40 protein-coding genes, 2 tRNA genes and 1 pseudogene (2 of these 43 cut by a window edge) are annotated in these 57,671 nt (G+C 65.2%); 7 read left to right on the top strand and 36 right to left on the bottom strand.

From position 1 onward, the window contains the following. Together GGD65_RS01670 and GGD65_RS01665 are read left to right on the top strand one after the other, a co-directional pair. Window positions 1-757: the final stretch of a b(o/a)3-type cytochrome-c oxidase subunit 1 gene (locus GGD65_RS01670; RefSeq protein WP_183234246.1), read on the top strand. The gene continues 866 nt to the left of window position 1, outside the view; the window shows 757 of its 1,623 coding nt (coding positions 867-1,623); the start codon falls outside the window, past its left edge; the stop codon is at window positions 755-757. Further along, the gene (locus GGD65_RS01665; RefSeq protein ID WP_183234245.1) at window positions 757-1,572 is read left to right on the top strand and encodes a c-type cytochrome; all 816 of its coding nucleotides are present in this window, start codon (window positions 757-759) and stop codon (window positions 1,570-1,572) included. Before GGD65_RS01670 ends, GGD65_RS01665 begins: the two co-directional genes overlap by 1 nt. 110 nt (window positions 1,573-1,682) lie before the next feature. On the opposite strand, the gene GGD65_RS01660 is transcribed toward GGD65_RS01665, so the two are convergent. Next, entirely contained in the window at window positions 1,683-2,150 is a 468-nt protein-coding gene (locus tag GGD65_RS01660) for a type II toxin-antitoxin system RatA family toxin (RefSeq protein WP_018320423.1), read from the bottom strand. Window positions 2,151-2,156: 6 nt separating this feature from the next. Then, the gene (gene lipA, locus GGD65_RS01655) at window positions 2,157-3,113 is read right to left on the bottom strand and encodes a lipoyl synthase (RefSeq protein ID WP_092258286.1); all 957 of its coding nucleotides are present in this window, start codon (window positions 3,111-3,113) and stop codon (window positions 2,157-2,159) included. Window positions 3,114-3,243: 130 nt separating this feature from the next. On the opposite strand from lipA, the gene GGD65_RS01650 reads away from it, so the two are divergent. Beyond that, window positions 3,244-3,846: a DNA-3-methyladenine glycosylase gene (locus GGD65_RS01650; protein WP_183234244.1), complete on the top strand. Its 603-nt coding sequence runs from the start codon at window positions 3,244-3,246 to the stop codon at window positions 3,844-3,846. 110 nt (window positions 3,847-3,956) lie between these two features. Here GGD65_RS01650 and GGD65_RS01645 read toward each other — a convergent pair whose 3' ends face one another. From GGD65_RS01645 to GGD65_RS01595, 11 genes are all read right to left on the bottom strand, one after another. Further along, window positions 3,957-6,833, bottom strand: a complete 2,877-nt coding sequence (locus GGD65_RS01645; RefSeq protein ID WP_183234243.1) for a valine--tRNA ligase — start codon at window positions 6,831-6,833, stop codon at window positions 3,957-3,959. 126 nt (window positions 6,834-6,959) lie between these two features. Further along, window positions 6,960-7,724, bottom strand: coding sequence for a PopZ family protein (locus GGD65_RS01640; RefSeq protein ID WP_183234242.1), 765 nt, complete (start codon window positions 7,722-7,724; stop codon window positions 6,960-6,962). A gap of 303 nt (window positions 7,725-8,027) precedes the next feature. Next, complete coding sequence (locus GGD65_RS01635) at window positions 8,028-9,413, bottom strand: TolC family outer membrane protein (RefSeq protein ID WP_179731376.1); 1,386 nt, start codon at window positions 9,411-9,413, stop codon at window positions 8,028-8,030. Window positions 9,414-9,618: 205 nt separating this feature from the next. Further along, complete coding sequence (locus tag GGD65_RS01630; RefSeq protein WP_183234241.1) at window positions 9,619-10,272, bottom strand: protein-L-isoaspartate O-methyltransferase; 654 nt, start codon at window positions 10,270-10,272, stop codon at window positions 9,619-9,621. A 137-nt stretch (window positions 10,273-10,409) separates the two neighbouring features. Continuing rightward, entirely contained in the window at window positions 10,410-10,583 is a 174-nt protein-coding gene (locus tag GGD65_RS01625; protein WP_018320416.1) for a hypothetical protein, read from the bottom strand. A gap of 216 nt (window positions 10,584-10,799) precedes the next feature. Beyond that, window positions 10,800-10,874, bottom strand: a tRNA-Asn gene (locus GGD65_RS01620). Window positions 10,875-11,010: 136 nt separating this feature from the next. After that, entirely contained in the window at window positions 11,011-11,379 is a 369-nt protein-coding gene (locus GGD65_RS01615; RefSeq protein ID WP_183234240.1) for a hypothetical protein, read from the bottom strand. A 206-nt stretch (window positions 11,380-11,585) separates the two neighbouring features. Beyond that, on the bottom strand, window positions 11,586-13,280 hold the full coding sequence (locus GGD65_RS01610; RefSeq protein ID WP_018320414.1) for a flotillin family protein: 1,695 nt from the start codon (window positions 13,278-13,280) through the stop codon (window positions 11,586-11,588). 22 nt (window positions 13,281-13,302) lie between these two features. After that, window positions 13,303-13,962: an OB-fold-containig protein gene (locus GGD65_RS01605; protein WP_018320413.1), complete on the bottom strand. Its 660-nt coding sequence runs from the start codon at window positions 13,960-13,962 to the stop codon at window positions 13,303-13,305. A 10-nt stretch (window positions 13,963-13,972) separates the two neighbouring features. Further along, entirely contained in the window at window positions 13,973-15,136 is a 1,164-nt protein-coding gene (locus tag GGD65_RS01600; protein ID WP_183234239.1) for a PspA/IM30 family protein, read from the bottom strand. Between the two features lie 320 nt (window positions 15,137-15,456). Then, window positions 15,457-15,717: a hypothetical protein gene (locus GGD65_RS01595; protein WP_026202356.1), complete on the bottom strand. Its 261-nt coding sequence runs from the start codon at window positions 15,715-15,717 to the stop codon at window positions 15,457-15,459. 260 nt (window positions 15,718-15,977) lie between these two features. On the opposite strand from GGD65_RS01595, the gene GGD65_RS01590 reads away from it, so the two are divergent. Beyond that, window positions 15,978-16,175, top strand: a complete 198-nt coding sequence (locus GGD65_RS01590; protein ID WP_018320410.1) for a hypothetical protein — start codon at window positions 15,978-15,980, stop codon at window positions 16,173-16,175. 66 nt (window positions 16,176-16,241) lie between these two features. Here the strand turns inward: GGD65_RS01590 and GGD65_RS01585 are convergent, their stop codons facing one another. The 9 genes and pseudogenes from GGD65_RS01585 to GGD65_RS01545 form a co-directional block, all read right to left on the bottom strand. Next, complete coding sequence (locus GGD65_RS01585; protein ID WP_018320409.1) at window positions 16,242-16,388, bottom strand: hypothetical protein; 147 nt, start codon at window positions 16,386-16,388, stop codon at window positions 16,242-16,244. 200 nt (window positions 16,389-16,588) lie between these two features. Then, window positions 16,589-16,662 (bottom strand) — tRNA-Cys (locus GGD65_RS01580). A gap of 84 nt (window positions 16,663-16,746) precedes the next feature. Next, window positions 16,747-17,352 (bottom strand): annotated as a pseudogene (locus GGD65_RS01575) (ABC transporter ATP-binding protein); the annotation flags it as partial. A gap of 163 nt (window positions 17,353-17,515) precedes the next feature. Continuing rightward, complete coding sequence (locus tag GGD65_RS01570) at window positions 17,516-18,232, bottom strand: ABC transporter permease (RefSeq protein ID WP_246783178.1); 717 nt, start codon at window positions 18,230-18,232, stop codon at window positions 17,516-17,518. A 198-nt stretch (window positions 18,233-18,430) separates the two neighbouring features. Then, the gene (locus GGD65_RS01565) at window positions 18,431-19,168 is read right to left on the bottom strand and encodes a tRNA-uridine aminocarboxypropyltransferase (RefSeq protein WP_092258319.1); all 738 of its coding nucleotides are present in this window, start codon (window positions 19,166-19,168) and stop codon (window positions 18,431-18,433) included. Between the two features lie 37 nt (window positions 19,169-19,205). After that, complete coding sequence (locus GGD65_RS01560; protein WP_183234237.1) at window positions 19,206-22,310, bottom strand: efflux RND transporter permease subunit; 3,105 nt, start codon at window positions 22,308-22,310, stop codon at window positions 19,206-19,208. Further along, window positions 22,310-25,459: an efflux RND transporter permease subunit gene (locus GGD65_RS01555; protein ID WP_183234236.1), complete on the bottom strand. Its 3,150-nt coding sequence runs from the start codon at window positions 25,457-25,459 to the stop codon at window positions 22,310-22,312. The genes GGD65_RS01560 and GGD65_RS01555 overlap by 1 nt, the downstream gene beginning before the upstream one ends. Window positions 25,460-25,496: 37 nt before the next feature. Then, a complete protein-coding gene (locus GGD65_RS01550; protein ID WP_183234235.1) occupies window positions 25,497-26,897 on the bottom strand; it encodes an efflux RND transporter periplasmic adaptor subunit in 1,401 nt (466 codons plus the stop codon). Continuing rightward, window positions 26,887-28,371 carry an efflux transporter outer membrane subunit gene (locus GGD65_RS01545; protein WP_183234234.1) on the bottom strand — a complete coding sequence of 495 codons (1,485 nt, stop codon included), beginning with the start codon at window positions 28,369-28,371 and terminating at the stop codon, window positions 26,887-26,889. Before GGD65_RS01545 ends, GGD65_RS01550 begins: the two co-directional genes overlap by 11 nt. A 722-nt stretch (window positions 28,372-29,093) precedes the next feature. Between GGD65_RS01545 and GGD65_RS01540 the strand changes: the two genes are divergently transcribed. Beyond that, window positions 29,094-30,128, top strand: a complete 1,035-nt coding sequence (locus GGD65_RS01540) for a cysteine synthase A (RefSeq protein WP_183234233.1) — start codon at window positions 29,094-29,096, stop codon at window positions 30,126-30,128. A gap of 61 nt (window positions 30,129-30,189) precedes the next feature. Here GGD65_RS01540 and GGD65_RS01535 read toward each other — a convergent pair whose 3' ends face one another. The 8 genes from GGD65_RS01535 to GGD65_RS01500 form a co-directional block, all read right to left on the bottom strand. Continuing rightward, complete coding sequence (locus GGD65_RS01535) at window positions 30,190-32,430, bottom strand: glycosyltransferase family 41 protein (protein ID WP_183234232.1); 2,241 nt, start codon at window positions 32,428-32,430, stop codon at window positions 30,190-30,192. Between the two features lie 162 nt (window positions 32,431-32,592). Next, window positions 32,593-34,818 carry a tetratricopeptide repeat protein gene (locus GGD65_RS01530; protein WP_183234231.1) on the bottom strand — a complete coding sequence of 742 codons (2,226 nt, stop codon included), beginning with the start codon at window positions 34,816-34,818 and terminating at the stop codon, window positions 32,593-32,595. 72 nt (window positions 34,819-34,890) lie between these two features. Next, window positions 34,891-37,164, bottom strand: coding sequence for a tetratricopeptide repeat protein (locus GGD65_RS01525; protein WP_183234230.1), 2,274 nt, complete (start codon window positions 37,162-37,164; stop codon window positions 34,891-34,893). A 115-nt stretch (window positions 37,165-37,279) separates the two neighbouring features. Further along, window positions 37,280-39,520: a tetratricopeptide repeat protein gene (locus GGD65_RS01520; protein WP_183234229.1), complete on the bottom strand. Its 2,241-nt coding sequence runs from the start codon at window positions 39,518-39,520 to the stop codon at window positions 37,280-37,282. A 101-nt stretch (window positions 39,521-39,621) separates the two neighbouring features. After that, window positions 39,622-40,359, bottom strand: a complete 738-nt coding sequence (locus GGD65_RS01515; protein ID WP_183234228.1) for an amino acid ABC transporter ATP-binding protein — start codon at window positions 40,357-40,359, stop codon at window positions 39,622-39,624. An 11-nt stretch (window positions 40,360-40,370) separates the two neighbouring features. Further along, window positions 40,371-41,891 carry an amino acid ABC transporter permease gene (locus GGD65_RS01510; RefSeq protein ID WP_183234227.1) on the bottom strand — a complete coding sequence of 507 codons (1,521 nt, stop codon included), beginning with the start codon at window positions 41,889-41,891 and terminating at the stop codon, window positions 40,371-40,373. After that, window positions 41,888-43,093: an amino acid ABC transporter permease gene (locus GGD65_RS01505; protein WP_183234226.1), complete on the bottom strand. Its 1,206-nt coding sequence runs from the start codon at window positions 43,091-43,093 to the stop codon at window positions 41,888-41,890. The genes GGD65_RS01510 and GGD65_RS01505 overlap by 4 nt, the downstream gene beginning before the upstream one ends. A gap of 24 nt (window positions 43,094-43,117) precedes the next feature. Further along, window positions 43,118-44,134 carry an amino acid ABC transporter substrate-binding protein gene (locus GGD65_RS01500; protein WP_183234225.1) on the bottom strand — a complete coding sequence of 339 codons (1,017 nt, stop codon included), beginning with the start codon at window positions 44,132-44,134 and terminating at the stop codon, window positions 43,118-43,120. A 389-nt stretch (window positions 44,135-44,523) separates the two neighbouring features. On the opposite strand from GGD65_RS01500, the gene metC reads away from it, so the two are divergent. Together metC and GGD65_RS01490 are read left to right on the top strand one after the other, a co-directional pair. Then, window positions 44,524-45,708, top strand: coding sequence for a cystathionine beta-lyase (gene metC / locus GGD65_RS01495; protein ID WP_183234224.1), 1,185 nt, complete (start codon window positions 44,524-44,526; stop codon window positions 45,706-45,708). A 176-nt stretch (window positions 45,709-45,884) separates the two neighbouring features. After that, window positions 45,885-47,576: a Na/Pi cotransporter family protein gene (locus GGD65_RS01490; protein ID WP_183234223.1), complete on the top strand. Its 1,692-nt coding sequence runs from the start codon at window positions 45,885-45,887 to the stop codon at window positions 47,574-47,576. 9 nt (window positions 47,577-47,585) lie between these two features. Here the strand turns inward: GGD65_RS01490 and GGD65_RS01485 are convergent, their stop codons facing one another. From GGD65_RS01485 to GGD65_RS01460, 6 genes are all read right to left on the bottom strand, one after another. Then, window positions 47,586-47,924, bottom strand: coding sequence for a lipid-A-disaccharide synthase N-terminal domain-containing protein (locus GGD65_RS01485; RefSeq protein ID WP_018323154.1), 339 nt, complete (start codon window positions 47,922-47,924; stop codon window positions 47,586-47,588). After that, entirely contained in the window at window positions 47,921-48,658 is a 738-nt protein-coding gene (locus GGD65_RS01480; protein WP_183234222.1) for a glycosyltransferase family 2 protein, read from the bottom strand. Before GGD65_RS01480 ends, GGD65_RS01485 begins: the two co-directional genes overlap by 4 nt. 68 nt (window positions 48,659-48,726) lie before the next feature. Continuing rightward, window positions 48,727-49,572, bottom strand: a complete 846-nt coding sequence (locus tag GGD65_RS01475) for a phosphatase PAP2 family protein (RefSeq protein ID WP_179730515.1) — start codon at window positions 49,570-49,572, stop codon at window positions 48,727-48,729. A 1-nt stretch (window position 49,573) separates the two neighbouring features. Beyond that, on the bottom strand, window positions 49,574-51,316 hold the full coding sequence (locus tag GGD65_RS01470) for a glycosyltransferase family 39 protein (protein ID WP_092258356.1): 1,743 nt from the start codon (window positions 51,314-51,316) through the stop codon (window positions 49,574-49,576). A gap of 50 nt (window positions 51,317-51,366) precedes the next feature. Next, window positions 51,367-53,475, bottom strand: coding sequence for a penicillin-binding protein 1C (gene pbpC / locus GGD65_RS01465; protein ID WP_183234911.1), 2,109 nt, complete (start codon window positions 53,473-53,475; stop codon window positions 51,367-51,369). A gap of 122 nt (window positions 53,476-53,597) precedes the next feature. Continuing rightward, on the bottom strand, window positions 53,598-57,671 hold the 3' portion of the coding sequence (locus tag GGD65_RS01460; protein ID WP_183234221.1) for an alpha-2-macroglobulin. The gene runs 1,131 nt beyond the window's last position; only the last 4,074 of its 5,205 coding nucleotides appear in the window; its start codon lies beyond the right edge, outside the window — the gene reads right to left on this strand; it ends in the stop codon at window positions 53,598-53,600.

The following is a 57,671-nucleotide window of genomic DNA, read 5'->3' as shown; positions in this document are numbered from 1 at the left end:
GCCGACGCTGCTGACCGTGTTCACGATCTGCGCCTCGGTCGAGATCGCGGCGCGGCTGCGCGGCGGCCGCGGCATGTTCGGCTGGATCGGGGCCCTGCCCTGGGACAATCCGATGATGCTGGCGCTGGCGTTCTCCTTCGTCATGCTCGGCTTCGGCGGCGCCGGCGGCCTCATCAACATGAGCTATCAGCTCGATGCCTCGATCCACAACACGCAGTGGATCACCGGCCATTTCCACCTGATCTTCGGCGGCGCCATCGTCATCATGTATTTTGCGATTGCCTATGATCTGTGGCCGCATCTGACCGGCCGGGAGCTGATCGATCTCCGCCTGATCCGCACCCAGCTCTGGCTGTGGTTCATCGGCATGATCGTGACGACCTTCCCGTGGCACTGGGTCGGCATTTTGGGCATGCCGCGCCGCATGGCCTATTTCGACTTCGGCGATCCCGCGATCGCGCCGCAGGCGCTCTCCGTCACCCTCTCGGCGATCGGCGGCTTCATCCTGCTGGCGTCGGGCATCATGTTCATCGTCATCCTCGCGCGCGGCATGCGCGCGCCGCAGGCCGACGCCGGGCCCTATCGCTTCGCGCTGGCCGTGCACCAGCCGACAACCGTGCCGGTCGCGCTCAACACCCATGCGCTGTGGGTGGCGCTGATGATCGGCCTCACGCTGACCAATTACGGCTATCCAATCCTGAATCTGGCGCTGAGTTCGGGCACCTCGGTGCCGGCCGTCTATGTGGGGGCGCAGTGATGAGCACGCGCGACCTCTTCACCTTCCGCAACAGCCATTTCAGGACTGGCGTCGGCATCACCGCCGCGATCCTCGTCGTCACCGCGATTGCCGGCTTCATCGTGCTGCCGTTCGCGCAGCCCTGGGTTCAGTTCGCCAATGTCTGGGACGCGATCTGCAGTGCCGCCGGTGTACCGCAGCGTGCGGCCGGCGTCACGGCGCCCGAACAGGCAAAACGCCTGTCCGGGGTCGTGCTGACCTCGAACACGTTGTCACGTCCGAGCCAGGAGGCGATCGGCCGCGGCGCGACGCTGGCGCAGCGCTGCGCGATCTGTCACGGCCCGACCGGCGTCAGCCGCGCGGACTCGCCCAATCTCGCCGGCCAGTATGCGGCCGTGATCTACAAGGAGCTGCACGATTTCCGCTCGGGTGCGCGCACCAATGCCGTGATGTCGCCGTTTGCGGTCAACCTGACAGACCAGGAGATCGCCGATCTCTCCAATTATTACGCCTATCTGCCGCGGCTTCCGGCCTATCACCCGGCGCCACAACTGCCGAAACCCAACATCGTCATCTACGGCGCGCCGATGCGCGGGATCGCGCCCTGCGGCTCCTGCCATGGCAGCCTCGACAACAAGACCGGCAGCCCGTGGCTGGAGGGACAGTCCGAGGCCTACATGAAGGCGCAGCTCCACGCCTTCGCCTCCGGTGAACGGCGCAACGACATCAGCCAGCAGATGCGCAACATCGCCCGCGCAATGACGCCGCAGGAGATCGAGCAGGCCGCGGCGTATTACGCCTCGCAGCCGCCGGATGTGGTGAAGGCGGTGGATTGAAGTCGATTCTCGTAGCCCGGATGGAGCGAAGCGCAATCCGGGACGGTGCTTCGACGCGCGAACTGCCCCGGATTACGCTTCGCTCCATCCGGGCTACAGGCGATCGACACCTACGACGACGCCAGCTTCCGCCCGTAAATCGCGTCCGCCCGTTTCTCGAACGCGGTCGAGAAGCGCGCGAAGGCGGCGTCGAACATCGAGCCCATCAGCAACGCCAGCATGCGGCTCTTGAATTCGTAGGACAGGAAGAACCCGACGTCGCAGACGCCCTCGCCTTTGGGCTCGAACGTCCAGCGATTTTCCAGGTTGCTGAAAGGACCTTGCAGATATTCGACCAGGATCTTCAGATTGGCGCGGTCGAGGCTCACGCGGCTGGTGAAGGATTCCTTGACCAGCTTGAACGACACCGTCATGTCGGCGACCAGCACCTCGGTGCCATCAGGCTTGGCCATGCGCTGGCGCACCTTCAGCGCGCTGCAGAGCGGCACGAATTCCGGGTAGCGCTCGACGTCGGCGACCAGATCGAACATCTCGGTGGCGCTGTGATTGACACGGCGCTTGCTCGAAAATTTGGGCATGGCGGTTCAGCGGGCCGTCGCGGCCCGCGCGGCCTTCAGTCTCGCAAAGTCCTCGCCGGCATGATGCGACGAGCGGGTGAGCGGGCTCGCCGACACCATCAGGAAGCCCTTGGTGTAGGCGACCTTCTCGTAAGAGGCGAACTCGTCCGGCGGCACGTAGCGCATCACGGCGTGGTGCTTGCGGGTCGGCTGCAGATATTGGCCGATGGTCAGGAAATCGACCTCGGCCGAGCGAAGGTCGTCCATCACCTGCTGCACCTCGTGGCGCTCCTCGCCGAGGCCGACCATGATGCCGGACTTGGTGAAGATGGTGGGATCGAGCTCCTTGACCCGCTGCAACAGCCGGATCGAATGGAAGTAGCGCGCGCCCGGCCGCACCGTGAGATAGCGCGACGGCACGGTCTCGAGATTGTGGTTGAAGACGTCGGGCTTGGCGGCAACCACCACCTCGAGCGCCCCCTCCTTGCGCAGGAAGTCCGGCGTCAGGATCTCGATCGTGGTCGTGGGGCACGCGGCGCGGATCGCGCGGATGGTCTGGGCGAAGTGCTCGGCGCCGCCGTCAGCGAGGTCGTCGCGATCCACGGAGGTGATGACGACATGGGCAAGGCCGAGCTTGGCGGTCGCCTCGGCGACGTTCTCAGGCTCGGCCGCATCCAGCGCATTGGGCAGGCCGGTCTTGACGTTGCAGAACGCGCAGGCTCGGGTGCAGGTGTCACCCATGATCATGAAGGTGGCGTGCTTTTTGTCCCAGCACTCGCCGATGTTCGGGCAGCCGGCCTCCTCGCACACCGTGTGCAGGCCGTTGGACCGCACGATGTTGCGGGTGTCGGCGTAGCCACGGGTGTTCGGCGCGCGCACGCGAATCCAGTCCGGCTTCGGCGGCGAAGCGGAGTCAGGACGATTCACCTTTTCGGGGTGGCGCGGGCGCAGCGGGTTCGTGATGGTATCGACAATAACGACCATGGGATGTCCGGTCTGTTCAGGTCCTACCTAGTCGGTCTCGCCCCGCATCGCAACCCGGCTCGCGCCGCTTCAGGGAACATGGCAGATATGGGCAATATCCTGCTCTGTTCTCAGGCGATTCTCACATCGAATGGCTCCAGTATTGAAGACTTCCACCCCGCGGCTCGGCAAGCTGCTCAAGCGCGGCTTTTTCGACCGCGACGTCCGCGAGGTCGCCCGGGACCTGATTGGCGCGACCATGCTGGTCGACGGCGTCGGCGGCGTCATCGTCGAGGTCGAGGCCTATCATCATACCGAGCCGGCGGCGCACTCCTACAACGGGCCGACGCCGCGGAACCAGGTGATGTTCGGCCCGCCGGGCTTTGCCTATGTCTATCGCTCCTACGGCATCCACTGGTGCGTGAACTTCGTCTGCGAGGAGGAAGGCTCGGCGAGCGCCGTGCTGATCCGCGCGCTGGAGCCGACGCACGGGATCGCCGCGATGCGCCGCCGCCGTCATCTCCAGGATGTGCACGCGCTGTGCTCGGGCCCCGGCAAGCTGACCGAGGCGCTCGGCATCACCATCGCGCACAACACCCTGCCGCTGGACCGGCCGCCGATCGTGCTGCATGCGCGGACGGACGATGTCGAGGTGGTGGCCGGCATCCGAATCGGCATTACCAAGGCCGTCGAGCTGCCCTGGCGCTATGGCGTCAGGGGCTCGAAGTTTCTGAGCAAGCCGTTCCCGAAGTAGTCGTCGTTCCGGGGCGCGACGAAGACGCGAACTACGGTGCGCAATTGCGCACCGGAGAATCTCGAGATTCCGGGTCTGGTCCTTCGGACCATCCCGGAATGACAGCGAGGTCACGACGCCTGCTTCAGCCGCTCCAGCGCCTCGAGCAGCTTGGCCTTGCGCGCGAGCGCGGCCTCGCGCTTTTCGCGCTCCTCCTCGACGACCTCCTCGGCCGCGTTGGCGACGAACTTCTCGTTCGCGAGCTTGGACTCGGCGCGTTTGATATCGGCGTCGGCCTTGCCGATCTCCTTGTCGAGACGCGTGCGCTCGGCAGCGACGTCGATCACGCCCTTCAGCGGCAGCGCGGCCACTTCGCCGCGGACGAGGAGCTGAACCGCGCCGTCAGGCGCGCGGTCGGCGAAGGAGATGTCCGACAGCCGCGCCATGCGCTTGATGACGTCGGTCCATCGCGGCACGCGCTCCCGGGTTTCGGCGGAGGCGCCGACCAGCACCAGCGACGTCAGCGTTGCCGGCGGAATGTTCATCTCGGCACGCACCGAACGGATCTGCGTGATCAGGTCGATGACCCAGCCGATCTCGGCTTCCGCCTTGGGATCGGTGAAGTCGGCGTGGTCGAAGATCGGCATGACCAGCATCGGCGACATCAGCGGTTCGGTCGGTCCGGCCGCTGCAGCGAGGATTGCGAGCTGCTCCGGTGTCGGCTCGGCCGGCTTCAGCGGCCATTGCGCCAATGCGAGCAGACCGTCGCGCTTGGCCGTCACTTCCCACAGCTCCTCGGTGATGAAGGGCATGAAGGGATGCAGCAGCTTCAGGATCTCATCGCGCGCCCAGGCGACCATGGCACGGGTTTCGTCCTTGGCCGGGCTGTCGGGGCCGAGCAGCACGGGTTTTGCGAGCTCGACATACCAGTCGCAATAGACGTTCCAGACGAAGCGGTAGATGCTACCTGCCGCATCGTTGAAGCGATAGGCCTCGATCGCCTCGGTCACCTCGCGCGTGGTGTGCGCGCTCTCATGCGCGATCCAGCGGTTCAGCGTCTCCTTGGCCTTCGCCGGCTCGAAACCCTCGGGCACGGCGCAGTGGTTCATCTCGGCGAACCGCGAGGCGTTCCAGAGCTTGGTCGCGAAATTGCGGTAGCCCTCGACGCGGCTGGTGGCGAGCTTGATGTCGCGGCCCTGCGCGGCCATCGCAGCCAGCGTGAAGCGCAGCGCGTCCGCGCCGTATTCGTCGATCAGGTTGAGCGGATCGATGACGTTGCCCTTCGACTTCGACATCTTGGCGCCCTTCTCGTCGCGGACGAGGGCGTGGATGTAGATCGTCGAGAACGGCACCTCCTTCATGAAGTGCATGCCCATCATCATCATGCGGGCGACCCAGAAGAAGATGATGTCGAAGCCGGTCACCAGCGCATTGGTCGGGTAATAGCGCTGCACCTCGGGGGCATCCTCGGGCCAGCCGAGCGTCGAGAACGGCCACAGCGCCGAGGAGAACCAGGTGTCGAGCACGTCCTCGTCGCGGGTGATGAAGCCTTCGCGCTTGATGCGGTCGAGCGCCATCTCGCGGCCCTGCTCGGCCGTGATGACCTCCTGCTCGACGTAATAGCCGAGCGCGTGGCTGACGGCCTCCTCCTCGGTCTCGGCGACGAACACCTTGCCATCGGGGCCGTACCAGGCCGGGATCTGATGGCCCCACCAGAGCTGGCGCGAGATGCACCAGGGCTGGATGTTATCCATCCACTCGAAATAGGTCTTTTCCCAGTTTTTCGGCACGAACGACGTCTCGCCCGACCGCACCGCCGCGATCGCGGGTTTGGCCAGCGTCTTGGCGTCGACATACCACTGGTCGGTGAGGTACGGCTCGATCACGCTGTTGGAGCGATCGCCGTGCGGCACCATGTGGGTGTGCGGCTCGATCCGCTCGACGAAGCCGAACGATTCAAGCCGCTCGACGATGCGCTTGCGCGCAGCGAAGCGGTCGACCTTGTGGAATTCCTCGGCGAATTGCGAGGCGCCTTCCGGCAGGTCGCGCAGATAGTCCTCGTTGTCGACGAGATCGAGGCAACCTTCCCTGTCGATCACGCTGATGCGGCGCAGGCCGTGGCGATTGCCGACCTCGAAATCGTTGAAGTCGTGCGCCGGTGTCACCTTGACCGCGCCAGAGCCCTTCTCGGGATCGGAATAATCGTCGGCGACGATCGCGATCTTGCGGCCGACCAGCGGCAGGATCACGTTTTTGCCGACCAGCTTCTGATAGCGCTCGTCCTCGGGATGCACGGCAACGCCGGTATCGCCGAGCATGGTCTCGGGGCGCGTGGTGGCGACGACGATGAAGCTCGAGGGATCCTCAGGATTGAACGTCTTGCCCTCGATCGGATAGCGCAGATACCAGAGGTGGCCCTTCACCTCGGTCTGCTGCACCTCGAGATCGGAGATCGCGGTCAGCAGCTTGGTGTCCCAGTTCACCAGCCGCTTGTCCTTGTAGATCAGGCCGTCGCGGTGCAGCTCGACGAACACCTTGATGACGGCCTTCGACAGGCCCTCGTCCATGGTGAAGCGTTCGCGCGACCAGTCGCAGGAGGCGCCGAGCCGCTTGAGCTGGTTGATGATGGTGTCGCCGCTCTCGGCCTTCCACTGCCAGACCCGCTCCAGAAACTTCTCGCGGCCCATCTCGCGGCGGCCGGGCTGCTGGCGCTCCATCAGCTGCCGCTCGACCACCATCTGGGTGGCGATGCCTGCATGGTCGGTGCCGGGCTGCCACAGCACGTCGCGGCCGCGCATCCGCTCAAACCGGCACAGGATGTCCTGCAGCGTGTTGTTGAGGGCGTGGCCCATATGCAGCGAGCCCGTCACGTTCGGCGGCGGGATCACGATGGTAAAGGGCACGGCGTCGCGGCGGTCGGGGCGGCCGGCCTTGAAGGCAAGGCTGTCCTCCCACACCACGGACATGCGGGCTTCGATATCGGCGGGCTGGTAATTTTTCTCGATCATGGGGCTGTTAGAAAGCCGCGTGTGCGGGTCAAGTCAACGGGAAGCTCAGCGGCAAAGGCTTTCCTGCCCGGTCCGCAGACCGAATATGCCGCAGGAGCAGGGCTTTATCGGGGCCGCAGGGCCGTATCAGCGCCCGCCGCGCGAGACCCGCTCGATTTCGGCCTTCACGATGCGTTCAACGAGGCCCGGCAAATTGTCGTCGAGCCAGGATTTCAGCATCGGACGCAGCATCTCCTTGACCAGATCCTCCAGCGTCCGCGCGTTGCTGCTGAGCACCGTATGAGCCAGGGAGTTGAAGGCGGATTCGACCGCCGAGACGGTCGACTGCGCGAGCATGGGCTGCTGCGGCGGCAGCGGCGGGGCATCGAAGTCCACCGGCGCGTAGGACGGCGCCGGCGTCGGGCGCGGCGGCGGCGATTCGGTGAATTCGAGATCGTCACGCGGCTCGACCTTGCGGAAGCTCGGCGGCGGCGGAGGCGGCGTCGGATCCATCGCCATCTCGTCGGTCAATTCGAGCACGTCGGGCTCAGGCTCGGGCTCCGGCTCAGGCTCGCGGACCTCCGGCGCGGTTGTGGCCGTATCCAGCCCCGCCAACAGCGCGTCGATGTCGTCCTGGCTGTTCGGTGATGCCTCCGCCGCAGGCGGTGGGGCCGCTGCCGGCTTTGCGGCCGGAGGTGGCGCAGTTTTTTCAGCGGCAGGCTTGGCAGGGGCAACCTTGGAGGGCGGAATGTCGTTCATCGCCTGCGGCTTGGGTGCGGGCGCAGCAGGAGCTGGCGCGGGCTTTGCGGCCTCCGCCGGCGGCGGCTTGGCCTCATCGTCGGCAATGATGCGCCGGATCGAGGCCAGAATCTCCTCCATCGAGGGTTCTGTGACCTTTGCAGGCTGCGTCATCTCCGACTCCACATCATCAACGCCCTCGCATGCGTTGTTTTACACCAAGCACGACAGGATTGGCCGGTTCCGGATGGGCGGCCCGACATTTTCGTCGCGGCAGCCCGACTTGTCCCCAGATCACGGCTCAGCGTGCAGCGGTGCGCCCCTGCCCCCGGCACTCAAGCTTTACGCACACGGCATCACTGCGAGGCGAATCGACCCGCATCGTCTTGGCAAGGCTATGTCAGGGATTTTGATGATTGCAAGCAAAGCGCCGGTCGGCCTCGGCAATTCATGAGGCCGACCGGACGAGTACGGGAATCAGCGCCCGTCAGGCGTACGCACGCCGGCCCAGCTATCGCGGACCTGATGGTAGTGAACGCTGGGATCGTAAACCGTGGTCGCAAGGCCGAGAACCTGCGGCGCCAGACGGCCGACGGCGGCGAGGACGTTGTACGATGCGACGACACGATCGTGCTGCGCAGTCACCAGCGCGACGCGCGCATTGACCAGCGCCTGCTGCGCGTTGAGGACGTCCAGGGTCGTGCGCTGACCGGCCTTGGCCTCTTCGCGCACGCCATTCAGCGCGATCTCGGACGCCGTCACCTGCGCCTGCGCGGACTGCACCTGCGCCTTGCCGGCCTGCAGCGAACCCCACCACTGCACGACGGTCGCGCGGGTCTGATCCCGCGTGTTTTCGAGGTTGAGACGTTGCTGCGCCAGGTTTTCCTTGGATTGCCGGATCAGCGAATATTCGCTACCGCCCTGATAGATCGGCACCGAGATCTGCGCGAGCGCGGAAGCGCTGAGCGAGCGGTACTGAATCAAGGATTGTTCGTAGGCCTGGGTCACGCCCGCCTGCAGAGTGACCGTGGGCAGCAGAGCGCCCTCAGCAACCTTGACCTGCAAGAAATTGACGTCGATGCCGAACATCGCGGCGGTGACGTTGGGATGCTCGACGAGGCCGAGCTCGACCGCGGCAGCGAGCGTCGCGGGCAGGAAACGATCCACCGGCGAGCCGGGTGCCAGATTCGTCGGCTCGTTGCCGATGATGCGGCGGAAGTTCGCGCGCGTCGTGGTGAGATTTGCTTCCGCGGTCAGGGCCTGCGTCCTGCCAGCCGCCAGCTGTGCTTCCGATTGCGCAACGTCGGTTCGCGTCACTTCGCCGACGTTGAAGCGGTCACGGGTCTGCTTGAGCGTCTGCTCGAGCACCCGCACGTTGCTGCGCTGGACTTCGAGAGTCGCCGAGTCGCGCAGATAATCCATGTAGGTCGTGGCGGCCAGGAGCAATATGCTCTGATCGAGGCTGCGCAGCGCTTCGCGGGAGCCGGAAACCTGACTCTCCGCGGCGCGCGTCCTGTTGGCAGTCTGGTTACCGTTGTAGAGCGTCTGGGTGGCAGTCAGTCCCACGCTTCGGGGATAGCCTTTACCGTTAATCGGATCGCTGTTGGACGCACTTTTGAAGTCCGAGTACTGAATGCCCCCGCTCGCCGTCAGCGAGACCTTCGGGCGATATCCCGAGAGCGCCTGCGGCACGTTTTCGTCAGTCGAGCGCACCTGGGCGCGCTGTGCGTTGAGCTGTGGATTGTTCTGATAGGCGCGCACCAGCGCGGACTCGATCGTGTCCGCCAAGGCAGGCGTCGGCCCGGCAAGCGCGAGCAGCAGGACCGAAACCGCAGCTCCGGTGAAGAGCTTCACCCCATGCATCCCAAAAATTCCGTTCATTCTAACGCCCGGCTCGTGCCCGCGAGCTGGGTTACCGTCTACGAGTGGAGTCGTTGCCCCGCCGCAACATAAGACGCGGTCAAGCGCGACGGAACTACCTGAGGGTAGTTCTCGGTGGAAACTCTTTACGTGCAGCATCCCGGCCACACTTCTGATTCAGAACGGGATTTTATCGCGTTTTGGGCCGTCAGAACACAAAGGCGGCAGCCCGTTCCAACCCGGGAAGGACCGGAGCGGCAGCGTCGAACAGGGCCCGATGGCCGAATTCACCATGGGTATGGGTCACGATTATGGCACGCGGCGGCCTCGATTCGGCCGACACCCCCACCAGACGCCCGCCCTCCTTCAGCTGTCCGAGCAGCGCTGCCGGCACGACCTCAGTCGCGCCATTGAGGATGATCACGTCAAAGGGAGCGGCGGACGGATCGCCTTCGGCGCAGGCCGCGGCCTTGCAGGTGACGTTGGCAGGGTTCAGGGCGGCCTTGGCTTTCGCGGCCAAAGCCGAATCGCATTCGGTGGCGGTGACCTGGCGTGCAAGCTTGGCGGTCAGTGCGGCGAGGTAGCCCGTGGCGCAGCCGACCACCAGCACGTTGTCGCCCTCGCCGATCTCGGCGGCCTGGAGCAGCTTGCCGGTCAGCTGCGGCTTGATCAGGAACCGCTTGGCCGCGCCTTCGCTCACGTCGAGGTCGAGGTCGAGATAAGCCAACGCCTGCCGGTCGGCCGGCACGAAGGCTTCCCGCGGAACCGTGAGCATGGCATCGAGAACACGACGGTCAGTGACGTCATTGGTGCGCACCTGGCCATCGACCATTTTGAGGCGCGCGGTCGAGAAACCGGACATTTGCGGACCCTGCAAGGCGGACGATGCCGCGGACGAAATTCGCGGCATCTTTGGAGCATGCACGGCCAAAACGCAACACGGCCGTTAGCCTGCGCGGCTAAGGCCTCCGCATGTTACCGCATCAGGGTCGGGACGGATTATTCGATGGCCACCGCAAGGCGGCCGATCAGAGCGGCGACCTCATCCAGCCGCGCCGAATCGGGCGTCTCGACCGCACGCGCCAGACAGGCGAGGCATTCGTCGTCGCTGAGCTCGGGAATGTCGGCCGGCAGAATCGAGGGGGCCATATGGTCGACCTGGATGTCTGGCATGGGAATCAGCTCCGTTAAGATCCGGCTATCGCGAAGCTCGATTTCAATTGAGTCGATTTGGCGCCGTCCGCATGGCGTGACGGGGCCAACCCACAACACATCTGCTTGAATGCGATTCCCAGCCGGGATCGCGAAAACGCGGTTCGGAGGGCACGGCAACGAGATCGCGCATTGCGCGAGAATGTGCCCGTAACCCATTGAATTCGCGGCAGGATTTGGCTCCCCGGGCTGGATTCGAACCAGCGACCATCCGATTAACAGTCGGATGCTCTACCGCTGAGCTACCGAGGAAAAGGCGAACCAGTCGTTCGCGCGCGGCTGCGTATAACAAAGCCGCTTGCGCTTGCAAAGGACGAATTCGTCATCATCCGCAATGCGCCGGAGGAAGGCTGGGATGCCCCCTCCTCCGGGCCATGTCTGCCAGAGACTACTCGGCAAGGAACGAGGTGGTCTTGGTGCCGGGATCGTAACGCAGCCGAAGCGCGGTCATCTTGCAGAGGTTGACGTTTTTCCAGAGCACGGCTTCGTCGTAGTTCTGCCAGTCGACGCGGATGTTCCAGACGCAGCCCTCGTCGTCCTCGTCGAACTCGACATAGGTGCTGGCCTGGTTCTGCAAGACCTTCTCGAGCTCATTGTCCCATTCGTCCAGGCCATCGTCCGGCGCGTTGAAGCCCAGGAATTTGATGGCATAGCCGGTCTCGTTGACGACGGTGACGTTGCGGGCATCGGCCGCCAACGAGGGCATGGTGGCGATCGAAAGGCCGATCGCGATCAGTCCAGACAGAAAATATTTCATATGAAATTCCCCGATCGAAACAGGCTTCAGCGCCTGGCGTCGATCGGCGCAGGCGCCGCGGCAACCAATGTCGTTGCCTTGGAAGATCCGTCCGGAGTGCGATCGAAAGGTTCAAGACGATCGATCGTCACTCCGGCACGTTGCGCGACGCGAGACGCGCTCAGCCTGTTTATCGATTCGAATTCTCCGCAGCAATGAACGGGCATTCATAGATCGGCGGTGTTCGTCTTCTCTGGTGCCGGCGCGGGCACGGCGGCGCCGTTGCTCTTCCCGGTCACGGCGCCGACCAGCGCCTTCACGGGATCCTCGCCGGGCGCAAAGCCGCTCTGGCGCAGGATCTCGTCGATCATCGGACGCAGCGCGTGCACCTTGAGCAGCTCGCCGGCGAGTCCCTCGCCGAAGCCGACATTGCCTCCACCGGTGCCGTTGCCGCCGAACGCGCCGCCGGTGTGCAGGATACGGACGTCCTTCAGGTTGGCGATGGGCTTGACCATCTCGGCCAGCGCCGACGGCATCGTCTCGATCCGCTTCTTGGCGATCTCGAAGTCGATGACGTTGCTGCCGAGCTTGTTCTGCGCCTCGTTCTTCATGGTGATGACGGCCGCTTCCGCCTCGCCGATGTTGCGCACACCCACGGCCTTGATCTTGTTGGACTCGGCTTCCGCGGTGGCCAGCGTCTTCACGGCCTCGGCGCGATCGAGCGAGGCCTTCTTCTCGGCTTCGGCCGCGACGATCAGCTCCGTCGATTTGCGCTCGGCCTCGGTCCGCGCGGCCAGCACCTGGGTGAGACGGGCACGATCGGCGACCTCGACCGCGCGTGCGGTCACGACCTTTTCCTCCGCGGAGACCGCGATCGCTTCGGCGGTCTTGGCCTCGGCAACGGCCTCCGAGGTCTGCTTGCTCTTGGACGCGATCTGGATCTCGTTCTCTTGGGTCGCGATCTGGATCTCGCGCTGGGCGTCGGTCTTGCGCTTGTTGATCGCCAGATCCGACTCGATCACCGCGGTTTCCTTGACCTGCTTGGCGCCCGCCTCCTTCTCGGCGACCGCCCTGTCGGTATCGATGCGGGCATTCTCCTCAGTGAGGCGCGCGGTCTGCGTCGCGGTTGCGACCTCGGCGCGGGTGCTCGCGGTCTTGTTGGCGATGTCGCGCTCCTGCGACAGCTCGGCCTCCTTCTTGGTCCGCTCGATGCCGAGAGTCTGCTGCCGCGCCTCGAGGTCCTTCTGGGCGATCGCCACCTCGTTGTCGCGCACGATGGCGTTGCGGTCACGCCGGCGCGTCTCGGTGACGGTCTTGAGCTGGGTGAGACCTTCGGCGTCGAAGAAGTTTTCCGGGTTGAAGAACTTGACGTCGGTCTGGTCGAGCTTCGTGAGCGACACGGATTCAAGCTCGAGGCCGTTGGATTTGACGTCGGATTCGACTGTCGCCTGCACATGTTTGACGAAGTCCGAGCGCTTCTCCTGGAGTTCGAGGATGCTCATGGTCGCCGCCACCGAGCGCAGGCCGTCGACGAATTTCGCCTCGACCTGGTTGCGCAGGGCTTCGGCGTCATTGGTCAGTGCGCCCAGCGTCTGGCTCGCAAGCGCGATACTCTCATCGTCGGGCCGGACGCGCACGTAGAATTCGGCGACGATGTCGACGCGCAGCCGGTCCTTGGTGATGAGGGATTCCCGCTCCTTGCGTTCCACGGTGAGCCGAAGCGTCTTCAGATTGACGCTGGCATAGGAGTGGAAGATCGGCAGGATCATGGCGCCGCCGTCCAGCACGACCTTCTTGCCGCCGAGGCCGGTGCGCACGAAGGCCTCGTCGCGGGTGGCGCGCTTGTAGAGGATGGTGAAGACGATCCCGAGGACGACGATCAGCGCGACGCCGATCATGGCCGGGACTGCGATGTCGAACATGATGCTCTCCGATAATGACTTGCTAACTGTTTAGAGTGGGCTTGGAAGGTTTGAGTTCATCGTCGGCCCTGACCGCCACGAAGCGGGTGCCGTCGCGATCGACCAGCAGGACCATGGTTCCCTGTGGCAGGGGCGATGACGCCGGCGCCGCAACCGCCCAGACGAAATGGCGGTTGCCGTGGACGTCGGCGACGCTGACCTTGCCGGGCGGCCCCTGGTCGAGCGGGCCGATGACGACCTCACCGATGCGGCCGACGAGATCCCCTAAGCCGACGGCATAGCTTTCATCCTTGGGAATGACCCGCGCGATCGCCCTGCTGGCAGCGCGGACCACCGGAACCGAGATCACGACGGCCCCCACCGAGGCCACTGTTGCCGGCAAGGGCCCCGCAACCATTCGCGCGATGTCCTGGATCAGGAAGCCGGTGATGGAGAAGGCGCCGAGCAGCAGCAACAGGAAGATCAGAAGCGGCACGCCGCCGACATTGATCCAGGAAATGGCGTTGATCACGCCATTGTCGCTGGGGTGACCGAAATCGATGTTGGTCCCGAGCATTTCGCTCAAGGAAGCCCCGACCAGCATCGAGACCACTTCGATCGAGCCGACGATGAGGATCATGGCCGCCGCGATCGCGAACGGCCTGACCTCCGGCGACATGACGTGTTCGAGCAGAGCGCTCATGACACGGCACTCAGGAGCGCGACTTCAACCGCGCGAGCCTCGCCGCGATTTCCTTGTCGCGATGCAGCGTGCTGAGCTCGTCGATGTCGCTCGAATAGGGAATGCCCGGCGGCACGCCGGTGGCGCGTGCCACCGCCCTGCCCGCCCGCAGCGCCTTCGCTGCCGCAGAGCCGCCGCCCTGTTTTCGGGATGACGTCGAGGCCTGAGGGCTTGCGGCCGCCTCGCTCTTTTCGAGATCGGCACGGCGCTGCTCGGCGTCCTGCAGCGCAGACAGCACCGCGCGCAGCGAGGTGATGCATTGCTCGATCTTCTCGTTGTTCTCGTCGATGGCGCGGGAGAGCACATCGAACTGGGCCTCCAGATCCATCTGGCGCGCGATGCCGGCGCGGGCGAGATCGTCGCGGCTGTCAGCGATCGCGCCCTCGATCTTGGGCGCGAGATCGGCCATCTCGCGTTCGATCTCGGTGCGGCGCGCATTGAGGCGATATTCCTCGGCACGCGCAGCGGCGAGCGCGTCGCGCGCTTCGCTCTCGGCGCGCTCGATCTCGCGGATGGCCTGGCTGACCACTTTCAGCTTGTTCTTGCCTTCGGCCTGCTCGATCGCGTCATAGGCGATCCCGGCGATCAGGCGCCCGACCCGGGACAGGAAGTTTTCGGGAGCGGCAGCGATGGTATCCATGGCGTTCTCCTCCTCTGGCAGATTGTTCGGCGTGACGCCGTAGTGAACTTCAAAGCCGTCGTCGGTGCGGATGAGGCGAGCGGGCACGCTCTGCCCCCAGCCCTCGGCATAGCCGGCATAATCGAAGGGCACGCTGAAGCGCCCTTGCACGGTCGCGATCGAAATGGTGGCCGGGCCCTTGATCTTGGCGAGCTTGTCGTCGAGCGGCAGACGGCGGCCCTGTGCCGCGCGATACTCGGCGCGGTCACGCAGGCCCAGCGTTACCAGGCGCGAGGGCAGCGCGGTCTGTTTGCGGATCGGGTCATAGGCGTGGGCATGCAGCAGGACGACGTTGGAGCCGACATTGTGGCTCCGCGCGACCTCATCGAGGATCTCCATCATGCGGTCATAGGCCTGGAAGGTCGCCTCCAGTGCAGCCTTGGCGGCCGGATCGGGGGCAAGCCTGTAACGCAGCGCGGACGGCGCGTTTCGGGGCGACTGGCTCATGGAAAGCACTAAAGCACCATTTTTGTGCTTTAGGAAGAGGAGGTCTGATCACGTTTCCCTGATCCTCATGCACGCTTACTATTAGTCGTTGTGCCCGGGACGCACGTTCAAGCCGGGCGTTCACCCCCAGATCACACCCGATCAAGACTTCTTGCACGCGCGGGTTGCAATTTGAGACGAAATGCAGCGAGCGCTCGGCAAGCCCGTCTTCTCTCACTCGCATCGGCTCAAAGGCTATCCACAGCCTGTCCGCAGCATATCCACAGAACCGCTATCGCGAATTCGTCAGCCGACGCGAGCCACTTGCTGCGCACACATCCACAGGCCCCTTAACCGCCGGCCTGATCGAATACGCTGCGGCAGGCTTCGCTCAGGCTCGAGCGGTTGCGCCGCAGGCACGCCGTGATGGCGCGGACGTTGGGTATTTCGCCGGCGCAGAGCCGGTAGACGTCGGGCGTGCAGGCCCGGCGCTGTTCGGCTGTCCCCTGCGCGTGGGCGGTGGAAGCAAACAGCGTCAGGAACAGCCCGACCGTGGAGGCGCGGCGGGCCCGGCTCTTCACACCCGCAAACCGCAAGAACCTCGCCTTCATGACCAGTCTTCCCTTCGCCCTGCCCGCTCCGGCCCGCATTGGGCCGCTTGCGAAAAGGGTTAAGAGAAATAAACCGCCGAGGATGTGATCTCTTTCACACTGCCGGCCCAGCGGAGGAACCTAAGGTTTCACAGGGGATTTTCACAAACCGCTAACCAATCGGGACCCGATCGCCGGATCGTTAAAATGCGAACGATCCGCTCAACCGGGTAACAAACCGGCTTTGCGACATTGCGCCGTCCGCGTTCTGCGAGGGTGCGATGAGAAGCGAAGCCGAATTCAACTTGTTGCTGGATGCCGTCCGGGACGCCATGGTCATTGAAGACTTTGCTCCCGCGCCGGAGGAGGAATTCGTGCCCCGCTCGTGGAGTTTTCACGCGACGCCCAAAGCCGCCAATGACAATGAGGGCGCCTGGCCCCTTCTGCCGTTCCCCGACGGCTGGTACGCGGCCTGCTGAGCCCGAGCGCCCGCTTCGCGGGCGTTTTGCCGTAGGCACTGGGTGTGAAACCCGGCGCTGCGCCGATCAGGTCTTGATGCGATCCTCGCCATCCTGCGGCACCCGGTCGGGTGCGGCCGATGGAAAGATGCTGTCATAGATCGCGCGAGCCTCGCGAATGAGGCGAGCCCGCTCCAGCTCGGATTTCGGGACAAATCGGACGATGTCGCCCACGGGTGCTCCAGCGCTCGTTGATGTCAGTCGCATCGCTTCGCAGATGCGAAGTCTATGCCAACGAGACTGAATCGGGGGGGCCAGCGAGCTCCGGACAAACCCGGAGATCGATCCGCCTCTGAGGTCGGCAGAACGTTGCGCGCAGCATCAGCGGAGCCGGCGGCGAGATCGAATTGTGCTGGGAGATCAGAGGGATATGATGGAGGCCACGACCAGAATTGAACTGGTGTACACGGTTTTGCAGACCGTTGCGTAACCACTCCGCCACGTGGCCCCGTAAGGCCGGAGCAATATAGGGGATGAAGGGTTTAGGCAACCGCCTTCGTCCGATTTTGGCCGTCAGGGGACCTTCGAACCGCTACGCGTTCCTCCCGCCGGACCCCGCCAGATATTGCGCGAGAATCGTATCGGTTGCGCCGGCCGCGATGATCTTCCCCTGCTCCAGCAGGATCGCCCGGTTGCAGGTGCTCTGGATCAGCTCGATGTCATGCGAGGCGAGCACCAGGATGCCGGCGCGGGCGACGATTTCATCCAGCCGCTGCCGCGCCTTTTTGCGGAACTGCTGGTCGCCGACGCCGATCCATTCGTCGAGCAGCACGATCTCGCCCTCGACCGCGGTTGCGACCGCGAAGATCAGGCGCAGCATCATGCCGCTGGAATAGGTGCGCAGCGGCAGGTCGAGGCGGTCGCCGAGCTCGGTGAACTCGGCAATCTCCGCCCGCCGCGCGTCGATCTCGGCGCGCCGCGCGCCGATCACGAGCCCCCGCCGCATGATGTTCTCGTATCCGGTTGCTTCCTCGTCGAAGCCGGCCTGCAAATCGAACAGCGACAGGCAGCGGCCGCGTACGTCGATGCTCCCCGCCGTCGGATGGTAGATGCCGGCGAGAACCCGCAGCAGCGTGGTCTTGCCGGCGCCGTTGGCGCCGATGATGGCGAGGCGGTCGCCGGCGCGGATGTCGAGGCTGACCTCGTTCAACGCCGTGATGAGGTGCGAGACCGCCGCCTTCCGCCGCAGTGTCACGGCGCTGACGAACCGGCTGCGCAGCGAGCGGTCGCGAAACGACAACACGGGAAACGTGACCGAGACGTCGCGAAGCACGATGTGGGCCGTGGTCGTCATGCGCGCATCACAGCCAATACGCCACGCGATGGCGGTATTTTGCGTAGCAGCCGAGGCCAATGACGGCGACGACGATCGCATAGAAGGTCCCTAACAGCCATTGCTCCGCATCGGTCGGCTGCGACAACAGCGGCCGGCGCACCAGATCGAGCAGCGTCGCGAACGGATTGACCCGCGTCAGCCAGTGAAACGCGGTGCCGCGCGCGCTGTCCTCGGTCCAGATGATCGGCGTGAGAAAGAAGACGAATTGCAGGCCGCTGGCGACCGCCGAACCAATGTCGCGAAAACGCGCGCAGAGCATGCCGAGCGCGACCGAGCCGCCGAGCAGCGTGAGGAACAGGATCGCAAAGCCGGGCAGCGCGAGCAGCATGCTCCAGCGCAGCGGCCAGGGCATCACGACGTAGAGCAGCACGACGATCACCAAATGATGCGCGAAGATGAGGACGTTGCGCGCGATCATCTGGAGGACATGAACGATCAGCGGGGCCGGCACCGCCTTGATGAGATGGCTTGATACCACGAAGATGTTGGAGCCCTCCTGGAGCGTCGTGGCGATCAGGGTCCAGACGATCAGGCCGACTGCGAAGGACGGCAGGAAGGTGGCGATGTCCTGCTTGAACAGGGCCGCATAGACGGTGCCAACGCTTGCGATCGTCGCGGCCAGCGTCAGCGTGATCCAGAGCGGGCCGATCACGGTCCGGCGGTAGCGCAGCGAAATGTCCATCAGCGCGAGCGTGCCCCAACGATCGGGCCGCGCCGCCTGTGCCAGGATTTCCTTCGCTGCGAGCTGAATTCGACTGCCCCTTCGGTTGCCACTCTCCAAGGCCGCAACAGGGCAGCAGATCGCGACCTGTACCGGCCGATGTCTCTAGACGCCCGCACCTCGCGGTGCAATCGACCGTACAGATGATGTGGGCCGAAGTCAGGCTCGTTTGCGCCGCCGGAAGTCGCGCCGGCCCTTCGGGGCAGGCTTGGGCGCCAATTCCGGCATCTCGGCCTGGACCTCGCGGTAGCGTGTTAACAGGCGTTCAAAGCTCGCATTCAGCGTCTCGGCGATGTCGGGACGCCGCTCGAGCCCGGCGAGAATCGTCGCCGCAGCCTCGATTGTGGAGAGCCCGTCCTTGCGCGGCTCCTTGCGCAGACGGCCATAGCGCGAGGGGTGCGCCGGGTTGAGGATGACGCGCTGGCATTTCAGCATCCAGGGATTGCGCCACCACAGCGCCTTGGCCTGGCTCCAGGTGCCGTCGAGCAGCACGACGCCTTCAAGCTTGCCGAGGATCGCGCGCTGGTTCTCCGCGACCTCGCCCTTGCGGTTGAGCGCGACGATTTCGCCTTCCGCTTCGAGATCGGCGGCGCGGGCCGAGCCGAGATAGAGCACGGCCCAACGCGCGGCATTCTCGACCGGCCGTCCCAACGCCTTGGACAGGCTCGGCCAGGACAGGCCGACCCGTACCGTGGCATCGGCAAAATGCCTGGCAAGCAGGCGCGCGGTGCCGAGCGCCCTATCCTGCTCCTGCGGGTGCTGCAGGATCAGGAGGGACAGTCGATTTTCAATCGGCGTGACGCTGTCGCAGATGCACAGCGGCATCGGCTTCTGGCAATGCGGGCACTCGGGGATCGGATCGGCCGGCGCGGCGGCCGTGTCTGGCGGGTTCGACATGGGCGCCGCTATACGCTTGATGCGGCGCTTCAACAACCTATTCCGCCGGCGCAGGCACCGGGCGCGGCGCGGACCGGCGCCGCAGGCGATCGATCAAGAGGTAGATCACCGGCGTGGTGTAGAGCGTCAGGATCTGCGAGACGAACAGGCCGCCGATGATGGTGATGCCGAGCGGACGGCGCAGCTCCGTGCCGGGGCCGGTCGCCACCACCAGCGGAATGCCGGCGAACAGCGCCGCCATGGTCGTCATCAGGATCGGCCGGAAGCGCGCCTGGCAGGCCTCGAAGATCGCTTCCGCCGAGGACAGGCCGCGCTGGCGTTCGGCGTCGAGCGCGAAATCCACCATCATGATGCCGTTCTTCTTGACGATGCCGATCAAGAGGATGATGCCGACGAAGGCGATCACCGTCAGCGGCGTGTTGGTGAGCTGCAAGGCGAGCAGCGCGCCTAACCCCGCCGAGGGCAGCGTCGAGATGATCGTGAGCGGATGGGCGAGACTCTCATAGAGCACCCCGAGCACGATATACATCGCCACCAGCGCGCCGAGGATCAGGAGCGGCTGGCGGCCGCTGGTCTTGGCGAAGTCGCCGGCGTTGCCGTCGAAGCTGCCGCGGATGCCTTCGGGCATGTGCAGTTCCTCCACCGCCCGCTGGATGTTCTGGGTCGCTGCCTGAAGCTGCACGTCCGGCAGCAGGTTGAACGACACCGTCGTCGAGGGAAACGACTGCGAGTGATAGACCGCGAGCGCGGCCAACCCACGCGTCGCATGCACCACGGCCGACAGCGGCACCTGCGCGTCGTTCGCGCCGGCAACGTAGATGCGCTCGAGGTTGGAGGGATCGACCTGGAACTTGGGATCGATCTCCAGCACGGTCATGTACTGGTTGCGCTGGGTGTAGATGATCGAGATCTGCCGCTGCGAGAACGCGTTGTTCAGCGCGTTGTCGATGTCCTGAACCCTGACGCCGAGTGCCGAGGCCTTCTGACGATCGATGTTCAGGGTCAGCTGAAGCCCGCCGGGATCGCGGTCGCTGGAGATGTCGGTGATACCCTCGACGCTCTCCATGCGCTTGGCCACGATCGGCGCCCACTTTTGCAGCAGACCGAGGTCGGTGCTGGTCAGCGTGTACTGGAAGTCGGAATCACTCTGCCGCCCGCCGGCACGGACGTCCTGGGCAGCGAACATGAAGAGGCGAATGCCGGGCACGGGGTACAGCGCGCGCCTCAGACGGTCGATCACGACCTGCGTCGAGACGTGGTCGCGCTCCTCCGGCGGCTTCAAGCTGATATACATGATGCCGCGGTTCGAGGTCGCTCCCCCCGGCCCGCCTCCGGCGCCGACGGTCGAGCCGATGCCGGCCACGGCCGGATCCTGCATCACGATGTCGGCAAGCCGCTGCTGGAGGCCGAGCATCGACTGGAACGAGATGTCGGCCGAGGCTCGCGTCGCTCCGATCACGAAGCCGGAATCGTCGGTCGGAAAATAGCCCTTGGGGACCTTGATGTAGAGCGTCACCGTGAGGCCGATGGTGGCGAAGAACACCAGCAGCGTCGCCAGCGGATAGTCCAGCACGGTGCGCAAGGTCCGGGCGTAGAAGGCGACGATGCGCGACAGCGAGCCCTCGATCACCCGATCGAACAGCGTCGCCGTGCCGGACGTGGCCTGCCGGATGTAATGGGCGCAGATCATCGGCGTGACCGTGAGCGACACCAGCGTCGAGACCAGGATAGCGAAGGTCAGCGTCAGCGAGAATTCGCGCAGCAGGCGGCCGACAATACCGTCCATGAAGATCAGCGGCGTGAATGCCGCGATCAGCGACAGGCTGATCGAGACCACGGTGAAGCCGATCTGCTTCGCGCCCTCCTGCGCTGCCCGGAACGGCCGCATGCCGTGCTCGAGATTGCGGTACATGTTCTCGATCATGACGATGGCGTCGTCGACCACGAAGCCGACGGAGATCGCGAGCGCCATCAGCGACAGATTGTCGATCGAGAAGCCCGCGACCCACATGCCGGCGCAGGTGCCGGCCAGCGCCAGCGGCACCGAGATGCCGGCCGCGATGGTCGGCGTCAGCCTGCGCAGGAACACGAACACCACGACCATCACCAGGACCGCGGTCGCCAGCAACGTCCATTGCATATCGAGCACGCTGGCGCGGATCGTACCGGTGCGGTCGACCAGGGTGGAGATCTCGACGCCGGCCGGAATCCACTGCTTCAGCTGGGGGACCAGCGCCTTCACCCTGTCAACGGTGTCGATGACGTTGGCATCGCCCTGCTTGGTGATCTGGATCAGCACTGCCGGCTGCTTGTTGAACCAGGCGATCGAGCGGGCGTTACGGACGGAATCCTCGATGTCGGCGACGTCGGACAGGCGCACGAAATTGCCGTTGGCGCTCTTGATGATGATGTCGCGGAACTCTTTCGCCGTGCGCATCTGCTTGTTGAGCGCCAGCGTCTCGCTCTGACGCTCGCCGTTGAAGATGCCGACGGGACCGAGCGGGTTGGCGTTGACGATCGCGGTCCTGACGTCGTCGGTGGCGATGCCGGCGTTCGACAGCGCGACGGGGTTGAGCTGGACCCGCACGGCCGGCTGGTCGGCGCCTGATACCGTGACGTCGCCGACTCCAGGCACCTGCGAGATGCGCTGCGCCAGAACCGTGTCGGCGACATCGTAAATCGCGCTGGCGGACAGCGTCTTCGAGGTCAGCGCCAGCACGAAGACGGGCGCGCCGGCCGTGTTGGCCTTGCGGAAGCGCGGCAGCGTCGGCAGGTCGCTCGGCAGATCGACCATCGCGGCGTTGATCGCCGCCTGCACGTCGCGCGCGGCCTTGTCGATGTTGCGGCCGATGTCGAACTGGAGCTGGATGCTGGTGTTGCCGAGCGTCGAGGTCGAGGTGATCTGATTGATGCCCGAGATCTCGCCGAGCCGCCGCTCCAGTGGTGAAGCCACCGTGGCCGCCATAACCGACGGGTCGGCGCCGGGCCGGCTGGCCGAGACGAAGATGGCGGGGAAGTCGACGTTCGGGACCGAGGCGACGGGAAGGAAATCGTAGGCGACCACACCCAGCAGGAACAACCCGATCGACAGCAGCGTGGTGGCAACCGGGCGGCGGATGAAGGGCTCCGAGATCGATGCCATCACTGCATCCCCTCGGTCGCGCCCGCGACCGGCGGGCCGCCGGATTCGGCCGGCGGCAGCGCCTGCTCGAGGCGGCGGTTGATGCGGTCGAGCGCGAGGTAGATCACGGGCGTGGTGTAGAGCGTCAGCAATTGGCTGAGCAGCAGCCCGCCGATGATGGAGATGCCGAGCGGAAACCGCAGCTCGGCGCCGGTGCCGCTCTCGATCGCCAGCGGCAAGGCGCCGAACAGCGCCGCCAGTGTCGTCATCATGATGGGACGGAAGCGCAATAGGCAGGCCTGCACGATCGCCTCGTTGGGCGACATGCCCTGCCCGCGCTCGGCCTCGAGCGCGAAGTCGATCATCATGATCGCGTTCTTCTTGACGATACCCATCAGCAAAATGATGCCGATCAGGCCGATCACCGAGAGGTCCTGCCCGCACAACACCAGCGCCAGGATCGCCCCGACGCCGGCCGAGGGCAGCGTCGACAGGATCGTGATCGGATGGATGTAGCTCTCATAGAGCACACCGAGCACGATGTAGATCGTGATCACGGCCGCAAGCAACAGCCAGGGTTGTCCCGCCAGCGCCTTGGCGAACTCAGCGGCATCGCCGGCATAGACGCCGACGATGCTGTTGGGCATTTCGATCCGGGTCTCGATCGCCTTCACGGCCTCGACGGCATCGCCGAGCGCGGCACCCGGCGCGAGATTGAAGCTGAGCGACACGGACGGGAATTGCGCCTGGTGTGAGATCGCGAGCGGGGCCGTGGTGCGCTTCAGCGTCGCCACGGCCGACAGCGGCACCTGGGCATTGGGAGCGCCGACTGTAGTGCTCGCGGCGCCCGGCAGATAGAGTTTTGACAGGATCGAGGGATCGCGCTGGTACATCGGCAGCGCCTCCAGCACCACGCGGTACTGGTTGGCCTGGCCGTAGATGGTCGAGATCTGGCGCTGCGCGAAGGCATCGTTGAGCGTATCGGTGATGCCTTGCAGGCTGACGCCGAGCTGGCCCGCGCGGGTGCGATCGACGTCGAGCTGCGCCCGCAGGCCGCCTTCCTGCGCCTCCGAGGAGACGTCGCGGAACAGGGGATCGCGCCGCATCTCCGCAACCAGCTTGCGCGCCCATTCCGACACCAGCGCCGCATCGGTGCCGGTCAGCGTGTACTGGTATTGCGAGCGGCTCGACTGGGTCGAGATCTGCACGTCCTGCACCGGCTGGAAATAGACGGTCATGCCGGGAATGCCCGCCACCCGCTGCTTCAACCGGGTCACGACCACGCTGACATCGTCGCGCCGCTCGCCGCGCGGCTTCAAGGTCATAACGAGCCGGCCGACATTGGTGGTCGGATTGACCGAGCCGGCGCCGATCACCGAGACCACGCCGACCACGTCAGGATCCGCCTTGATGGTGTCGGCAACCTCGCCCTGCCGCTTCTGCATCTCCGCGAACGACACGTCCGGCCCCGCCTCCGTCACGGCCGTGATCGAGGCGGTGTCCTGCAGCGGCAGGAAGCCTTTTGGCGCAACGACGTAGAGGACGAGGGTCGCAATCAGCGTGGCGAAGGTCACGACCAGCGTGGCGCGCTGGCGCTCCAGCACCCAGAGCAGCGTCCGATGATAGGCCTCCACGGTGCGGTCGATGAAGCGGCTGATGGCGGCGAGGCCCGGCACCGCCAGTTCCTCATGAGCGTGCTTGAGCAAGCGCGAGCACATCATCGGCGTCAGCGTCAGCGAGACCACGGCCGAGGTCACCACCGCGATCGTCAAGGTCAGCGCGAATTCGCGGAACATGCGCCCGACGAGGCCGGACATGAACAGCAGCGGGATGAAGACTGCGATCAGCGACACCGTCAGCGAGATCACGGTGAAGCCGATCTCGCTGGCACCCTTCAGCGAGGCCTCCATCGGCCCGTCGCCGTTCTCCATGTGGCGGACGATATTCTCGATCATGACGATGGCGTCGTCGACGACGAAGCCGGTGCCGATCGTCAGCGCCATCAGCGACAGATTGTCGAGGCTGAAGCCGGCGAAATACATGATGCCGAAGCTGGTGATCAGCGACAGCGGCAGCGCCACGCCGGCGATCAGGGTGGCCCGCAGCGAGCGCAGAAACAGCAGCACCACCAGCGTCACCAGCACGACGCTGAGCACCAGCGTGAACTGCACGTCGTGGACCGAGGCGCGGATCGTGACGGTGCGGTCGGAGACGATGGTGAGGTTCACCCCGGCCGGGATCGCGCGCTGCACTTTCGGGATTTCGGCGCGGATCTGGCTGACGACGTCGATGACGTTGGCGCCGGGCTGGCGCTGGATGTCGATGATGACGGCGGGCGTGCCCTGGTACCAGCCGCCGGTGCGGTCGTTCTCGAGGCCATCGACGATCCGCGCGACGTCGGCGATGGTGACCGGCGAGCCGTTGCGGTAGGCGATGATGACGGGCTTGTAGGCATCGGCGGCGGCGATCTGGTCGTTGGCCGCGATGATGTAGGATTGCTGCGCGCCGTCGAGCGAGCCTTTCGGCCCCGAGACATTGGCATTGGCGATCGCGGTGCGCAGATCTTCCATGGCGATGCCGTAGGCGGCGAGCCGCGCCAGATCGGCCTGGATGCGTACGGCCGGCTTCAGCCCGCCCAGCACCGAGACCCGTCCGACGCCGGAGATCTGGCTCAGCCGTTGCGCCAGGAGCGTGTCGGCGATGTCGCTCATCGCCCTCAGCGAGATGGTGTCGGAGCGCAGCGCCAGCGTCATCACCGGGGCGTCCGCCGGGTTCACCTTGGCGTAGGTCGGCGGATAAGGCAGCGTCTTGGGCAGCACGCCCGCCGCTGCGTTGATCGCGGCCTGCACGTCCTGGGTCGCGCCGTCGATGTCACGATTGAGATCGAACTGGAGCGAGATCTGGCTGACACCGAACGAGCTCGTCGAGTTCATCGCCGACAGCGACGGGATCTGGCCAAGCTGCCGCTCCAAAGGCGCCGTGATCAGTGAGGCGATCACGTCGGGGCTCGCGCCGGGAAGCTGCGTCGTCACCTGCACGGTCGGGAAATCGACCTGCGGCAGCGCCGAGACCGGCAGCGCGAAATAGCCCAGCAGCCCGCCGATCAGCAGCGCGATGCCGAGCAACGAGGTCGCGATCGGACGGCGGATGAAGGGTTCGGAGACACCCATGGGATCTGCCTGCCGCTTCAAGCGGCTGTTGTCGGGATCATTGCTGCTTGGCTCCACTTCCCGCTGCCCCCGGCCCCGGGGCCGGCCCGGTCTGCCCCTTCTGGTCGCCCTCGCTGCTCTTGCGCTTGGCGCGGAACTCGCTGTCCTTACCCTGTTCCTTCTGGTGCTCCTTCTGCCCTTCCTTGGCACCATCCTTCTTCTGGGCGTCAGGCCCGCGCGACCGCTTGCGCGGGGCGAGATCGGCCGACGGGGTCTGGTCGTCGCGGCCGATGGTCACCTTGGAGCCGTCGGACAGATTGGCAAAGCCCGTGGTGACGACGCTGTCGGTCGCCGACAGGCCGCTGGCGATCACCGCGTCATGCTCGTTCTGCTGGGTCACGGTCACGGGCTTGGCCGAGACGATATTGTCCTCGCCGATGACATAGCTGAACGTCCCGATCGGGCCGCGCTGCACGGCCGAGGTCGGCACCACCAGCGCCTGCGTCAGCGTCTCGACCTTGAGACGGACATTGACGAACTGGCCCGGCCAAAGCTGGTAGTTGGCGTTGGGAAACTCGGCCTTGAGCTTGAGCGTGCCGGTGGTCTGGTCGACCTGGTTGTCGATGCCGGTGAGCTTGCCGGTATCGATCACGGTGATGCCGTCATTGCCGAACACGTCGACCGCCAGCGTACCCTTCGACGCCGCGGCGTTGACGCGCATGATTTGTTGCTGCGGCAGGCTGAACCATACCGCGATCGGCTGCAATTGCGTGATCACCACGAGGCCCGTGGTGTCGGCGGCGTGGATGATGTTGCCCTGGTCGACCTGGCGCAGGCCGGCTCGCCCTGAGAGCGGCGCCACGATCTTGGTGTAGCTCAGCGTCGCCGCCGCGTTGTCGATCGCAGCCTGGTCGGCCTTGACCAGCGCCTCGGTCTGCGCGACCAGCGCGCGCTGGGTGTCGGCCTGCTGCTTGGAGCCGGCGTTGGAGGCAGCGAGCTGCTCGTACCGTGTCAGGTCGATGCGCTGGTTGGCGAGCTGGGCCTGATCCTGCGCCTTCTTGGCGACCGCCTGGTCGTAAGTTGCCTGGTAGAGCGCGGGATCGATCTCGCCGAGCACGTCGCCCTTTTTGACGTCCTGCCCTTCAGTAAAATTCACGGCGATCAGCTTGCCGTCGACCTGCGAGCGCACGGTCACGGTGTTGAGCGCGCGGATCGCGCCGACGCCGTCGAGATAGACCGGAACGTCCTGAACGCGGGGCGTCGCCGCCAGCACGGGCACCGGCAGGTCCGGCCGCGCGTTTCGGTCGGCAGCCGGCTTCTGGTGCATCGCGTTCCAGCCGAGATAGCCGAGGCCACCAAGGATCGCGAGCGTGATCAGGGTCATGACGAAACCGCGGCCGCGCGACTTCTTCGCCGTCCCCTCCTTCGCGTCCTGCTTGGTATCCGGCTTAAAGAGCATTGACCGGTTTCTCCATTCGCGGCTCCCAGCCGCCGCCGAGCGCCTGATACAGGCTGACGATGGCGAGCAAGCGGGCCAGTTGCGCCTGTGACAGCGCGTCTTCCGCCTGGAACAGGGTCAGTTGAGTGTTGAGTACAGTCACGATGTCGGCGGTGCCGGCGCGCAGTTGCTGCTCGGAGAGATCGAAGGCGCGGCGTGAGGCGACGACGACGTCGCGTTGCAATTGCAGCTTGATCGTGGTCTGCTTGATCGAGAACAGCGCATTGTCGACGTCGGCGAACGACTGGATGATGGTCTTGCGGTAGGTCTGGAGCAATTCGTCCTGCCGCGCCTTGGCCAACTCGAAATTGCCGAGGATCTTGCCGCCGTCGAAGATCGGCTGCGTGGCGCTGCCGACGAGCTGGAAGAAGGCCGCATGCGGCTGGAACAGCGAGACCAAAGCCGAGCTCTGATAGCCGCCATTGCCGGTGAGCTGAATGGTCGGAAAGAACTGAGCACGGGCATTGCCGATATTCGCCGTCGCCGAGGCAAGCTGCGCCTCCTGTTGGCGGATGTCGGGCCGCTGCGTCAGCAGCTCCGAAGGCAGGCCGGGCGTGACGCGCGGGATCGCGATCCGGTCCAGCGAGCCGCCGAGCACGCGCACGCTTTCCGGCGGGCGCGAAACCAGCACGGCGAGCGCGTTGACGTTCTGGTCCAGCGTCTGGCGCAGCGGCGGCACCAGGGCTTTCTGGTTGGCAAGCACGCTCTCCTGTTGGGCGACGTCGAGATCGGTGCCGGTGCCGGCCCTGCGCCGCTCCCTGACCGCATCGAGGATGCGCTGCGCGCTCGCAATGTTGCGCTGTGAGGTCCTGATGCGGTCCTGCGAGGCCAGCACCTGGAAATAGGCGTTGGCGACGGCCGCCAGCGTCGTCAGCGCGACGGTGTCGCGGTCAAAGCGGTTGGCGTTCGCCGTCTCTTCCGCCGATTGCAGCGCATCGCGATTCTGGCCCCAGAAGTCGAGCTGGTAGCTCGCGCTCAGCGAGGTCGAATAATTGACGACTTCGCGGCCGCCGATCGAAAGGCCGGACGCGCTCGAGCCCGAGGTGCGCGAATAGGTTTCCGATCCGCCTGTCGAGACGCTCGGCAGCAGCGCCGCCCCCGCCTGCCGCGCCTGGGCGTCGGCCTGGACGATGCGCGCAACGGCGGCGGCGATGTCGAGGTTGACGGTTTGCGCCTCCTCCATCAGCTGCGTCAGCTCCGCGGAGCGGAACCCGCGCCACCAATCCAGTGACGGCGGCGCATCACCCTTGCCCGCATATTTGTACTGCGTGGGAACGTCGAGGGCGGGATCGGGAAGATCCTGGGTCAGCACGCAAGCCCCCGAACCGGCGGCAAGGCACACCACCGCAATCCAGCGCGCCGCGCGCAGCGTCCGGGATGCAGAACCTTCAGACCGCCGCATGGCGATCGCAGGAACATCCTCTGTCACATCCATCCCCCGCGGGGCAGATCGAACCGCCGCGCAGCCGGATTAGCCGATTCGCGGCGCGACAGTCGGGGGGCTTTGGACAACTCGTTCACAGCGGCGATGCTTTCTGCGGAACCTCGAAAATCATACTAGCCGGGCGCTGAACTGCGGGACAGTCCCGCAGTTGCGAGATGGCCACGCCGACGAAGTGGAAACGAACCGCTCGAAATTCAAAAGACGGCTGTCTTGCAGGGATTTTTCTCATTTTGAAACATTGGGATACACGATCAAGCTTACCAAGATTTCATGTGATATTGCTGCCACAGCGGCACTTGGGCGTTTCCATCCGACCGCACCACGCCCCGCCTCAGTCGCGCCCTGGCTGAGTAATCTCACAAGCCCGTCAATCGCCGAACAGAAAGCCGTTCCTCGGGCCGATCTGATTCGACCATCCGGGCGTCATCCACGGCCCTCGATGGCGAGAAGCCTCGGCCTTGGAAAAAGTTTGTCGCGAGTTGGCTGGTCGCGACTGTCATCTTCCCTGGCCTGACGGAGCGCAGGCGTTTCCTCCTATCGATATCCCGGCTTGCGGCCGAGCGCATCGCCGCCGGGCGCGCCTCTTGGGAATATTGCTGTTTGAGCAGAGGTTTCGCTCGGTTTCGCCGCAACGCAAAAGCCTTCCCCTTTGGCCTTCCAAGCACTACGTTCTCGCCAACCAGATCAACCCCCTTGGTAGCGATTTCCCTGACATGACCATTCGAAATGACGTTGTCGAAGCCATCGGCAACACCCCGCTGATCAAGCTGAAGCGCGCCTCGGAACTGACCGACTGCACCATTCTCGGCAAGGCCGAGTTCATGAATCCCGGCCAGTCGGTCAAGGACCGCGCCGGCAAATGGATGATCCTGGAGGCCGAGAAGCGCGGCGAGCTCAAGCCGGGCGGTCTCGTGGTGGAATCGACCGCCGGCAATACCGGCATCGGCCTTGCGGTCGTCGCCAGCGCGCGCGGCTATCGCACCCTGATCGTGATCCCGGAAACGCAGAGCCAGGAGAAGAAAGACTTCCTGAAGCTGTGCGGCGCCGAGCTGATCGAGGTGCCGGCCCTGCCCTACGCCAACCCCAACAGCTACCAGCATGTCGGCCGCCGCCTCGCCGACGAGCTGCGCAAGACCGAACCCAATGGCGTGCTGTTCGCCGACCAGTGGAATAACCTCGACAATGCCAAGGCGCATTACGAGTCCACCGGACCCGAAATCTGGGAGCAGACCGGCGGTAAGGTCGACGGCTTCGTCTGCTCGGTCGGCAGCGGCGGCACGCTGGCTGGTGTCAGCCGTTACTTGAAAGAGCAGAACAAGAACGTGCGGATCGCATGCGCCGATCCGCACGGCGCCGGCATGTATGAGTACTTCAGGACCGGCGATCCCAAGGCGACGCCGGGTGGCTCGATCACCGAGGGCATCGGCCTCAACCGGGCGACCGCCATCGTGGAGACCGCGAAGGTCGATGATGCCTATCTCATTCCCGATGCCGAAGCCGTCGGCGTGATCTACGAACTGCTGCAGCACGAGGGCCTGTGTCTCGGCGGCTCGACCGGTGTCAACATCGTGGGCGCAATGCGCCTCGCCAAGCAGCTCGGACCCGGCAAGACGATCGTCACCGTGCTGTGCGATTCCGGCAGCCGTTATCAGTCGAAGCTGTTCAACGCGGACTTCATGCGCGCCAAGAACCTGCCGGTGCCGGAATGGTTGGAGAAGCGCAGCAACATCAAGCCGCCCTTCGTGTGATCGTCACGCGCCCCCTCGGGTCGGGGACGCGCGTCACAAAGCTCAGCGCGGTTCGTCCGGCTTAAACGACCTCGCCGCGCTCCGCAGCAGCGGCACAATAGTCGCGCCAGAACCGGCGGTACCCCTCCTCGACCCTGCGCGTGTAAATCTCGACATTGCCGGCGGGCGAAGCTGCAATCCGGGCCGGCAGGCCCGCGCGCAACTTCGCCAGATAGTCGGGCTGCGACGCGAATTTGCGGGCGATCTCGACATAGCCGTCGTCATCCTCGGCGACCCAGTCGTTAAGCCCGACCGCCGCCACGATGGCGCCGCCGGCGCGTGACGAGGCGCCGTGACCAAGCTTGGCCACGACAGGAACGCCCGCATAAAGGGATTCCCAGGTGCTCACGCCGCCATTTTGCGGGAACGTATCGAGCGAAATATCGACTCGCGCAAAGGCCCGCAGATGTTCCTCGCGCGCTGACGAGCCCAGGCAGGTGATGTTCTGTTCGGGGATGCCCTGGTTCACGAGCCGCGCAAGAAGGCCGTCGCGCAGCATGGGATCGTCAAGCAGCGTATGTTTGATGATGATCCTGGATCCGGGCACCTCGCGCATCACCTTCGACCACACGCGGATGGCCTCATCCGAGATCTTGGAGATGCGATTGAAAACGCCAAAGGTCACATGGCCGTTGCGGAGCATGGGAAGCTCCGAAGCAGGCACATCCAGGATGGGATCGATCGTGATCAGGCAAGGTAGATCGCAGACCTTTTCAGCCAGTAGACCACGGACCGATTCCGGAATGAAGATCGGATCGGCGAGCACGTAGTCCATGGTCTGAAGGCCGGTGCCCGTGGCATGTCCGAAGCCCGTGACCTGGATCGGGGCGGGCTTGCGGGCGAAGACCGGGAGCCTGTTGCCGGTCGTATGCCCTGACACGTCGATCAGGATATCAATCTTGTCAGCCTCGATACGATCGGCCAGTTCGTCGTCCGAAAGCTGCCAGGCGTCGACCCAGACGTCCGCCAGCAACTTGAACTTGGCGGTCATCTCATCTCGTACCGGCGAGCACGAATAGCAGACGATCTCGAACTTGGCGTGATCATGGTGGCGCAGCACCGGTAACAGGCCGAACGCCGCCGAGTGGTACCAGAACTCGGCCGCGACATACCCGACCACGATCCGCCTGTCAGGATCGAGTTGCCGGGGTGCGTGCGTCTTCTGCGCCAATCTGGCGCCGATCGCATCCCCCCAGGATTTGCGCGCCGCCTGCTGGATCGCGAAATCGGCGTCGGAGAGAAAGTCCAGAAAATAGATCTTCCGCGCGAGCAGGTCCGGCTGGTCCGGCGCGATTTCGAGCGCGGCGTCGAGATGTTCGATTGCGGCTGCGATTTCGCCCTGGTTGGCAAAACAGGAGCTCAGCAGCGCCAATGCGATCGCCGAGCGCGGATTTTCTTCGAGCAAAGCCGTGCAGGCCAGGATCGCCTGCGCGGTATTACCCATGCTCAACGCGACTTCCGCCTTCCCCCGCAACGCAACTTCGAGCTTCGGTGAAAGCGCAAGGGCTGCGTCAAAATCCGCCGCCGCCTGTTCCAGCCGCGACAGCGCAAGATTGAGCCGTCCGCGGTGCGCCAGGAGCTTCGCCGAACCTGGCCTGATCGCGAACGCCGCTGCGAGCGCGGCTTCCGCCTCGTCGTAATGCTTGAGCTCGATCCCGACCACGCCCTTGCCGATAAGGGCTTCGGCGTGACGCGGCTGAAACAACAGAGCGCGCTCGAAACTCTGCCTGGCGCGGTCAAATCGGCCCAGCGCCAGCTCGGCGAGGCCACGATTGCAGAGCGCATCGGCATTGTCGGGCTTCAGGACGATGGCGCGGTCGTACAGCTCGATGGCCTGTTCGGGCAGGTTCATCTGAAGCAAGCTATTGCCAAGGCCGGCCAAGGCCGGCGCAAAGTTCGGCTTCAGCGCGATCGCCTTTTCCTGACAGGCGCGAGCGGCGTCAAATTTCTGAAGGGCCAGATGCACTGCCGCGAGATTGTTGTGGGCCTCGTGCGAGCGTGGCTCGATCGCGATTGCGCGCTCCAGCAGCTGCTGCGCCTCCTGCAGGCGCCCGCTTTGTTGCACGCTCAAGCCGAGCAAATGCGTAGCGTCGAAATGATCCGGAACGGCTTGCACGATCTGGCGGCAAAGCGCCTCGCTCTCCGCATATCTACCCTGGCCATAGGCGCTCGCCGCCGCGGAGATGATACCGTCGGCCTGCTTCTTCAATTTCTTCTGCAACCGCGCATTCTGGAATGCGCGCGCGCCGGCGCTGCTCTGCAAGATGTCTCTCCGGGAGATGGTGCTCGGCGAGTCTAGCTGATTCGCGCAGTTAGCCTGCCGGTCGGCGAGACCGGAAATTACCCGGGATATCCCGGGCCCGCGCTGGACTGTCCTGGCTCAGGAACCGCTGGGCGCGCCCGCATCGCCGGCGACGGCGTTGCCTCACCCCGCAGCGGCGGCACAATGGTCGCGCCAGAACTGACGATAACCCGCTTCGAGCTCACGCGTGTAGATCTCGACATTGCCGGCTGGCGAAGCTGCGATCCGAGCCGGTAGGCCCGCGCGCAATTTCGCCAGATGCTCGGGCTGCGAGGCAAATTTGCGGGCGATCTCGACATAGCCGTCGTCATCCTCGGCGACCCAGTCGTTAAGCCCGACCGCCGCCACGATGGCGCCGCCGGCGCGCGATGAGACGCCGTGACCGAGCTTGGCCACGACAGGAACGCCCGCATAGAGGGATTCCCAGGTGCTGATGCCGCCATTCTGCGGGAATGGATCGAGCGAAATATCGACTTGCGCGAAGGTCCGCAGATGATCCGCCCGCCCTGACGAGCCCAGGCAGGTGATGTTCTGTTCGGGGATGCCCTGGTTCACGAGCCGCGCAAGAAGGCCGTCGCGCAGCATGGGATCGTCAAGCAGCGTATGTTTGATGATGATCTTCGATCCGATCACCTCGTGCATCACGCTCGACCACACCCGGATCGCCTCGTCCGAGATCTTGTTGACACGGTTGAACACGCCGAAGGTCACATGGCCGTTGCGGAGCATGGGAAGGTCCGACGGCGGCACATCCAGGATCGGATCGATGGTGTTGAGGCACGGCAGGTCAAACACCTTTTCGGCCAGCAGATGCCGTGCCGATTGCGGAATGAAGACGGGGTCCGCGAGCACATAGTCCATGGTCTGCATGCCCGTGCCCGTCGCGTGTCCGAATCCGGTGGCCTGGATCGGAGCCGGCTTCCGCGCGAAGACCTGCAGCCTGTTGCCGGTCGTGTGGCCCGAAACGTCGATCAGAATGTCGACATCGTCGGCCTGGATGCGATCGGCGAGCTCGTCGTCCGAGAGCTGCCACGCATCGACCCAGACGTCCGCCAGCGACTTGAATTTGGCGGTCATCTCGTCTCGTGACGGCGAGCACGAATAGCAGATGATCTTGAAGTTGGTGTGATCATGATGGCGCAGCACCGGCAGCAAAGTCAGCCCCGCCGAGTGCTGTCGGAATTCGGAAGCGACATAGCCGACCACAATCTGCTTGTCCGGATCGAGCGGCCGCTTCGGCAGCGTCCGCCGCGGTATCCTGGAGCCGATCACGTCCCACCAATCCCGTCGCACCGCCTGCTGGAGCGCGAAATCGGCCTCGGCACGGAAGTCCTGCAAGAAGATCTTTCCCCGGATCGCATCTTCATAGTCCGGCCGGATCGCCAGGGCGCGATCGAGATATTCGATCGCGGCGTCCATGTCTCCCTGGTTCGAATGAGCAAAGCCCATCAGCGCCAGCCCCGTCTCCGAGCGCGGATTTCGCTCGATCAAGGCCGCAGCGGCCGCCATCGCCTGCGCTGTCTTTCCCATCACGAGGCAAGCCTGTGCCTTGCCTCGGAGAGCCAGCTCGAGCTTGGGCGAAATCGCAAGCGCCGCCTCGAAATCGGCGACCGCCGGTTCTAGACGCTGCAGCTCGTAATTGAGCCGCCCGCGTTGCGCCAGTATCTTCGCCGAACCGGGCCTGATTGCGAGCGCCGCCGCGAGAGCAGCTTCCGCGTCATCGTAATGCTTGAGCTCGAGGCCGACCACCGCCTTGCCGACGAGCGCCTCGACATGGCGCGGCTGAAACAACAGCGCGCGCTCGAAGCTTTGCATGGCAGGGGCAAACCGGCCCAGCGCCAGCTCGGCCAGACCACGATTGCAGAGCGCATCGGTATAATCGGGCTTCAGCTTGATGGCGCGATCGTACATCTCGATCGCCTGTTCGGGCAGGTTCATCTGGAGCGAGGTATTGCCGAGGCCTACCAGAGCCGGCAGAAAATTCGGCTTCAGTGCGATCGCCTTCTCCTGACATGCACGGGCGGCCTCGAATTTCTGAAGGGCCAAGTGCGCAGCCGCGAGATTGTTATGGGCCTCGTGCGAACGCGGATCGATCGCGATCGCGCGCTCGAGCAATTGTTGCGCCTCCTCCAGGCGCCCACCCTGTTGCGCGCTCAGGCCGAGCAGATGCGTCGCGTCGAAATGATCCGGAATGGCTTGCAGGATCTGCCGGCAGAGCGCCTCAGTCTCCGCATGTCTGCCCTGGCCATAGGCGCTCGCCGCGGCAGCGATGATGGCGTCGACCTGCTTCTTCAATTTCTTCTGCAACCGCGCATTCTGGAATGCGCGCGCCCCGGCGCTGCTCTGCAAGGTGTCTCTCCGGAAGATGGCCCGCGGCGAGTCTAACTGATTCGCGTTCCGGGGCGTGTTGCAGGATCCGGCTCAGGAACCGCCGGCTGCGTCCGCCCCGCTTACCGCAGCGTCGCCGCTTTCCGCGCCTGCGGCACAATAGTCGCGCCAGAACTGACGGTAACCCGCTTCGAGCTCACGCGTATAGATCTCGACGTTGCCGGCGGGCGAGGCTGCGATCTGAGCCGGCAAGCCCGCGCGCAACTTCACCAGATGCTCGGGCTGCGACGCATATTTGCGGGCGATCTCGACATAGCCGTCGTCATCCTCGGCGACCCAGTCGCCGAGACCGACGGCGGCCACGATGGAGGCGCCGGCACGCGAAGAAGCTCCAATGCCGAGCTTGGCGACGACGGGAACGCCCTTGTAGAGGGATTCCCAGGTGCTGATGCCGCCATTCTGCGGGAACGTGTCGAGCGAAATATCGATCTTGTCAAAGGCCATCAGGTGATCGTCGCGCGAGGTGGTGCCGAGGCACGTGATGTCCTCCTCGGCAATGCCCTGCGCGATGAAGCGTGCGATCAGGCTATCGCGCAGCAAGGCATCATCGAGCAAACCATGCTTGAGGATGATCTTCGATCCCGGCACCTCCCGCATGATGCGCGACCACACACGGATCGCATCATCCGAGATCTTGTAGATGCGGTTGAACACGCCGAAGGTGACGTAGCCGTTGCGGAGCATTGGCAGTTCGGAAGGCTGCAGATTGGTGACCGGCTCCATCGTGATCAGGCACGGCAGATCGTAGATCTTTTCCGGAAACAAATGTCGAGCCGATGGCGGAATGAAAATGGGATCCGCGAGCACGTAGTCCATGGTCTGCATGCCCGTGCCCGTCGCGTGCCCGAAGCCGGTTGCCTGGATCGGAGCCGGCTTCCGCGCGAAGCATTGCAGCCGGTTGCCGGTGGTGTGGCCCGAAACGTCGATCAGGATGTCGACATTGTCGGCCTGAATGCGATCGGCGAGTTCGTCGTCCGACATCTGCCAAGCGTCGACCCAGACGTCCGCCATTTGCTTGAACATGGCGGTGTACTCGTCCGCTCCCGGCCAGGAGTAGTAGCAGATGATCTTGAACTTGGCGTGATCATGATGGCGCAACACGGGCAGCAAGGTGAGCCCCGCCGAGTGTTGCCGGAATTCGGCCGCGACATATCCGACCACGATCTGCTTGTCCGGATCCAGCGGCCGCTTCGGCAGCGTCCTTTGCGGAATCTTCGAGCCGATCGCATCCCACCATGACTTTCGTACAGCCTGCTGGACCGCGAAATCGGCATCCGCGAGGTAGTCCAGCAGGAAGATCTTGCCTCTGATCGCGTCTCCATAGTCCGGCCGGAGCGCCAGCGCACGATCGAGATATTCGATCGCAGCGTCCATCTCTCCCTGGTTCGAATAAGCGAAGCCCATCAGCGCCAACCCCATCTCGGAGCGCGGGTTGCGCTCGATCAAGGTCGTCGCCGCCGCCATCGCCTGCGCGGTCTTTCCCATGACGAGGCAGACCTGCGCCTTGCCCCGAAGGGCCAGTTCGAGCTTGGGCGAAATCGCAAGCGCCGCATCGAAATCCGCCAGCGCCTCGTGGAGGCGCTGCAGCTCGTAACTGAGCCGCCCGCGCTGGGCCAGGATCCTCGGCGCGCCAGGCTTGATCGCAAGCGCCGTGGCTAACTTGGCTGCCGCCTCCTCGTGGTGCCGCAGCTCCATGCTGACCATGCCGCTGCCGACGATGGCCTCGGCGTGACGCGGCTGAAACAGCAGGGCGCGATCGAAGCTCTCCTTGGCGCGCAGGATCTGTCCAAGCACGATCTCGACCATGCCGCGATTGCAGAGCGCATCGGCATAATCCGGTTTGACCTTGATGGCGCGCTCGTGCATTTCGAGCGCCTGCTCGTACAGCCCCATATGCATCAGCGTGTTGCCGAGATTGGTCAGCGCCACCGCGAAATTGGGCTTCAGCGCGATCGCCCTCTCCTGGCAGCGCCGCGCGTCCTCGTAATTGCCGAGGTCGAAATGCACGGTCGCGAGGTTGTTATGGGCATCGTGCAGGCGCGGATCGAGCGCAATCACGCGCTCCAGCAGCTGCTGCGCCTCCTCGAAGCGCCGGCCGTCGTGGGCGCACATGCCGAGCAGGTGGATGGCGTCGATGTGATCCGGAAGGGCTTTCAGGATTTCGCGGCACAGCGCCTCGGTCTCGGCATATCGGCCCTGGCCATAGGCGTTCGCCGCAGCGGCGATGACGGCATCGGCCTGCTTCATCAATTTTTTCTGCAATCGCGCATTCTGGAATGCGCGCGCGCCGCCGCCGCTGTTCTGCAAGGTGTCTCTCCGGAGGATGCCCTGAGGCGAGTCTAACTGATTCGCAGCTATGGCCGGCCGGTCACCCGGCCGGCAGCGACTCCGGGATTTCCCGGGGGGGCAACGCAAGGTCGGGCTACGCCACCTCGCCGCCTTCCGCAGCGCCGGCACAGTAATCGCCCCAGAACCGGCGATAGGCCGCTTCGACCTCACGCGTGTAAAGTTCGACGTTGCCGGCAGGTGAGGCTGCGATCCGAGCCGGCAGTTCCGCCCGCAATTTCGCCAGATGAGCGGGCTGTGCCGCATATTTGCACGCGATCGCGGCGTAGCCGTCGTCATCCTCGGCGACCCAGTCGTCGAGGCCGACGGCCGCCACGATGGAGCCACCGGCGCGTGCCGAAGAGCCATTGCCGAGCTTGGCGACGACCGGAACGCCCGCATAGAGCGATTCCCAGGTGCTGATGCCGCCATTTTGCGGGAAGGTGTCGAGGGAGATATCGACTTGCGCAAAGGCCAGCAGATGCTCGTGGCGCGTGGTCGAGCCCAGGCAGGTGATGTTGTCTTCGGCAATGCCCTGGGCCACGAACCGCGCGATCAGGCCGTCGCGCAGCAAGAGATCGTCGAGCAGCCCGTGCTTGATGATGATCTTCGACCCCTTCACCTCACGCATCACTTTCGACCACACCCGGATCGCATCATCCGAGATCTTGTAGATGCGGTTGAACACGCCGAAGGTCACATGGCCGTTCCGGAGCATGGGAAGCTCCGAGGGCGGCACGTCCAGGATGGGATCGATCGTGATCAGGCAGGGTAGATCATGGACTTTTTCGGCCAGCAAATGGCGCGCCGATTGCGGAATGAAGATGGGATCGGCGAGCACGTAATCCATGGTCTGAAGGCCGGTGCCCGTGGCGTGTCCGAAACCCGTGACCTGGATCGGGGCCGGCTTGCGGGCAAAGACAGGCAGCCTGTTGCCTGCCGTATGCCCGGATACGTCGATCAGGATGTCGATCTTGTCCGCCTGGATGCGATCGGCCAACTCGTCGTCCGAAAGCTGCGCGGCGTCGACCCAGACGTCCGCGAGAGGCTTGAATCTCTCGGTAATCTCGTCCTGCAGCGGCCAGCAGGAATAGCAGACGATCTCGAACCTCGTGTGATCGTGTTGGCGCAGCACCGGCAACAGCGCGAACGCGGCCGAGTGGTTCCTGAATTCCGACGCGACATAGCCGACGACGATCCGCCTGTCCGGATCGAGCGCCCGGGGCGGCAGTGTCCGTTGCGGCAGCCTGGCGCCGATCGCATCCCACCAGGATTTCCGCGCCGCCTGCTGGACCGCGAAATCGGCCTCGGGCAGATAATCCAGGATGAAGATCTTGCGTGCGATGGCATCCGCATAGTCAGGTGATATCTCGAGCGCCGCGTCGAGGTGCTCGAGCGCCGTCGCGACGTCTCCCTGGTTCGCGTAGCAGGCGCCGAGAAGCACGATTGCGTAATCGGACCGCGGATTGTCCTCGAGCAGGGTCTTGACGGCCGCAATCGCCTGCGTCGTGTTTCCCAAGAGAAGGTTGACCTGCGCCTTGCCACGCAGCGCGAGCTCGAGCCGCGGCGATTGCGCCAGCGCCGCATCGAAGTCCGCCGCCGCCTGCTCCAGCCGATGCAGATCGAAATTGAGCCGTCCGCGCTGGGCCAGAATCCGCGGTGAACCCGGCTTGATCGCCAAGCCTGCGGCGAGGGCGGCTTCCGCCTCCTCGTAATGCCGGAGCTCGATGCACACCATGCCCTTGCCGGCGATCGCTTCCGCATGACGCGGCTGAAGCGACAGGGCGCGATCGAAACTCTCCTTGGCGCGCTCGGACCGGCCGATCATCAGCTCCGCCATGCCGCGGTTGCAAAATGCATCGGCGTAGTCGGGCCGCAACCCGATAGCGCGTTCGTGCAGCCTGATCGCCTGTTCGCCGAGGCCGACGTTCAGGAGCGTATTGCCGAGATTGGTGAGGGTGATCGGACAATTCGGCTTCAGCGCAATGGCCTTCTCCTGGCATGCGCGGGCGTCCTGGAATTTCTGGAGATCGAAATACACGGCGCCGAGATTTCCATGGGCATCGGGCGAGCGCGGGTCGAGCGCAATCGCGCGCTCGAACAGCTGTTGCGCCTCCTCCAGCCGCCCGCCTTCATAGGCGCGAAGGCCAAGCAGGTGCGTGGCATGGAAATGATCCGGAACCTCCTCCACAATGCCGCGGCAGAGCGTCTCGGCCTCGGCAAATCTGCCCTGCCGGAGCGCCTCGACCGCGAGCGACATGACGGCGTCCGCCTGCTTCCTCAACTTCTTTTGCAATCGCGCATTCTGGAATGCGCGCGCGCCGACACTGCTCTGCAAGGTCTCTCTCCGGAAGTTGGTCCGGAACGAGGCACAGCTGATTCGGATGGTGCCAGGCTGGCGGCCCGGTCAGACCGGCGCGGTCTCCGGATGGCAGGTGCTCAGCGCAAAATCTGGCTCAGGAACAGTTTCGTGCGGGCGTGCTGGGGCGCCGCAAAGAATTCGTTCGGCGTGTTGGCCTCGATGATCTGGCCGGCATCCATGAAGACCACGCGGTTGGCAACCTCGCGGGCAAAGCCCATTTCGTGGGTGACGACCAGCATGGTCATGCCCTCCTCGGCGAGGTCCACCATGGTGTCCAGCACCTCCTTGACCATCTCGGGGTCGAGCGCCGAGGTCGGCTCGTCGAACAGCATGACCTTCGGGTTCATCGTCAGGGCCCGCGCGATCGCGACGCGCTGCTGCTGGCCGCCGGACATCTGCCCCGGAAACTTGTTGGCCTGATGCGGGATCTTGACCCGCTCCAGGAACTTCATCGCGTTGATCTCGGCGTCCTTCTTCGGGATGTTGCGCACCCAGATTGGCGCCAGCGTGCAGTTCTCCAGCACGGTCAGATGCGGGAACAGGTTGAAGCTCTGGAACACCATGCCGACCTCGCGGCGGACCGCGTCGATGTGCTTGAGGTTGGGCCCGAGCGCGATGCCGTCTACGACGATCTCGCCCTCCTGGAATTCCTCCAGCGCGTTGATGCAGCGGATCAGGGTCGACTTGCCGGAGCCCGAGGGCCCGCAGATCACGATGCGCTCGCCCTTCGCGACCGCAAGGTCGATGTCGCGCAGCACGTGAAAGTCGCCGTACCATTTGTTGAGGCCGGAAATCTTGACGATGGGGTCGGACATGGTGACCTCGATCAGTTGCGACGGTGGGCGTTGAGGCGGTGCTCGACGAACAGCGAGTAGCGCGACATTCCAAAGCAGAAGATGAAGTAGATGATCCCGGCGAAGGCGAAGCCGGTGAACGCGGTCGAAGGCGTTGACCATTTCGGGTCCGAGAACGAGGCCCTGAGCGAGCCCAACAGGTCGAACAGCGCCACGATCGAGACCAGCGAGGTGTCCTTGAACAACGAGATGAAGCTGTTGACGAGGTTCGGAATGACGTGACGCAGCGCCTGCGGCAGCACGATCAGCGAGGTCGTCTTCCACCAGGACAGCCCCAGGGCCGCGGCCGCCTCGCCCTGCCCTCGCGGGATCGCAGCGAGCCCGCCGCGGACGTTCTCGGCCTGGTAGGCGCCCGTGAACAGCGCGATGCCGATCAGCGCGCGGACGAGACCGTCGACGGTGAAATTGCCGGGCAGGAACAGGGGCAGCATGTAGGTGGCGAAGAACAGCACCGTGATCAGCGGCACGCCGCGCCAGAACTCGATGAAGGCGATCGAGAAGATCCGGATCAGCGGAATGGTGGAGCGGCGGCCGAGCGCCAGCGCGATGCCGATCGGCAGCGAGGTGACGATGCCGGTGACGGAGACCACCAGCGTCACCAGGAGGCCGCCCCACAAATTCGTCGTCACGACCGGCAGTCCACCGCGATCGAGACCCATCAGCTTGATCACCGCGGCGATGGCGAAGAAGGCAGCAATGCTCGAGGCCAGAGCGCGCCAACCCGTGCGCAAGCCGCCGCCGAGGCCGAAGGCGATCAACGACACGACTGCGGTCGTGACGGCAAAATCGGCCCAGACCGACTGACCCGCTCCCTGGATCTGATCGCGCAACCAGGTCAGCGGAAGGATCAGCCAGGAGATCGCCGTGCCGACCAGCACGATGAAATTCCCGACCGCCCACAACAGCGGCGCAACGGCGGACGTCTTGCTGAAACCGAGCACGGCCCGCCCGGCGCCGATGATGCTCTCGTCGAACAATTCCAGCAGGCCGGCGGTCCAACTGAGGCCAAAGCCCTTGATGCCGCCACCGTGCAGCAGAAAGAACGCGACCACTGGAAATGCGAAGAAGAACAGACTGGCGTTGAGCCCCTTTGCCGGCAGACGCGGCACGAGCAGTGGCACAAGCAGGACCGCCGCAAGGACAAACGCGAGGTTGACCCGCCAGCGCTCGGCCTCGGGATAAAAACCATAGATCAATTGCGGCAGCTTGGCCTGGATGTAGGGCCAGCAGGCGCCGACCGCAAAGCCGGCGTTCTCCGTGAGGCACGCCGTGCGGTCCTTGCCGCTCCAGACCGCATCGACCATCAGGAACCTGACCGAGGGAACGATGGTGAACCACAGCAGCAGGACGCCGACGATCGTGAGCAGGATGTTGGTGGGCGAGTTGAACAGGCGCGTGCGCATCAGCCCGACAAAGCCCGTGGTCTTCATCGGTGCGGGACGCTCGGTGAGCAGGTCGCGGCGGACGAAGCTGCTCGAGGCGATATCGCTCATGCGCCCAGACTCCGGCTGACGCGCCACCCGTAGACGCTCATGATCGCGCTGGTGAGCAGCGAGATCAGGAGATAGATGCCCATGGTCATCGCGATGATCTCGATCGCCTGCCCGGTCTGGCTCAGCGACGTGCCGGCGAACACCGAGACGAGGTCTGGATAGCCGATCGCGACCGCCAGCGACGAGTTCTTGGTGAGATTGAGGTACTGATTGGTCAGCGGCGGCACGATGACCCGCATGGCCTGCGGCACCACGATCAGCCGCAGCGTGTTGCCGCGGCTGAGGCCGAGCGAGGCCCCCGCCTCCATCTGCCCCTTGTGGACGGACAAGATTCCGGCGCGCACAATCTCGGCGATGAAGGCGGCGGTATAGGTCGACAGCGCCAGCGTCAGCGCCACGAACTCCGGAATGATCCGCGATCCGCCGGCAAAATTGAAGCCCTTCAGCTGCGGCAGCTCGAAGGTGAAGGGCAGACCGAACACCAACATCGTGGCAAGCGGCAGCCCGAACAGCAGGGCCAGCACGGCGGGCCAGATCCGGATCATCCGCCCTTCCTGAAACAGCGCGCGCCGCGCATAGAAGCGCAAGGCCAGTGAGGCAACGATACCGAGCGCCAGCATCGCCAGGAATGGCTCCAGGCCGCTCCCGCCGATCGGGCTAGGAATGACGAGGCCGCGATTGCTGATGAAGGCAACGCCGAGCAGCGAGATGCTCTGCCGAGGATTGGGCAAGGCAGCCAGCACCGCGAGGTACCAGAACAGGATCTGGAACAGCAGCGGCAGGTTGCGGATGATCTCGACATAGATCTCGCCGACGCGGGACAGCAGCCAATTGGGCGACAGCCGGCACAGCGCGACGATGAATCCGATCAAGGTGGCGAAGACGATACCCACCACCGAGACCACGAGCGTATTCAGGAGCCCGACCACGAACACGCGCAGGAACGTGTCCGAACCGGTATAGGAGATCAGGGTCTGGTTGACGTCGAAGCCGGCATTATTCCTGAGGAAGCCGAAACCGGCGGCGATGTGCTGGTTTTCGAGATTGGCGCGGGCATTGGAGACGATCTCATAGCCGATCCAGCCCAGGATCGCCGCGAAGGCAAACTGGACGGCAACGCCGTTCCAGCCTGCCTTGCCACCCAGAACGCGCCTGATCTTCAGCGCGATCTGGGGTGGCGGTTTTCGGGCCTCGGTGCTCATGCCGCTGCCAGCGGATCAGGATGATCAGCGGATCGGCGGCGCGTACTGAAGACCGCCCTTGTTCCAGAGATTGTTGAGACCGCGATTGATGGCGAGCGGCGAGCCCGCGCCGACATTGCGATCGAACACCTCGCCGTAATTGCCGACCGCCTTCACGATCCGCACCACCCAGTCCTTGGTCAGGCCGAGTTGTTCGCCGAAATTGCCGTCGGTGCCGAGGACGCGCTTCAACTCGGGATTTTCCAGCTTCGCTTTCTCGTCGACGTTCTTCGAGCTCACGCCAAGCTCTTCGGCGGTGACCATCGCGAACAGCGTCCACTTCACGATGTCGAACCACTGATCGTCGCCGTGGCGCACCATGGGGCCGAGCGGCTCCTTCGAGATGATCTCGGGAAGCACCATGTGGTCGTTGGGATTGGCAAGCTTCAGGCGATTGGCGTACAGGCCCGACTGGTCGGTGGTGAAGACGTCGCAGCGTCCGGCCTCATAGGCCTTGACCGTTTCGTCGTTGGTGCCGAACGCGATCACCTCGTACTTCATGTTGTTGGCTTTGAAGTAGTCGGCCAGATTTTGCTCGGTGGTAGTGCCAGTCTGCACGCAGACCGAGGCGCTGTTGAGCTCGAGCGCCGAATTCACCTTGAGCGACTTCTTCACCATGAAGCCCTGCCCGTCATAATAGGTCACGCCGGTAAAATTGGCGCCGAGCGAGGTGTCACGCGAGATGGTCCAGGTGGTGTTGCGCGAGAGCACGTCGATTTCGCCGGATTGCAGCGCGGTGAACCGGTCCTTGGCGGACAGCGGCACGTACTTGACCTTGGTCGCATCGTTGAAGATCGCCCCGGCGATCGCCTTGCAGAGGTCGACGTCGAGGCCGGTCCAGTTGCCCTTGTCGTCGGGCGAGGAGAAGCCCGGCAGGCCCTGGCTGACACCGCAGGACAGCATGCCCCGGTCCTTGACCGTCTTGAGCGTTTGCGCGTCGGCGGCTTGGGCGGAGAGGCCGGCGGCGAGAGCAAGGGTGAGAGCCAGGGTTACGCGTTTCATGGGCTTTGGGCCTTTCAAAGTCGTCTCAAGGAACGTTGTCTCAGGATCATCGCTGCCAGGGCCAGGCGTATCAAGGCCAGCCCTGCAAGAGTCATGCTGGAAAACCTTGCCGAACACCCGCCGATCCCGGGAGGCCATACCTTAATCCCCGCCGCAGGCGCCCGCCGATATGGCTGTGGCGCAAGGTCCGGTCAGACGATGGATCGAAGGTCGCGGCAGGCCCCTCAACATGCGGCGACTGAATAGCACCTGCGCATCACAGAACGACTGGCGTGCCGGGTCAAGGGGTTGACGGGACTCTTCTGTGTTCTGTTATTAACGACAGCGGCCTTTCGGCCAGCTCGTCAGGCGCCAAGCCCGAGCGGAAACGCGGTTTTGAAAGCAGACGCATGGATTCCTCGCACCCCCAAGAGCAGCAGGCCGAGACCCGGCTGGTCACCTCCGGCCGCGACACCAAGGCGCAGAAGGGGTTCGTCAATCCGCCGGTCTTTCACGGCTCGACCGTGCTCTACCCGACCGCCGAGGACCTGCACGCCCATCGCGGCGAGTTCACCTATGGCCGTCACGGTTCCCCCACCACCAAGGCGTTCCAGGAGACGCTGATGGCGCTGGAGGGACCGCAATGCGCCGGCGTCGGCATCGTGCCGTCGGGGCTGTCGGCGATCTCGACCACGCTGCTCTCGGTGCTCAAGGCCGGAGACCATCTCCTGGTCTGCGACAACGTCTATCGGCCCTCGCGCAATTTCTGCAACGGCATGCTCACCCGCTTTGGCGTCGAGACCAGCTATTTCGATCCGATGATCGGCGCCGGCATCGACAAGCTGTTCAAGCCCAACACCCGGGCCGTGCTGGTGGAGGCCCCAGGCTCGCAGTCGTTCGAGATGCCGGACATCCGCGCCATCGCCGAGGTCGCGCATGGGCGCGGCGCGCTCGTCATCGATGACAACACCTGGGCAACGCCGCTCTATCACCGCTCGCTCGAACAGGGCGTCGACATCAGCATGCAGGCCGCAACCAAATATATCGGCGGCCATTCCGACATCATGTTCGGCACCATCTCGGCAAATGCCAAGGCCTGGCCGATGGTCGCCGAGGGCATTCGCCTCCTCGGCGTCTGCGCTGGACCCGACGACGTCTTCCTGGCGCTGCGCGGCCTGCGCACGCTGTCGGTGCGGCTGGCACAACATCACCGCTCCGGGCTCGACATGGCGCGCTGGCTGGCTAGCCGGCCCGAGGTCGCGCGTGTGCTGCATCCCGGCTTGGAGACCGATCCCGGCCACGCGATCTGGAAGCGCGACTTCACCGGTGCGTCCGGCCTGTTCAGCATCGTGCTGAATCCGGCGCCGCAGAAGGCCGTCGACACCATGCTGAACACGCTCAAGCTGTTCGGCATGGGCTTTTCATGGGGCGGCTTCGAGAGCCTTGCGATTCCCTTCGATTGCGATGCCTATCGCACAGCGACCAAGTGGGCGCCCGGCGGCCCGACGCTGCGCCTGCATATCGGACTGGAAAGCGTCGACGACCTCAAGGCCGATCTCGACCGCGGCTTCGCTGCCCTCAAAGCGGCAATGTGAGCCTGCTCACAAGGCATCTCGACTGCGGACGCGCCAACGCGCGCCGCGGCGGACGCTCAACGCGCCGCGGGAACGTGCAGCTGGCGTAAACGTTAACGCCGACGCGCCAACAAAAGGTTTGAACCTCAAGCATTTGGCGCTAGCCTCACCAATCGACTCCAATCCGGACACGGAGCATGGGAACGTTGGTTCTGCTCGATCTGATGGGCGGCGTTGCGCTGTTGCTGTGGGGCCTGCACATGGTCCACAGCGGGATCTTGCGCGCCTTCGGTCCTGACCTGCGGCGGCTGCTCGGCAAGGCGCTGAGTAACCGCGGCAGCGCTTTCGCCGCCGGCCTCGGCCTCACCGCGCTGCTCCAGAGCAGCACCGCGACCGCCCTGATCACGAGCTCGTTCGCCGCCGAAGGCCTCGTCAGCCTCGCCGCGGCGCTCGCCATCATGCTCGGGGCCAATGTCGGCACGACGCTGATCGTGCAGGTGCTGTCGTTCAACATCGCAGCCGTCGCGCCGGTCCTGTTCGTGCTCGGCCTCGTCGCCTTTCGCTCCGGCCCGCGATCGCGGATCAAGGACATCGGCCGCGTCTGCATCGGCCTCGGCCTGATGCTGCTCTCGCTGCACATCCTGCTCGACACGCTGGCGCCGGCGGAGAACGCACCGGGCGTCCGCATCGTGATGTCGGCCATCACGGGCGACCCCATATTGTGCATCGTCATCGCCGCCCTCGTCACCTGGGCCGTGCATTCAAGCGTCGCCAGCGTGCTGCTGATCATGTCGCTGGCCTATTCGCAGTTCATCACGCCCGACGCGGCGCTGGCGCTGGTGCTCGGGGCCAATCTCGGCAGTGCCATCAATCCCGTGTTCGAGGGCGCCAGGCGTGACGACCCCGCGAGCTACCGCCTGCCGGTCGGCAACCTCATCAACCGCGTGATCGGGATTGCCCTCGTCCTGCCCTTCCTCGGCGCGATCGCCGAGCACATGCACGCCTGGCAGCCCGATCTCGCCAGGATGACGGCGGCTTTCCACATCGCCTTCAATGTCGGCACCGCCGTCCTCTTCATCGGCCTGCTCGACACCATGTCGCGCCTGTTGACACGCCTCCTGCCCGATCGCGCGCAAGAGGCCGATCCGGCCCGCCCGCGCTATCTCGACGAGACGGCGCTGGAGACGCCGTCACTGGCGCTCGCCGACGCCGCTCGCGAGACCTTGCGGATGGGCGATCTCGTCGAGGTCATGCTGCGGAAGGTGATGGCGGCGATGATGACCGGCGACCGTGCCCTAGTCGACCAGGTCTCCAAGATGGACAATTTCGTCGACGGTCTCGACGAGGCCATCAAGCTCTACGTGACCAAGCTGATGCGGGGCAGCCTCGACGAGAGCGAAGGACGGCGTGCGATGGAGATCATCTCCTTCGCCATCAATCTCGAACATATCGGCGACATCATCGACAAGAGCCTGAGCGAGCTCGCCACCAAGAAGATCAAGCGGCGCTTCCAGTTTTCGGCGGAAGGGGCCGACGAGCTCGCCGCCTTCCACAAGCGCACGATGGACTCGCTGCGGATCGCCTTCGGGGTCTTCATGTCGGGCGATGCCAACGAGGCGCGCAAGCTGCTGGTGGAGAAAACCGCGCTGCGCAACACCGAACTCGCCGCGGTCGAGCGACATCTCGACCGCCTGCGCGAGGGCCGCCCCGAAACCATCGAAACGACGTCGCTGCATCTCGACGTGCTGCGCGACCTCAGGCGCATCCACTCGCATATCTGCTCGGTCGCCTATCCCGTGCTCGACGCGGCCGGCGTGCATTATCGCAGGACCGAGGCGGAGACAGCGGCCCTGCCAACCTCAGGCGCGGCCTCGGCCTTGCCGCACTAAAACCTGGGCTCAGCGATCGAGCGTCTTCGAGGCGCGGCCGCGGTTCTTGATGATCAGCATGATGTTGCGGATATAGATGATGGTCGCGAGCGATTGTCCGAGGATGATGACCGGCTCGCGCTTCACGACGCCGTAGACCAGCGTCATCAGTCCGCCGCCCATCGAGCAGAACCAGAACGCCATCGGCACCACGCTATTGCCGGCGCGCTCGCTCGCGATCCACTGCACCAGGAAGCGCGCGGTGAAGAACAGCTGCGCGACGAGGCCGAATGCCAGCCAGAAATCGAATTTGGCGACGAAGACGTCGTAGAGATAATTGCTCAGCGCCTGACCGTATTGAATGATCATGCGTTCACCTCAGTCACATCTGGTGTCGGCTTCTTGCGGCGGATCAGCCACCATACGCCGGCGAGATCCATGATGCCGATCCACAGCCGGTCGAAGAAGCCGTAGTTGGACACGCCGGAATGGCGCGGCCGGTCGATCACGTCGACATAGGCGATGTCGTAGCCTTCGCGGCGGACCAGCGCCGGCAGGAAGCGATGCAGCCCGTCGAAATAGGGCATCATCAGGAAGACCTCGCGGCGGAATGCCTTGAGCCCGCAGCCGGTGTCCCGCGTGCCGTCCTTCAAGATGGCGTTGCGGACGCCGTTCGCTATGCGCGACTGGAATTTCTTGAAGCCGGTATCCTTGCGTCCGACACGCTGCCCCGCAGCGAGGCCGACGCGCCCTGCTCCCTTCTCGACCGCCGCGATCAGGTCGGGCAGGAAGGCTGGATTGTTCTGGCCGTCGCCATCGAGGGTCGCCACGATCGCGCCGCGCGCCGCGCGCACGCCGCTGCGCACGGCCGCGGATTGGCCGCCTGATCTGGAGTGGCGAAGCTGGCGCAGATTGTCCCGCTGCGCCATGATCGCCGCGAGCCGTTCGCCGGTCGCATCGGTCGAGCCGTCGTTGACGTAGATGATCTCATAGGCCCAGCGGCCATCGAGCGCCGCGCCGATCTCCGCGATAAGCGGCGCGATGTTGTCGGCTTCGTTGCGCACGGGAACGACGATGGAAACCGAGGGCTGGGACGTCGACAAAGGCGGCTCGTGGTTGGAAGTGGGCCTGGGGACCCCTGGGAACCGGCGGTCCCGGCAGGCAGCCGCTTTTATGGGGCGGATGCCCCGCGGGCAACCCTTTTGAGACGGCCCGAGACTGCCCCCGGAAGAGGCACAATGGTGCCATCGGCGCGGATGGCAAAACCCAGCCGCCTGGCCGCGAACCAATAGCGGACCGCCATGGCGCCGACCGTGCCGACCAGGGCGCCGGCCACGACGTCGCTCGGGTGATGGGCGACCAGCACCAGCCGCGTCAACAGGATCACGATTGCGTAAGTGAACATGAACACGCGCAGGCGCGGCCACAATGCCGACACGGCAAACGCCAGCGCGAACGCTGCCACGGCATGGCCCGACGGCAGGCTGGCATAGGCCCCCGTCCCCTCGAACGGCACGAAGTTGAACGGATTGGCTTTGCCGCCGACAAACGGACGTCCGCGGCCGATGACATATTTCAGGACCTCGGCAACGAATGCCGACACGGCAATCGACAGAAACACAAACTGCAGCCGTGTGCCGAGACCGAGGAGCAGCGCGCGGCTTGTGCCGTGAAGCCCCGCCGCAACGAACGCCAACACCACCAGCACGCCCCCGAGCACCGAGAGCAGGTACTCGTCCTTGCCGAAATCGGTGAGGATGCGGATCGGCCACAGGCTTGGCGTGCCGCGCGCCGGCATCAGCTGGATCTCGGTCTGGTCGAACGCGAGCATCAGCGCGATGACGAGAGCCGCGCCCGTCGCACTGAGCCACAGCGAATGCCGCGCCAGCTTTCGCGCGGCCTCTGCGCGGCGCGAATGCGAGGGCGTGCGGACGAGCTGCGCCAGCGCGCTCCGGGACACGGCGAGCAATTGCGCGGGATAGCCCGGACGGGGCGCGGGGCTGGTCGTAACAGGCATCCTATTCGGTGCCTTCCGAGCGGAAGATCGAGATCGATATCGCGCGCCCTTGCGAGAAATTGTAGCCGTCGATGCGGGTGCCAACCTTGTAGCGCAGCCCGATCGCCTCGGCGCGCTGCACGAAGCTCCGCTCCGAACGCTGCTCGATCAGCGCAAAGCGGCAGCTGCCCTGCCTCAGGAAGTCGGCCGCGCCCGACCCGTCCGTGAGCAGGGTCTGGGTGCCCGTCAGGAAGACGAGGCTCGGCTCGTGATAGCCGGCAGCCGCCGCCTTCGGCCCGACGCAGGTGACGTTACGCAAGGCGCGCGCGATCTCGATGCTCGGAAACAGCGGCGTCAGCGACGGCAGCACGATGCCATACACCACCACCGCCAGCATCAAGGCCGCAACCAGCGCGTTGAGCAGCGAGCGCTCGGCGCGGTTGTTGTCGTAGAGCCACCAGGCGAACAGGCCGAAAATCAGCGATGCCGCGATAAACGGCCAAGCCACAAAAGCGGGCTGCCGCGTCAGCATCACGGCGCCGACCACCGCGATGATCGAGGTGGCCGCGGGGATCGCGAACCACCAGGCCGAACCGCGCATCAGCCAGGAGCGCGACAGCACGCGCCGCTCCACCGCACCGGCGGTGAGGATGGCGATCGCCGGGTACAGCGGCAGCACGTAATGCGGCAGCTTGGTCAGCACCGCCTCGAACACGATCCAGGACGGGATCAGCCAGGCCAGCAGAAACTGCGCGCCGGGCTCACGCCGCGCCCGCCACACCGCGGGTGCCGCCATCGCCGCGAGCGGTGCGCCCGGCCAGAACGTGATCCAGAACAGCGCCAGGTAAAGTCCAGGCGGCGCACCATGGGATTCCTGGGCGCCGATCTTGCTCAGCATGTCGCCGCCGACGGAATCGGCAAAGAAGGCATCGCCCGCGCGCCAGAAGATCGCGACGAACCAGGGCAGCACCAGCACCAGCATCCACATCAGGCCCCAGACCGGGCGCAGCTTCCACAGCCAGGAGGCATCGCGGTCCTGGATCGCGAGCGCGGCTATGGTCAGCCCTGCGAACATCAGGATCAGCGGGCCCTTGATCAGGATGCCCACCGCAAGCGCGGTCCAGAAGATCGCGGGCCAACTCCAGGGCGGATGCGTCTCGTCCTCGGCGCGCTGCCAGGACAGATAGGCCCGCGCCATCGCACCCATCGCGGCGGTCACGCAGAACAGCAGCATCGCGTCGGTCTTGGCGAGCCGCGCCTCGACGCCGAGCAGCACCGAAGCGCACATCATCAGCGCCGCCAGCACTGCGGCACGCCGCGTGACGAAGCCGAGCGCGGCCCAGTAGGTCATGAGCACGGCGCCGATCGCCCCGAACAGGGACGGCAGCCGGTAGACCCAGATCCGCAATTCGGCCTTCGGCAGCTTGAGCATCGAGGCGGCTTCGACCGTCGCCGATTGCAACCAATAGATGCCGACCGGCTTCTTGTAGCGGACGTCCTCCTGAAAGCGGATATCGACATAGTCGCCGCTCTCGACCATCTGCTTGGTGGCCTGGGCGAACCGCGCCTCGTCGCGATCGATCGGCGGGATCGTGAAGAAGCCCGGCAGGAACAACAGCAGCGCGCACACGAGCAGGAAGGCAACGGCGCGGGCATGGCTGGCCGTGGCGACATCGAGCATGCGCACGAGCCCGCTGCCCGGATTTGCAGGCGATTTTGGCTCGCGGGGCGCTCCAAAACGGGGAGTTGGGTAGGTCTCGGCCATTGGTTCCGCTTACGCTGAAACCGCCATCGCCACAACCGCTTAAGGCAGGGTCATTGAATTCGAATGACGACTGTGTCCGCGGCGCCCGTGGCGTCGATCACGGTGAGCCGAGCAAAGCCCGGACCGGGCGGATCGATCAGGCGCTGGCGGCGTCCGTCGATCTCGCCGAGCGCCGTACCGTTAACCATGACGGTCATGGGAAGCACGCCGCCCGCGACCTTGACCGGCATCGCGGCGCTCTCCTGCCCCCCGGAGCGATCGACGTCGATCCGCGAGCCGTTCAGCGGAAACTGGATATGCAGCGCCTGCTCACGGCCGGTCCGCACCAGTTCCCCCACCGGCCGGAACCGCTTCAGCGGCAACGGCAGCTTGGCGTTGCTGGCAACCAGGGTTCCCCTTGGCGGCTTCGGCAATGCGGTCAGCGTCTTGCCGCTGCGGGCGAAGGCATCGAACAGGATCGGTGCTGCGGCGACGCGCCCGATCAGGCCGGGAACCGGCGCACCGTCGGGCCGGCCGACCCAAACCCCGATAGTCATCCGGCCGTCGAACCCGACCGACCAGGCGTCGCGATAGCCGTACGAGGTGCCGGTCTTGAAGGCGATGCGGTTGTGGGCGGCGTTCTCCGGCGGCGGCGTTCCCAGCAGCACGTTGCCGACCTGCCAGGCCGCGACCTGATCCAGCAGCCGGAGTGGCTCGCGGTCGTCCTTGTCAGCCATCACCTCGCGCAGCGGCTTGGTGGTGCCGAGGCGGGCAAAGCCCGTATAGAGCTGGGCGAGATCCTGCAGCGTCACGCCGACGCCGCCGAGCCCCATGGCAAGCCCTGGCGCTTCGTCCTTGGGCAGAACCAGATTGCCGCCGGCCTGCCGCAGTCGCGACGCAAGCCGGCTCGAGCCGACACGGTCGAGCAGCACGATCGCGGGCACGTTCAGCGAGAGTTGCAGCGCCTTCCTCACCGGCACTGTGCCCTGGAAGGTCATGTCGAAATTTTCCGGCGCGTAGGAGCCGAAGCGGACCGGCCGATCGTCGATCAGGCTCTCCGGGTGGACGAAGCCGTCCTCGAAGGCGAGCCCGTAGATGAAGGGTTTCAGCGTCGAGCCCGGCGAGCGGATCGCACGGGTCATGTCGACCTGCCCTGCCCGGCTCTCGTCGAAATAATCGGCCGAACCGACGCGTGCCAGCACGTCGCCGCTCTCATTGTCGACCACGATGATGCCGACCGAGATGTTCGGCCCGAGCGCAACGGCGCGGTCGCGCGCCAGCGGCTCCAGCACCTTCTGCAGGTTCGCGTCGAGCGTCAGCTTGATGACCGGCTTATCCTTGACCGTCGACAGCGCGGTATCGGACGCATGCGGCGCCAGGATCGGCATCGGCCGGCGCAGTTTTGGCACGGGCACGGCCTTGGCCTGCCTTGCGTCGTCGGCACTGACCACACGCTCCTCGACCATGCGATCGAGCACGCGGTCGCGCGCCTTGCGCGCGGCCTCGGGATGGCGGTCGAGGCGGCGCGTCTCCGGTGACTGCGGCAGCGCGACCAGCAGCGCGGCTTCGGCCAGCGACAACCGCTTCGGCTCCTTGCCGAGATAGCCAATCGAGGCGGCGCGGATGCCCTCGAGATTGCCGCCATAAGGCGCCAGCGCGAGATAGAGGTCGAGGATCTGCTCCTTGCTCATGCTGCGCTCGATCTCGATCGCGCGCACCATCTGCCGCAGCTTGGCGTAGAGCGAGCGCTGCCGCCGCGGCTCCATCAGCCGCGCCAGCTGCATGCTGATGGTCGAGCCGCCAGAGACGATGTGGCCGCGCGTCGCGAGCTGCAACGCGGCGCGCCCGAGTGCGAGCGGGTCGAGCCCGTTGTGGGCGTAGAAGCGCTGGTCCTCATAGGCGAACAGCAGCTTGAGATAGGTCGGGTCGACGCTGGATTTGGCATCGACCGGCAGCCGCCAGCGGCCGTCGGCCATGGCGTAGGCGCGCAGCAGCTTGCCGTTGCGGTCGACGATGGTGGTGGAGACGTGCCGGGCCTCGTCGAGCGGGAGAGGTCCGAGCGAGTAGACCCAGCCGACGAAGCCGGTGATGGCGAGGATGAAAGAGAGTGCGAGGGCGGAGAGGATACGAAGGCCGCGGCCCCTTGCTGCGTCATGGCCGGGCTTGTCCAGGCCATCCACGTTCTTGCCCGCTGCGCCACAGTTCGTGGATGCCCGGGACATTTGCGCGAAGACGCGCTCCGCGCTTTTGCCCGGGCATGACGACTGAGTATGTGGCTCCGCTGCGCTCATTCAATCAGCACTCACTTCGCCGTCCGCACCTCGACAGTGCCCGTGCCCGTCCGGCCGTAGCGCGAGGGGTTGTACATGTCCTCGACATAGGCTTGCGGCAGCACGTATTTGCCGGGCGAGACCACGCGCACGATATAGGCGACGGTGAAGACCGACTTCGAATCCGAGGCGCGATCGACCGCCGCCGTGAAGCGATCGTCGCGGAACTCGGTATCCTCAGGCTCCTCGCCGTCCTCGATCCAGTCCAGCGTGCCGCTGTCGCCCGATGAGACCAGCTTCGGATTGTCGATCTCCAGGCCCGCCGGCAGATAGTCGGACACCATGATGTGGCCGTACTCGGGCTTGGCCTCGGTGATCTTCAGCACCACGGCAAAGCGCTGGTTCTGCTTGACCTTGCTGATGTCGGCCGGCTTGCCGTCGAGCGTGAAGTAATTGCGCTCGATCTTGAAGCCGTTGGACGCGGCCGGCTCCGGCGTCACCGGCGAGCCCGACACCGAGACCACCGCCTGCACCGGCGCATCGCCGGTGTTGGTGATCTTCAGCGGCTTGCCGCTCAACGTGTCCGCCTTGTAGCTGCGATAGAGCGCGGTCTTGACCGGCTGGCCATCCACTTCCATGGACAGGTTCTCCTTGGCCAGCGCTCGCGCCGCCAGCACCAGCCACGCATTCTCCTGCGTGGAGGTGTAGGGCGTCAGCCCGCGCGCGGTCTCGACCCGCGACACCGCCTGCGTCAGCGTCGCCTTCGGCGCATTGCCTTCGCTGGCAAGCGACACCAAAGCTGCGGCATCGCGAAGCTGCGAGCCGTAGTCGGTGCGGCCGAACTCGAGCACCGGCTTGGGCGCAAGCGAGTCGAGCGCGGCGCCGTACACGCGTTCGGCGCGGTTGCGGTCGCCGACGAGAGCGAGTGCCGCCGCAAGCTGCGACTTCGCGATCGGCGTCGCGAGGTTGTTCAGCTTGGTGTCGGCGAGATAGCGGAGATCGCCGATCGGCGCTGCGCCGTTGCGTGCGAGCACATAGAGTCCGTAAGCGAGATCGCGCCCGCCGTCCTTCTCCGGCTCGTTGCCGTTGACGACGGAATTGCGGATGCGGTCGAGCGCGTTCTTGAACAGCACGTCCGGCACCGCAAAACCCTTTTCGCGGGCGCGGGTCAGGAAGTCCGTCACATAGGCGTCGAGCCAGGCATCGTCGCCGCCGGCCGACCACAGGCCGAACGAGCCGTTCGAGCCCTGGCGGGCCAATAGCCGCTCGACCGCATCGCGGATGCGCTGGTCGACCTCGGTATCCATGGCGAGGTGCGCGCCGGCCGCGAGGTCGTTGACGTAGAGCAGCGGCATCGCGCGGCTCGTGATCTGTTCCGAGCAGCCATAGGGATAGCGGTCGAGCGCCTTCAGGATCGTCGCCGCATCGAGCGCGGTCGACAGGCTGGCCGAGACCGAGACGCTGCCGGTGCCCGGCACCAGGTCGGAGAACATGTCCGAGGTCAGCGTCAGGCTCTCGCCCTTCGCCAGCGTCCGGATCGAACGCCGCGCCAGCACTTGCGTCGCCGCCTTGACGTCGAACGCGTAGTGGCGCGCCAGCGTCAGCCCGTTCGGTCCCTTGATGTCGACGTCGAGCGTCGCCTGCCCGGCCGCGGTCGCGTCGATCGCGAGCGTGAACGAGTTGCGCTGCTTGGCGGCGAGCTTGACCGTGGTCGCGGGATTGCCGGTCATCTTCACCGGACCACCCGTTTTCACGTCGATGGCGTAGTCGCCGGCCTGGCCCTCGACATTGTCGATCTCGAGGTTGACCGTGCCGTGGTCGCCGTTGAGCAGGAAGCGCGGCAGCGTCGTGGTCAGCACCACGGGGTCGCGGATCACGACGTCGGTGTTGGCGCGGCCCAGCTTGGTCGCGGTCCACGCCACCGCCATCACGCGTGCGGTGCCGGCGAACTCCGGAATGTCGAAGCTGACTTCCGCACTGCCATCGGCGCCAACCGTGACGATGCCGGAATAGAGCGCCAGCGGCTTTTGCGCGGGCGGCGAACCCTGCAGCTCACCAGCGCCGGCGTCACCGCCGGACTTGATCTGGCCGCGCGTGCCGGACATGCCGTCGATCAGCTGCCCGTAGAGGTCGCGGATTTCGGCGCTCAGGCGGCGCTGGCCGAGATAGTAATCGTCCGGCGCCGGCGGCTTGTAATTGGTGAGGTTGAGGATGCCGACATCGACCGCGGCGATGACGATCTTGGCGTCCTCGCCCGGATTGAGCCCGTCGAGCTTGACCGGGATTGTCAACGCTGCGTTCGGCCGGATCAGCGCCGGCGGCGACAGCTTGACCTGCAAGGTGCGGGCCTGCTTGTCGATGCCGAACCATTTCAGGCCGATCGCCCGGCCCGGCATGCGCTGGGCAGCGGCATCGAGCGGGCGGCGCAGCGTCGCCACCACGTAAGCGCCGGTGCCCCAGTCCTTGCCGACCGGGAGCTTCACCTGGGCAGTGCCTTCCTTGACGTCGATCGTCTGCGTCGTCAGCAGGCGGTCGCCGAGCACGTTGATGGTGAGCTTGCCGGCACTGCGGACATTGACCGAGACCGTCATGGTGTCGCCGGAGGAATATTGCGGCTTGTCGATCGAGGTCTCCAGGAGGTCCGGCGTGTCGGCGCTGCCGTCGGAATACCAGCCGACGTCGAACTGCACCGAGGTCACCGGGCCATCGGCATCGTTCGACTTCACATCGAGCCGGTAGCGGCCCGGCTGGGGGGTGAGCGAAATCCGCGCCGGCTTGTCGGCGGCAACCGTCACATCACCGTCGGCGACGCGCGAGGTCGACTTGACCGGCTCGTACTCCCAGTAATTGTTCTGGCGGTACCATTGGTAGCGCGACTCCATCTTCAGGAGCTCGTAGCGCAGGCCGTCGCGGCGCAGCTTCTCGCCCTCGGGCGAGACGAACACGACATCGAACTCGGCCTTGTCGCCCTCGGCGACGTTCTTGTCACCGAACAGCGGCTTGACGCCGATCAGGGCGGTCGCGGGCGCAACCGGCAGCACGATCTTGCGCTCGACGGCGCGGCCGCCGGTCTCCACCATGCGGACGAAGATCTGTGCCTCCTGCGGACGGGTCGAGGCCGGCTGTTTGTCCAGCGTCACCGGGAAGGTCGCAACGCCGTTGGCGTCGGCCTCGGGCAGGTTCTCAAGCGGCGTGCGCTCGTTGGAGGTGGTCTCCTCATCGGCGACGCCGAACTGGTAGCCGGCAAAGCCCGGACGTTCGCTTGCGGGCGCGACCAGCATGTCGCCTTCAAGCTGCAGGCCGGACGCGGGCGCGCCATAGAGGAAATGGCCGTCCGCCTTAAGCTCCACTGGAGCGTTAGCTTTGATCAGCTTGTCCTTGGCGGACAAGTCGAATTCGATCCGATCGGGAACATAGTCCTCGACCATGAAGGTGGTCTCGCCAACCGAGGAGCCCTTCGGGTCGGTGAAGGCGCGCACCCGCCACGTCCCGGTCGGAACGGCCGAGTTGAGCGGCACGGACAGCGTACGGCCGCCGGCGCCCTGGTCGGCGAGCGCGGCACGTCGGTATTCGACGCCGTCAGGACGTTCGATCACCAGCGTCAGCGGTCCGCCGCTGACGGCATTGCCCTGCCCGTCGCGCAACAGCGCGGTGAGATAGACGGTCTCGCTGGAGCGGTAGACGCCACGCTCGGCATAGACGAAGGCATCGGCGCCTGCGGGCACCACGCGGCCGGAGACGCCGCGATCGGACAGATCGAAGGCGGAGGACTTCAGGCTTAGGAAGGCATAATCGGCCTTCTCGCCCGTGACCGTCAGCATCGCCGGCGACAGGCCGCCCTCGCCGCGCGCAAGCCCCGCCTCGAACAGCACGTGGCCACTGTCGTCGGTCTTGCGGGTCGCCAGGATCTCGTTGTTGCGGGCAACCAGCCGGACCTCGGCCTTGCCGACCGGATCAGTCGAGGCCAGCGAGTTGACGAAGACATGGATACCGTCATTGCCGGAATAGGCGGACACCCCGAGATCGGAGACGATGAACCATTGCGTGGCGAGCTGGTAATCGTCGTCCGAGCCCGGGCCCTTGGCGGCGGCCGTCATCACGTAGAC

The sequence above is a fragment of the Bradyrhizobium sp. CIR18 genome, from assembly GCF_014198295.1.
In the GTDB taxonomy this organism is placed as follows: Bacteria; Pseudomonadota; Alphaproteobacteria; order Rhizobiales; family Xanthobacteraceae; genus Bradyrhizobium.
The sequence above is the reverse complement of the archived record's forward strand: the minus strand, read 5'-3'. Positions and strand labels throughout refer to the sequence as shown.

Excerpts from the sequence above, each read along its gene's own strand:
- GGD65_RS01665 (WP_183234245.1), top strand. The coding sequence starts at position 757 with ATGAGCACGCGCGACCTCTTCACCTTCCGCAACAGCCATTTCAGGACT.
- GGD65_RS01660 (WP_018320423.1), bottom strand. The coding sequence starts at position 2,150 with ATGCCCAAATTTTCGAGCAAGCGCCGTGTCAATCACAGCGCCACCGAG.
- lipA (WP_092258286.1), bottom strand. The coding sequence starts at position 3,113 with ATGGTCGTTATTGTCGATACCATCACGAACCCGCTGCGCCCGCGCCAC.
- GGD65_RS01650 (WP_183234244.1), top strand. The coding sequence starts at position 3,244 with ATGGCTCCAGTATTGAAGACTTCCACCCCGCGGCTCGGCAAGCTGCTC.
- GGD65_RS01645 (WP_183234243.1), bottom strand. The coding sequence starts at position 6,833 with ATGATCGAGAAAAATTACCAGCCCGCCGATATCGAAGCCCGCATGTCC.
- GGD65_RS01640 (WP_183234242.1), bottom strand. The coding sequence starts at position 7,724 with ATGACGCAGCCTGCAAAGGTCACAGAACCCTCGATGGAGGAGATTCTG.
- GGD65_RS01635 (WP_179731376.1), bottom strand. The coding sequence starts at position 9,413 with ATGCATGGGGTGAAGCTCTTCACCGGAGCTGCGGTTTCGGTCCTGCTG.
- GGD65_RS01630 (WP_183234241.1), bottom strand. The coding sequence starts at position 10,272 with ATGTCCGGTTTCTCGACCGCGCGCCTCAAAATGGTCGATGGCCAGGTG.
- GGD65_RS01625 (WP_018320416.1), bottom strand. The coding sequence starts at position 10,583 with ATGCCAGACATCCAGGTCGACCATATGGCCCCCTCGATTCTGCCGGCC.
- GGD65_RS01615 (WP_183234240.1), bottom strand. The coding sequence starts at position 11,379 with ATGAAATATTTTCTGTCTGGACTGATCGCGATCGGCCTTTCGATCGCC.
- GGD65_RS01610 (WP_018320414.1), bottom strand. The coding sequence starts at position 13,280 with ATGTTCGACATCGCAGTCCCGGCCATGATCGGCGTCGCGCTGATCGTC.
- GGD65_RS01605 (WP_018320413.1), bottom strand. The coding sequence starts at position 13,962 with ATGAGCGCTCTGCTCGAACACGTCATGTCGCCGGAGGTCAGGCCGTTC.
- GGD65_RS01595 (WP_026202356.1), bottom strand. The coding sequence starts at position 15,717 with ATGAAGGCGAGGTTCTTGCGGTTTGCGGGTGTGAAGAGCCGGGCCCGC.
- GGD65_RS01590 (WP_018320410.1), top strand. The coding sequence starts at position 15,978 with ATGAGAAGCGAAGCCGAATTCAACTTGTTGCTGGATGCCGTCCGGGAC.
- GGD65_RS01570 (WP_246783178.1), bottom strand. The coding sequence starts at position 18,232 with ATGGACATTTCGCTGCGCTACCGCCGGACCGTGATCGGCCCGCTCTGG.
- GGD65_RS01565 (WP_092258319.1), bottom strand. The coding sequence starts at position 19,168 with ATGTCGAACCCGCCAGACACGGCCGCCGCGCCGGCCGATCCGATCCCC.
- GGD65_RS01560 (WP_183234237.1), bottom strand. The coding sequence starts at position 22,310 with ATGGCATCGATCTCGGAGCCCTTCATCCGCCGCCCGGTTGCCACCACG.
- GGD65_RS01555 (WP_183234236.1), bottom strand. The coding sequence starts at position 25,459 with ATGGGTGTCTCCGAACCCTTCATCCGCCGTCCGATCGCGACCTCGTTG.
- GGD65_RS01550 (WP_183234235.1), bottom strand. The coding sequence starts at position 26,897 with ATGCTCTTTAAGCCGGATACCAAGCAGGACGCGAAGGAGGGGACGGCG.
- GGD65_RS01545 (WP_183234234.1), bottom strand. The coding sequence starts at position 28,371 with ATGGATGTGACAGAGGATGTTCCTGCGATCGCCATGCGGCGGTCTGAA.
- GGD65_RS01540 (WP_183234233.1), top strand. The coding sequence starts at position 29,094 with ATGACCATTCGAAATGACGTTGTCGAAGCCATCGGCAACACCCCGCTG.
- GGD65_RS01515 (WP_183234228.1), bottom strand. The coding sequence starts at position 40,359 with ATGTCCGACCCCATCGTCAAGATTTCCGGCCTCAACAAATGGTACGGC.
- GGD65_RS01510 (WP_183234227.1), bottom strand. The coding sequence starts at position 41,891 with ATGAGCGATATCGCCTCGAGCAGCTTCGTCCGCCGCGACCTGCTCACC.
- GGD65_RS01505 (WP_183234226.1), bottom strand. The coding sequence starts at position 43,093 with ATGAGCACCGAGGCCCGAAAACCGCCACCCCAGATCGCGCTGAAGATC.
- GGD65_RS01500 (WP_183234225.1), bottom strand. The coding sequence starts at position 44,134 with ATGAAACGCGTAACCCTGGCTCTCACCCTTGCTCTCGCCGCCGGCCTC.
- metC (WP_183234224.1), top strand. The coding sequence starts at position 44,524 with ATGGATTCCTCGCACCCCCAAGAGCAGCAGGCCGAGACCCGGCTGGTC.
- GGD65_RS01490 (WP_183234223.1), top strand. The coding sequence starts at position 45,885 with ATGGGAACGTTGGTTCTGCTCGATCTGATGGGCGGCGTTGCGCTGTTG.
- GGD65_RS01485 (WP_018323154.1), bottom strand. The coding sequence starts at position 47,924 with ATGATCATTCAATACGGTCAGGCGCTGAGCAATTATCTCTACGACGTC.
- GGD65_RS01475 (WP_179730515.1), bottom strand. The coding sequence starts at position 49,572 with ATGCCTGTTACGACCAGCCCCGCGCCCCGTCCGGGCTATCCCGCGCAA.
- GGD65_RS01470 (WP_092258356.1), bottom strand. The coding sequence starts at position 51,316 with ATGGCCGAGACCTACCCAACTCCCCGTTTTGGAGCGCCCCGCGAGCCA.